This is a genomic window from Candidatus Nomurabacteria bacterium (assembly GCA_023898565.1).
Taxonomy (GTDB): Bacteria; Patescibacteriota; Minisyncoccia; order Phycocordibacterales; family UBA918; genus OLB19.
This window is the reverse complement of the sequence record CP060228.1, coordinates 627461-684835: the sequence shown is the minus strand read 5'-3', so window position 1 is coordinate 684835 and position 57375 is coordinate 627461. Positions and strand designations below refer to the sequence as shown.

General features: G+C 47.9%; 60 protein-coding genes and 8 tRNA genes (2 of these 68 only partly in view). 30 read left to right on the top strand and 38 right to left on the bottom strand.

What is annotated here, in order from left to right:
• The 12 genes from H6780_03660 to H6780_03605 all read right to left on the bottom strand — a co-directional run.
• Positions 1-786: the 5' portion of an aminoacetone oxidase family FAD-binding enzyme gene (locus H6780_03660; protein USN88556.1), read on the bottom strand. 477 nt of this gene lie to the left of the window's left edge; 786 of the gene's 1263 nt are visible here — the first part of the coding sequence; its start codon is at positions 784-786; its stop codon lies off the left edge, out of view.
• Between the two features lie 284 nt (positions 787-1070).
• On the bottom strand, positions 1071-1358 hold the full coding sequence (locus tag H6780_03655; protein ID USN88555.1) for a hypothetical protein: 288 nt from the start codon (positions 1356-1358) through the stop codon (positions 1071-1073).
• Between the two features lie 67 nt (positions 1359-1425).
• Complete coding sequence (locus tag H6780_03650; protein ID USN88554.1) at positions 1426-1992, bottom strand: disulfide bond formation protein B; 567 nt, start codon at positions 1990-1992, stop codon at positions 1426-1428.
• A 73-nt stretch (positions 1993-2065) separates the two neighbouring features.
• The gene (locus tag H6780_03645; GenBank protein ID USN88553.1) at positions 2066-2878 is read right to left on the bottom strand and encodes a hypothetical protein; all 813 of its coding nucleotides are present in this window, start codon (positions 2876-2878) and stop codon (positions 2066-2068) included.
• 228 nt (positions 2879-3106) lie between these two features.
• A complete protein-coding gene (locus H6780_03640; protein ID USN88552.1) occupies positions 3107-3433 on the bottom strand; it encodes a hypothetical protein in 327 nt (108 codons plus the stop codon).
• A gap of 77 nt (positions 3434-3510) precedes the next feature.
• Positions 3511-3581 (bottom strand) — tRNA-Gln (locus H6780_03635).
• A 227-nt stretch (positions 3582-3808) separates the two neighbouring features.
• Positions 3809-4423: a histidine phosphatase family protein gene (locus H6780_03630; GenBank protein USN88551.1), complete on the bottom strand. Its 615-nt coding sequence runs from the start codon at positions 4421-4423 to the stop codon at positions 3809-3811.
• Position 4424: 1 nt separating this feature from the next.
• On the bottom strand, positions 4425-5456 hold the full coding sequence (dnaX, locus tag H6780_03625) for a DNA polymerase III subunit gamma/tau (protein USN88550.1): 1032 nt from the start codon (positions 5454-5456) through the stop codon (positions 4425-4427).
• Between the two features lie 20 nt (positions 5457-5476).
• Complete coding sequence (locus tag H6780_03620; GenBank protein USN88549.1) at positions 5477-6283, bottom strand: D-alanyl-D-alanine carboxypeptidase; 807 nt, start codon at positions 6281-6283, stop codon at positions 5477-5479.
• Positions 6284-6345: 62 nt separating this feature from the next.
• The gene (locus tag H6780_03615) at positions 6346-6804 is read right to left on the bottom strand and encodes a hypothetical protein (protein USN88548.1); all 459 of its coding nucleotides are present in this window, start codon (positions 6802-6804) and stop codon (positions 6346-6348) included.
• 17 nt (positions 6805-6821) lie between these two features.
• Positions 6822-7103, bottom strand: coding sequence for a hypothetical protein (locus H6780_03610; protein ID USN88547.1), 282 nt, complete (start codon positions 7101-7103; stop codon positions 6822-6824).
• Positions 7104-7144: 41 nt separating this feature from the next.
• Positions 7145-8230 (bottom strand): tRNA-dihydrouridine synthase, encoded by a 1086-nt coding sequence (locus H6780_03605; GenBank protein USN88546.1) that lies wholly within the window; start codon positions 8228-8230, stop codon positions 7145-7147.
• Between the two features lie 47 nt (positions 8231-8277).
• On the opposite strand from H6780_03605, the gene H6780_03600 reads away from it, so the two are divergent.
• Positions 8278-8553, top strand: a complete 276-nt coding sequence (locus tag H6780_03600) for a hypothetical protein (GenBank protein USN88545.1) — start codon at positions 8278-8280, stop codon at positions 8551-8553.
• 357 nt (positions 8554-8910) lie between these two features.
• Entirely contained in the window at positions 8911-9285 is a 375-nt protein-coding gene (locus H6780_03595; GenBank protein ID USN88544.1) for a hypothetical protein, read from the top strand.
• 246 nt (positions 9286-9531) lie between these two features.
• Here the strand turns inward: H6780_03595 and H6780_03590 are convergent, their stop codons facing one another.
• From H6780_03590 to H6780_03575, 4 genes are all read right to left on the bottom strand, one after another.
• On the bottom strand, positions 9532-10413 hold the full coding sequence (locus H6780_03590; protein USN88543.1) for a hypothetical protein: 882 nt from the start codon (positions 10411-10413) through the stop codon (positions 9532-9534).
• Between the two features lie 66 nt (positions 10414-10479).
• The gene (serS, locus tag H6780_03585) at positions 10480-11742 is read right to left on the bottom strand and encodes a serine--tRNA ligase (protein USN88542.1); all 1263 of its coding nucleotides are present in this window, start codon (positions 11740-11742) and stop codon (positions 10480-10482) included.
• A 135-nt stretch (positions 11743-11877) separates the two neighbouring features.
• Positions 11878-12174, bottom strand: coding sequence for a hypothetical protein (locus H6780_03580; protein USN88541.1), 297 nt, complete (start codon positions 12172-12174; stop codon positions 11878-11880).
• A gap of 2 nt (positions 12175-12176) precedes the next feature.
• A complete protein-coding gene (locus H6780_03575; protein ID USN88540.1) occupies positions 12177-14963 on the bottom strand; it encodes a hypothetical protein in 2787 nt (928 codons plus the stop codon).
• Positions 14964-15042: 79 nt separating this feature from the next.
• Between H6780_03575 and dprA the strand changes: the two genes are divergently transcribed.
• From dprA to H6780_03560, 3 genes are all read left to right on the top strand, one after another.
• Positions 15043-15906: a DNA-protecting protein DprA gene (dprA, locus tag H6780_03570; GenBank protein USN88539.1), complete on the top strand. Its 864-nt coding sequence runs from the start codon at positions 15043-15045 to the stop codon at positions 15904-15906.
• Positions 15907-15989: 83 nt separating this feature from the next.
• A complete protein-coding gene (gene topA / locus H6780_03565; protein ID USN88538.1) occupies positions 15990-18347 on the top strand; it encodes a type I DNA topoisomerase in 2358 nt (785 codons plus the stop codon).
• A gap of 89 nt (positions 18348-18436) precedes the next feature.
• Entirely contained in the window at positions 18437-19996 is a 1560-nt protein-coding gene (locus tag H6780_03560; GenBank protein ID USN88537.1) for a bifunctional (p)ppGpp synthetase/guanosine-3',5'-bis(diphosphate) 3'-pyrophosphohydrolase, read from the top strand.
• On the opposite strand, the gene H6780_03555 is transcribed toward H6780_03560, so the two are convergent.
• Complete coding sequence (locus H6780_03555; protein ID USN88536.1) at positions 19993-21282, bottom strand: ParB/RepB/Spo0J family partition protein; 1290 nt, start codon at positions 21280-21282, stop codon at positions 19993-19995. The two genes, H6780_03560 and H6780_03555, sit on opposite strands and share 4 nt — an antisense overlap.
• A 156-nt stretch (positions 21283-21438) precedes the next feature.
• Between H6780_03555 and H6780_03550 the strand changes: the two genes are divergently transcribed.
• Positions 21439-21520, top strand: a tRNA-Leu gene (locus H6780_03550).
• Positions 21521-21569: 49 nt separating this feature from the next.
• Here H6780_03550 and H6780_03545 read toward each other — a convergent pair.
• Positions 21570-22166 (bottom strand): redoxin domain-containing protein, encoded by a 597-nt coding sequence (locus tag H6780_03545; protein ID USN88535.1) that lies wholly within the window; start codon positions 22164-22166, stop codon positions 21570-21572.
• A gap of 68 nt (positions 22167-22234) precedes the next feature.
• Between H6780_03545 and miaA the strand changes: the two genes are divergently transcribed.
• Together miaA and H6780_03535 are read left to right on the top strand one after the other, a co-directional pair.
• The gene (gene miaA, locus H6780_03540) at positions 22235-23131 is read left to right on the top strand and encodes a tRNA (adenosine(37)-N6)-dimethylallyltransferase MiaA (protein ID USN88534.1); all 897 of its coding nucleotides are present in this window, start codon (positions 22235-22237) and stop codon (positions 23129-23131) included.
• A gap of 60 nt (positions 23132-23191) precedes the next feature.
• Positions 23192-23262, top strand: a tRNA-Trp gene (locus H6780_03535).
• Positions 23263-23314: 52 nt separating this feature from the next.
• Here H6780_03535 and H6780_03530 read toward each other — a convergent pair.
• A complete protein-coding gene (locus tag H6780_03530; GenBank protein USN88533.1) occupies positions 23315-24175 on the bottom strand; it encodes a TrbC/VirB2 family protein in 861 nt (286 codons plus the stop codon).
• 166 nt (positions 24176-24341) lie between these two features.
• Here H6780_03530 and H6780_03525 point away from each other — a divergent pair.
• Both H6780_03525 and H6780_03520 read left to right on the top strand, forming a co-directional pair.
• Positions 24342-24424: transfer RNA gene (locus H6780_03525), tRNA-Tyr, on the top strand.
• Positions 24425-24561: 137 nt separating this feature from the next.
• Complete coding sequence (locus H6780_03520) at positions 24562-25155, top strand: hypothetical protein (GenBank protein USN88532.1); 594 nt, start codon at positions 24562-24564, stop codon at positions 25153-25155.
• Between the two features lie 43 nt (positions 25156-25198).
• Here the strand turns inward: H6780_03520 and H6780_03515 are convergent, their stop codons facing one another.
• Positions 25199-27913, bottom strand: a complete 2715-nt coding sequence (locus tag H6780_03515; GenBank protein USN88531.1) for an AAA family ATPase — start codon at positions 27911-27913, stop codon at positions 25199-25201.
• Between the two features lie 112 nt (positions 27914-28025).
• Positions 28026-29243, bottom strand: a complete 1218-nt coding sequence (locus H6780_03510; GenBank protein USN88530.1) for a cysteine desulfurase — start codon at positions 29241-29243, stop codon at positions 28026-28028.
• A gap of 163 nt (positions 29244-29406) precedes the next feature.
• Here H6780_03510 and infB point away from each other — a divergent pair, with 163 nt between their 5' ends.
• A complete protein-coding gene (gene infB / locus H6780_03505) occupies positions 29407-30912 on the top strand; it encodes a translation initiation factor IF-2 (protein USN88529.1) in 1506 nt (501 codons plus the stop codon).
• A 1-nt stretch (position 30913) separates the two neighbouring features.
• The gene (locus H6780_03500; protein USN88528.1) at positions 30914-31273 is read left to right on the top strand and encodes a ribosome-binding factor A; all 360 of its coding nucleotides are present in this window, start codon (positions 30914-30916) and stop codon (positions 31271-31273) included.
• Positions 31274-31312: 39 nt separating this feature from the next.
• Here the strand turns inward: H6780_03500 and H6780_03495 are convergent, their stop codons facing one another.
• Positions 31313-31720: a DUF4332 domain-containing protein gene (locus H6780_03495; protein USN88527.1), complete on the bottom strand. Its 408-nt coding sequence runs from the start codon at positions 31718-31720 to the stop codon at positions 31313-31315.
• A 48-nt stretch (positions 31721-31768) separates the two neighbouring features.
• The gene (locus H6780_03490; GenBank protein ID USN89259.1) at positions 31769-32038 is read right to left on the bottom strand and encodes an excalibur calcium-binding domain-containing protein; all 270 of its coding nucleotides are present in this window, start codon (positions 32036-32038) and stop codon (positions 31769-31771) included.
• 303 nt (positions 32039-32341) lie between these two features.
• Here H6780_03490 and H6780_03485 point away from each other — a divergent pair.
• Together H6780_03485 and H6780_03480 are read left to right on the top strand one after the other, a co-directional pair.
• Positions 32342-32413: transfer RNA gene (locus H6780_03485), tRNA-Cys, on the top strand.
• Positions 32414-32439: 26 nt separating this feature from the next.
• Positions 32440-32526: transfer RNA gene (locus tag H6780_03480), tRNA-Leu, on the top strand.
• Positions 32527-32547: 21 nt separating this feature from the next.
• On the opposite strand, the gene H6780_03475 is transcribed toward H6780_03480, so the two are convergent.
• Complete coding sequence (locus H6780_03475; protein ID USN88526.1) at positions 32548-32835, bottom strand: hypothetical protein; 288 nt, start codon at positions 32833-32835, stop codon at positions 32548-32550.
• Between the two features lie 79 nt (positions 32836-32914).
• On the opposite strand from H6780_03475, the gene H6780_03470 reads away from it, so the two are divergent.
• Positions 32915-32987 (top strand) — tRNA-Lys (locus H6780_03470).
• Positions 32988-33102: 115 nt separating this feature from the next.
• A tRNA-Leu gene (locus H6780_03465) sits at positions 33103-33184 on the top strand.
• Between the two features lie 51 nt (positions 33185-33235).
• On the opposite strand, the gene H6780_03460 is transcribed toward H6780_03465, so the two are convergent.
• Complete coding sequence (locus tag H6780_03460; GenBank protein USN88525.1) at positions 33236-34282, bottom strand: rhodanese-related sulfurtransferase; 1047 nt, start codon at positions 34280-34282, stop codon at positions 33236-33238.
• A 237-nt stretch (positions 34283-34519) separates the two neighbouring features.
• Between H6780_03460 and H6780_03455 the strand changes: the two genes are divergently transcribed.
• On the top strand, positions 34520-35680 hold the full coding sequence (locus tag H6780_03455) for a hypothetical protein (protein USN88524.1): 1161 nt from the start codon (positions 34520-34522) through the stop codon (positions 35678-35680).
• 12 nt (positions 35681-35692) lie between these two features.
• Positions 35693-36610 carry a hypothetical protein gene (locus H6780_03450; protein USN88523.1) on the top strand — a complete coding sequence of 306 codons (918 nt, stop codon included), beginning with the start codon at positions 35693-35695 and terminating at the stop codon, positions 36608-36610.
• Positions 36611-36674: 64 nt separating this feature from the next.
• Here the strand turns inward: H6780_03450 and H6780_03445 are convergent, their stop codons facing one another.
• Positions 36675-37070, bottom strand: a complete 396-nt coding sequence (locus H6780_03445; GenBank protein ID USN88522.1) for a hypothetical protein — start codon at positions 37068-37070, stop codon at positions 36675-36677.
• A gap of 38 nt (positions 37071-37108) precedes the next feature.
• The gene (locus H6780_03440) at positions 37109-38839 is read right to left on the bottom strand and encodes a hypothetical protein (GenBank protein USN88521.1); all 1731 of its coding nucleotides are present in this window, start codon (positions 38837-38839) and stop codon (positions 37109-37111) included.
• Between the two features lie 33 nt (positions 38840-38872).
• On the opposite strand from H6780_03440, the gene H6780_03435 reads away from it, so the two are divergent.
• Both H6780_03435 and H6780_03430 read left to right on the top strand, forming a co-directional pair.
• Positions 38873-39289 (top strand): GtrA family protein, encoded by a 417-nt coding sequence (locus tag H6780_03435; protein USN88520.1) that lies wholly within the window; start codon positions 38873-38875, stop codon positions 39287-39289.
• Positions 39290-39323: 34 nt separating this feature from the next.
• Entirely contained in the window at positions 39324-40031 is a 708-nt protein-coding gene (locus H6780_03430) for a glycosyltransferase family 2 protein (GenBank protein ID USN88519.1), read from the top strand.
• 80 nt (positions 40032-40111) lie between these two features.
• Here the strand turns inward: H6780_03430 and H6780_03425 are convergent, their stop codons facing one another.
• The 10 genes from H6780_03425 to H6780_03380 all read right to left on the bottom strand — a co-directional run bounded on the left by H6780_03425 (position 40112) and on the right by H6780_03380 (position 47644).
• On the bottom strand, positions 40112-40501 hold the full coding sequence (locus H6780_03425; GenBank protein USN88518.1) for a hypothetical protein: 390 nt from the start codon (positions 40499-40501) through the stop codon (positions 40112-40114).
• A gap of 95 nt (positions 40502-40596) precedes the next feature.
• Positions 40597-40986: a hypothetical protein gene (locus H6780_03420; protein USN88517.1), complete on the bottom strand. Its 390-nt coding sequence runs from the start codon at positions 40984-40986 to the stop codon at positions 40597-40599.
• 2 nt (positions 40987-40988) lie between these two features.
• Positions 40989-41240, bottom strand: a complete 252-nt coding sequence (locus H6780_03415) for a hypothetical protein (protein USN88516.1) — start codon at positions 41238-41240, stop codon at positions 40989-40991.
• Between the two features lie 18 nt (positions 41241-41258).
• On the bottom strand, positions 41259-41525 hold the full coding sequence (locus H6780_03410; protein ID USN88515.1) for a hypothetical protein: 267 nt from the start codon (positions 41523-41525) through the stop codon (positions 41259-41261).
• 20 nt (positions 41526-41545) lie between these two features.
• Positions 41546-41926 (bottom strand): hypothetical protein, encoded by a 381-nt coding sequence (locus tag H6780_03405; GenBank protein USN88514.1) that lies wholly within the window; start codon positions 41924-41926, stop codon positions 41546-41548.
• A gap of 6 nt (positions 41927-41932) precedes the next feature.
• Entirely contained in the window at positions 41933-43243 is a 1311-nt protein-coding gene (locus H6780_03400) for a hypothetical protein (GenBank protein ID USN88513.1), read from the bottom strand.
• A complete protein-coding gene (locus H6780_03395; GenBank protein ID USN88512.1) occupies positions 43240-43788 on the bottom strand; it encodes a methyltransferase domain-containing protein in 549 nt (182 codons plus the stop codon). Before H6780_03395 ends, H6780_03400 begins: the two co-directional genes overlap by 4 nt.
• Positions 43789-44028: 240 nt before the next feature.
• Positions 44029-46500 carry a DNA gyrase subunit A gene (gene gyrA, locus H6780_03390; GenBank protein ID USN88511.1) on the bottom strand — a complete coding sequence of 824 codons (2472 nt, stop codon included), beginning with the start codon at positions 46498-46500 and terminating at the stop codon, positions 44029-44031.
• 47 nt (positions 46501-46547) lie between these two features.
• On the bottom strand, positions 46548-47021 hold the full coding sequence (locus H6780_03385) for a hypothetical protein (GenBank protein USN88510.1): 474 nt from the start codon (positions 47019-47021) through the stop codon (positions 46548-46550).
• Between the two features lie 2 nt (positions 47022-47023).
• Positions 47024-47644 (bottom strand): MBL fold metallo-hydrolase, encoded by a 621-nt coding sequence (locus H6780_03380; protein ID USN88509.1) that lies wholly within the window; start codon positions 47642-47644, stop codon positions 47024-47026.
• Positions 47645-48806: 1162 nt separating this feature from the next.
• Here H6780_03380 and H6780_03375 point away from each other — a divergent pair.
• The 3 genes from H6780_03375 (at position 48807) to H6780_03365 (ending at position 50949) form a co-directional block, all read left to right on the top strand.
• Positions 48807-49178: a hypothetical protein gene (locus tag H6780_03375; protein ID USN88508.1), complete on the top strand. Its 372-nt coding sequence runs from the start codon at positions 48807-48809 to the stop codon at positions 49176-49178.
• Between the two features lie 323 nt (positions 49179-49501).
• Positions 49502-50608, top strand: a complete 1107-nt coding sequence (locus H6780_03370; protein ID USN88507.1) for a S1 RNA-binding domain-containing protein — start codon at positions 49502-49504, stop codon at positions 50606-50608.
• Between the two features lie 119 nt (positions 50609-50727).
• Complete coding sequence (locus H6780_03365; GenBank protein ID USN88506.1) at positions 50728-50949, top strand: hypothetical protein; 222 nt, start codon at positions 50728-50730, stop codon at positions 50947-50949.
• An 83-nt stretch (positions 50950-51032) separates the two neighbouring features.
• Here the strand turns inward: H6780_03365 and H6780_03360 are convergent, their stop codons facing one another.
• A complete protein-coding gene (locus H6780_03360; protein USN88505.1) occupies positions 51033-51620 on the bottom strand; it encodes an aminoacyl-tRNA hydrolase in 588 nt (195 codons plus the stop codon).
• Positions 51621-51729: 109 nt separating this feature from the next.
• Here H6780_03360 and H6780_03355 point away from each other — a divergent pair, with 109 nt between their 5' ends.
• The 7 genes from H6780_03355 to ftsZ all read left to right on the top strand — a co-directional run.
• A complete protein-coding gene (locus tag H6780_03355; protein USN88504.1) occupies positions 51730-52245 on the top strand; it encodes a hypothetical protein in 516 nt (171 codons plus the stop codon).
• Between the two features lie 134 nt (positions 52246-52379).
• On the top strand, positions 52380-53024 hold the full coding sequence (gene lepB, locus H6780_03350; protein USN88503.1) for a signal peptidase I: 645 nt from the start codon (positions 52380-52382) through the stop codon (positions 53022-53024).
• Positions 53025-53046: 22 nt separating this feature from the next.
• The gene (locus H6780_03345) at positions 53047-54216 is read left to right on the top strand and encodes a hypothetical protein (protein ID USN88502.1); all 1170 of its coding nucleotides are present in this window, start codon (positions 53047-53049) and stop codon (positions 54214-54216) included.
• A 43-nt stretch (positions 54217-54259) separates the two neighbouring features.
• Positions 54260-54505 (top strand): 30S ribosomal protein S21, encoded by a 246-nt coding sequence (locus H6780_03340; protein USN88501.1) that lies wholly within the window; start codon positions 54260-54262, stop codon positions 54503-54505.
• A gap of 74 nt (positions 54506-54579) precedes the next feature.
• A complete protein-coding gene (gene ybeY, locus H6780_03335) occupies positions 54580-54963 on the top strand; it encodes an rRNA maturation RNase YbeY (protein USN88500.1) in 384 nt (127 codons plus the stop codon).
• 2 nt (positions 54964-54965) lie between these two features.
• Complete coding sequence (locus H6780_03330) at positions 54966-56135, top strand: cell division protein FtsA (protein USN88499.1); 1170 nt, start codon at positions 54966-54968, stop codon at positions 56133-56135.
• Positions 56136-56268: 133 nt separating this feature from the next.
• On the top strand, positions 56269-57375 hold the 5' portion of the coding sequence (gene ftsZ, locus H6780_03325) for a cell division protein FtsZ (protein ID USN88498.1). It continues 144 nt past the right edge of the window; the window shows 1107 of its 1251 coding nt (coding positions 1-1107); the start codon lies at positions 56269-56271; its stop codon lies beyond the right edge, outside the window.

Here is a 57375-nt window from a genome sequence, read left to right as displayed (position 1 = left end):
TTGTTTACTCATGTTTAAAATAAGCGGACCAGAGAGACCAACGTGTGTAAAAAGCACACGCCCGGTTTTGGCAAACTGTTTTTTTCCATCCACCCATACGCTCACCCCCACTTCCGGCAGTGTGAGACCGCTGAGTGACTTTGTCCAAACAGTGCGAAGCACTACTGGCACCAAAGCGCCGCTATTTTTGTGAATCGTGTGCCCAAAGGACTGCAACCAAAGAAAACCATCACCCGTCGAACCAGTATCAGGGCGAGCATAGCCACCAGTGGCAAGCACACACCGTTTTGCCTGGAATACATTTGCCTCTGTCTCAACGACAAAGTGTTGCTCAACCTGATTCTTAGAGATACGAAGTGCCGTCTGATTTGAAAGCACGGCCACCGCCTGCTTCTGCAATTCCGTTTCCAGTAATCGACACACGTCTTCGGCTGATTCGCTTGCCGGAAACAAGCGCCCTTCGTTTTCTTCTTTTACAGCCATGCCGCGATCCAAAAACCACGCCAGCGATTCCACAACACCATGCTGCGAAAAGGTAGAAAACAGAAACTTACCTTCATCTTTATATGACGCCAGCATGTCGCGCACAACTGGCTTATTGTTGGTGATATTACACCGTCCTCCACCAGTAATGGAGAGCTTCTTGCCTAAGCGATTATTCTTTTCCAAGAGGAGCACCGAGGCACCAGAGGCGGCGGCTGTTGCCGCCGCCATCATCCCCGCTGGCCCACCACCTACTACCACCACGTCCCAGATAGTTCGTTCACCGCCATCAGTTTTATTCATCCACGTAGCGTACGACCTCCATCACTTTCAGTCAAACAAAAACAGGCCCAGGGCCCGTTTTTGCTATTCAACATCCGACTCGACTGGTTCAAAATTATTATGCAACCCATCAGTACAGTGACATTCGATAAGTTCGTGCTGATGATTCTCACAATCAGGCGCCTGGCACACCCCCGGATGTTCTGACACACCACGGCATCCGCCAAGGCAAATGTAATGTTTTTGTTCCATACTCCTCTACTATACCAGAGCCAACGCGAAGCAACGCTGCAGGAAACTAAAGTTTAATTCAATTTTTTATAAAGCGTTCCGGTAAGCGCAAGCGAAATCAATCCAGCGAGCAAAATCATAAACGGGTGTTCCGCAAAGAAATCAACTTCATCAATCACTTTCTCAAACCCGTATAAAGTCGCCACCAAACCAAAAGTCGACAGAAGAACAAACACTACCGGGAAGCGCGCAAACACCGAATCACGCACCTGCTTCCCCATACCTGTGATCGAACCACCCATAGCCTCAAGCTTTTTAATCTCCGCTTCCACTCGCGCTGCTTGTTCGCTAATCTTATTCATTACAAAAAGTATACCAGAGATTGATGCCAGGCTTATCTACTGACGCGACAGCTGGCCCGTTCCAGTCTTACCCTCCTTTCACCTCACCAAATTTTCGCAGATACAGATATACTACAATGAGAAACGCCAGCGTAACCGCTGAAATAAACGGAAATGTCACAAACCCAAATTCGTTAATAATCTTTTCTGCACAGTCTGCTCCGCTTCCGTCTACCAGACACGGCAAAACTCCAGACTCTAGTTTTTCTTTCGGTATCATCTGGTACATGTACTGGTAGGCAGCCACCAAGAAACCAAAAATCGACAACCCAATTCCATACAACGGAAAATACACAGTATCCCTAACCTTAAGAGCCATAATTGACAGGAGCGCCTGCGGATAAATCGCAATGCGCTGCAACCAACAAAGCGAACACGGCACAAACCCAAAATACTCCGAGTACAGAAGCGACAGTGCGACCGAAGTCACCGTGATAAACATCGGAATGTACCAGAGACACCGCCTAAGCTTTGCAGCAAAATATTTGCCCTTATAAACAAAAAAATCGACGTAGAGGAGCATGGTCGCGGTCAGCAACGCCAAGCCTCCAAGCGCAAGCGCGAAATTAATCTCCTGCAAATAAAAAAACAACATGCGTCTATTCTACCCATTTTGCCGCTGCGCGTGAAGAGAGTTGTAGTGCTGGCTGTTTGGGATGAAGTTGGGACTATTGTCGTGCTGAACACCTACTGTCTCCCAATTTAATCTTAGACAAAGTCGCCAAATCAAGCATAACATGATCATCAATAGCAGGCGTCAAATAATTATTATTTATCTCAGAATATTCAGGACAATTGCTTTCTGAAGCTTCGGTAGCAGAAGTGGTCCAGTAGGTTACTTGCCCGTCTTTGATACCCACTGGACCCAAGTAAGAATCGTCGAAAACTTTTGTCTCAGTAAGAAGATCATAGACCGTCAGACCTCGAGGAGCAGGTCCGGTACCACTATCAACGAGCAGGTGGTTACCTTCCAATGCAAAAAGATAGTCCGGGCCCTCACTCTCTATTACAAAATCACCAGCATCAACAGAATACTCGCAAGGGAAGATTTGCTCCGACGAACCTTTTTGCTTAACAACGATATTTGCATATCCTCCACTTACGCTGTTTTGAATAACAAAGTATTTATTGTTGCTGACACAGTTAAATTTGTATGCCTTATTTTTTAAAATACACACTTTGGGAGCATTAAAACTCAATGTCCTGTCGACACCACCATTTCGGATACACCAATCATAAGCGTCTTCCTTCACCATGCCTCCATCCGACACAATATCAGTTACAGGAACCTCCACTGACACCTCCTTGATCACTACCTTTTCTACCTCAACTACTTTTTCTGGAGCGTAAGCATATCCAACCCAACCACCTATAAATGGCATAGCGATGAATAATAATAAAGTCAAATACTTTGACAATGAGGTCACTTCAGTAAAGTGCTTTTTTAATCTGTTTTCAGACTCGATATCTTCTGGCTTCATTAGAAAAAGAATAGCACATTATTTACAACCGAATTACTTGGTCGTCGCCCAAATCTTCCATATCCGACATGCAAAACTTTGCTGTTGAAGGTGACTTAAGAAAGTTTTTTATATTCGTCTGGGCGACTACCTGCGCATCAAACGCTGTCGTGACCCCTTACGTTCAGCCACGTGGACGGCTGAGAGAGTACTGGCTGTTTGGAACAATGTTCGAACTTTTTTACTGTCTTAAACTTCATCTACCCAAACACCCTCTTTGTACTTTTTCACAGGGTGTCCACCAACAGGAATGTCACCATCATAATAAATCACATCAATCACCGTCTCTGAGGAGCTCCCCTCTGGATACTTACCTGCTCGTATGTAGTTGTACTGAACCACGTCACCAATCTCATCTTTTGTACGTACTTCGAGTATATACAAACCACCTTCATCTTCTAGCTGTCGAGATATTTCAAAATCGCCACCGATAATTTCCTCGAAAAGATTTAAAATCTCCCGCTCGTTTGGAAACTTTTCAACATTACCTTCGTTTGTTGGAATATTTTCATTCATAACTTAAGTATACCAAAAGTTCCACAGTCCTGATGGTGCTATATTTTAGTATTGATAAATAAGGATAAATTAGCGAGCTGCCCGACAAGGATTCGAACCTCGATAGCTGGTGCCAGAAACCAGAGTCCTACCATTAGACGATCGGGCAAAGTTTACTTTGCTGCCTGGTCGCCTAATGAGAGGACGGTAGTCCTGACTTGGTCAAGCGAGGAACTGAATATGAGCTTGCTTATATTCATGTTCCGAGCGCTGGCCAAGAATGAAATCTGTGATTTCATTCCATTAGACGATCTGGCAATTTGTTTGGCGGGGCGAAATTGCGAAGCAATTTCGCCCCAGTGGCACTATACTGCCAGAAATTTGAGAACTTTCAAGCTATCTATCGACAGCCCAAGCACAAACATTATCTGACACTGCTGGGTCATAAGATATTTTTGTAATTTTAGTGTTGGGCATATGGAGAATACTCTTAAGTGCCCGCAAGGCTCGAAGTGGCGACATCCAACGCCCATCACACATATGAATCAAAAAGAAATTGATAAACACGCCGTGTGAGACCACCACCACCCGTGCATCTTGAGGCAACTCCGCGAGGGCAGACTTGGCTCGTTCAATCCGATTGCGTAAATCTCTGTATGATTCTCCACCGAGTGTCTTGGCTGTATCTCTTCCAAAATACCACTGCACATAAAACCACAGTGATGTAAAACTAAAATGATGTACACCAACCATGCTGTCCGGGCGGATGATTTCTACGAAGTGACCAGAAACCTCCGGCACCATAGAGCACTCGTTGCCGATTTCCCGCGCCGTTTCAATCGCGCGCACGAGTGAGCTGGTAATAATATGTGTCGGTTCAAGCGCTTTAATTTTTTTAGCGGCTGCCACGGCCTGCTCGCGACCGGTAAACGTGAGTTCTGTAGTATCAATCTGATGACGACGAGAAAGATTGCCATCAGTCTGCCCATGGCGCACAAAATAAATCTCCATACTATTTCTCGGCAATATCTATCAATGCAATCTCAAGCGGTGCTTGTGGAATCGGCGAGCGAGACACTAATTCGGCTGCCTCTAAGAGACGCAAAAGGGCATGAGAGTTAATTGGAGAAGCTCCGCCTGCGTACAACGCGAGCTTTTCGCGCACATCCTCACCAAAAGCAGTTAGAATAGCGTCCTTTTTAGCAGGTACGTTACGAATCAGCATAATCGCCCGTACTTGCTCGAGAAGCAAGCGAACAAAGAGCTTCATGTCTACTCCGCTCTCAACCGCCTCTCCTACCGCCGTTAGAGCAGTCGCTCTGTCTTTGGTATGCAAGGCTTCAAGCAGTGAAGTCATAATTGCAGTCTTTGGCGCACCAATAATAGCCGCAACTTCGTCCACGCTGCCAATCGCGTCACCAGAAGCCATAATTACCTTTTGTGTCACGCCAAGCGCGTCACGAAATGAGCCGTCGGCTGCGAGCGCAATCATGTCCGCTGCGTCAGGACTTAGTGTAAAGCCTTCTTTCGCTGCTACGTCAGTCACCGTGGCAGCCAAAACAGCACGCGACGGTGAGTGCATGCGGAAGACCTGACAGCGAGACAGAATGGTATCCAGTAGCTTATCCTCCTCGGTAGTTGCGAGAATAAAAACGACATGCACCGGCGGCTCTTCAAGAGTCTTAAGGAGTGCGTTAAAGGCCTCCTTGGTGAGCATATGCACCTCGTCGATAATGTACACCTTGTGTTCGGACTCATACGGGAGCGTGTGCACGGCTTCCTTGAGTTCACGCACATCGTCGATACCACGATTTGAAGCAGCGTCGATTTCATACAAGTCTATATCCGACGTACCAATCGCCTTAGCAAAGAGTCTTGCCAAGGTGGTCTTTCCGGTACCGCGCGTGCCTGAAAAGAGCATTGCGTGGGGAATTTCCCCTTTCTTGATAGCGCCTTCTAAAACAGAAACGATATGATCTTGATCTCGAACGTCGGCAAAGCTTTGCGGACGATACTTACGATAGAGTGCTGCAGTGACTGACATGGCACACAGTATAGCAAATTTTACTGCAGTCGTACCGCCTCCTCCACGCTCGCCCGCAGCAGCTCCACATCACTACGCACATCATCGCTACCAAGTACAATATAGCCGACTGTCCGACCTTGGAGTGCATCCTCACTAAAAATAGCTGCCAAAGTACGGCCCGCGGCCACTGTATAGCCATGCTTGCCACCTTGGTAGCCGGGTAAGTCTCGCACCGGAGAGTTATTGATCCAGCCGGTGTACTCCCCTACTTTTTGCGAAAGCTTGGTGATATCGAAGAGGTGTGGCTTGGTGAAGTACAACTCACGTACCGCCGTCGCTAGCTCTCGAGCTGAGGCGATATTGGCGTCGGAGAGGCCAGAGGTGTCGGCGAGCGAATGCGAGCCGACTGCAATCGGCCCAGTCACACGCGAGAGTGCAGCTGCAGCATCGTTGGAAGACTCCAAGAGGAGCGGAAAGAGGAGCTCGTGAACACTATATTCATCACCAGCTTTGAGCTTGCCGGCCCGCCCTTCAGTGGCCACATCAGCCGCTGAAACAACAACCTCCTCATCAGGCGACAGTTCGAGCGCAGCGGCAGCAGTAAAAAGCTTGGTGACTGAAGCAATTGGTAGTTCTTCGTCTGCGTCTTTAGATAGCAAAATCTCTCCCGTTGTCACATCAAATACCGTGTACGCTTTAGCACTTACGGCAGGCGTAACCATCTTGGTGACCACTGCTCGTTCCGCCGCCGCGAGCGGAACTGGGGTCGATGCTTTTATTTTGGAAGGATCACTAACAACCACCAAAGCAGCGAGAAGGAAAAAGGCTACAAGCAGTCGTTTCATACTACTATGATACAAAACCGGCGCGGGCCCAAAGGGCCCGCGCCGGTTTTTCTGTGCATAGCTTACGCAACTTTCTTTTCTGCCTTCTTCGCAGTTTTTGTTACCTTCTTGGCAACTTTCTTCACGGCTTTCTTTACAGCCTTTTTCGCCGCCTTCTTCTTTGGCTTCGCCATCTTTTCGATTGTTTTCCAGTGATCGAGCATTTCTGACTTGAACTCCTTCAAATCAGATTTGGTAGCCGACTTCACACCAGCATACGTGCCGGCGACTGCCGCGATAAGTTCTTCATACTCTTCACGAGTCATTTCTTTTGCATCCTCAAGCTTCTCGAGCACTTCTGCTTTAGCCTTGAGTGCCCAACTCTTTACGGTCTTTCGATTCTTAGCAGCATTTTTGCTGCCATAAAGGAAATAGGCACCAGCGGCTGCTACTGCAGCTGCAGTCAGACCAACACCCACGCCAATCTTCTGAGCCGGAGTCATTTCTTCCACTTTCTTCACTACTTTCTTTTTTGCTGCCATAGTACTTAGTATTAAAATTATTCATCATCGTACGAACGACTTTTTCTGCGACCGCGCGTAGACCCCATGAAGAAGCGTCCCACCCGAGCAATAATGCCGCCGCCTGCTACAAGCTCGCGCACATGTGCCATATCTTGCGCAATTGCTTCACTTCCCGCTTCAATTCGCTCAATGATACGACGAAGACTCGCCACAATCTTGAGTACATGAAACAAAATGAAACAAATAAAAATACAAAATACCACCGTCGCAATACTCGCAATCAGGAAAAATATATTTGCGTGTAACACCTCATTCATCACTATCTAGTGTACAGCGCTACACAATATTCGCACGTGCACTATGCACAGTCTGTAGTCGAAAGGAACCGCTCGACCACCATCTCAATCTCTTCCGGCGTGTTTTGCTCCATCAGTTCTGCGCGCAGTTCCGCCGCACCATGAAATGAGTTCACGTACGCTTTGTAGTGCTTCTTCATCACGGAGAAATTTTTAAACGGTAGCAATTCTGCAAACAGCTTCGTATGCTCCACCATTACCCGCAGTCGCTCCTCTAGCGTAATGTATTCAAGAGTTTCGTCGGCTGTATCTTGCTCATGAATCGTATCACGGTCTACGCCGGCAGTTGGCAAAGCAGTGAGTCGTACTGGCAGGCGTTTGGTCGGATGGAAAAACCATGGATTGCCAAATAGGGCGCGGCCAATCATCACACCATCAGCGCCGGAAAGCTCCGCTTTCCGGCGCGCATCATCAAGCGACAACACATCACCGTTCCCTAAAATCAGTGCTTCCGACTTAAGCGCATCACGAATCTCCACCGCTCGCTTCACCCGCTCCCACTGCGCTGGTACTTTACTCATTTCTTTTCTTGTCCGTGCATGAATAGTCACGGCTGCCGGTTCTTCTTCTAGAAGAACCGGCAGCCACTCCTCAAGCTGATCATGTCCATACCCCACGCGGGTTTTTACCGTCACCGGAATATCGCCCGCACCACGCTTCGCGGCACGAATAATTTCCCGTGCCACATCTGGCGTCTTAATCATGGCCGAGCCACAGCCTTGGCGCTCAATCGCTCGGTCAGGGCAGCCCATATTTATATCGATACCGTCAAAACCTAAATCGCGACAAAGCTTTGCTGCGTACTCCATATGTTCGGGATTGCTCGTAAACAGCTGCGCCACAATTGGCCTTTCTTCCTCGGCGTAGATAAGATCAGCCATCAACTTCTCTTTCCCTTCTGGTGTCGCGCGCACGAGCCCGTCAGCAGCCACAAACTCCGTCCACATCACGTCCGGCCCACCCACCAAACCATCCGCTCGCTCGTGCGCGCTATACTTCGCAATCATCCGACGAAAGGCTGCGTCGGTAACATCTGCCATCGGCGCTACAACATGCAGTGGTTTTGGTAACTTTTGCCAAAAATTCATTGTCGTGGCATTGTACTGGCAGGAGTAATATTTGCAAGGAGAGCACCTTGGAAAAATATAATGAGTTTGGAGAAAAAATCACCACTATCAGATGGCAAGGAATTCTGGTGTACTGCACGGGAGTCTTACAACTATTAGCCAACGAATACATCCTCAGAATTGCGAGCTTGGTTGATATGACACTTCCGTATATCGGAATTCTCATCATTAGCCTCTTTGTTTTTGTGGGCGGTGTGCTCAACATATACTGCGGCTGCCTCTGGGCAATAGTGCCACGCTGGAAACCGCAGCTACGCTGGCGCTTAATTCGCCGGAAAATGTAAGGCGCCGACCAAAGGTCGGCGCCTTTTGCTTTTTGCCAAAAGTATCTAAACATGCAATCGTAGTAGACAGAATGTTTTTTATAAGGAAGCAATCATGGACACCACAACCAGAATTGAGCAGTCAATTAAGGGATTGGTTGTACTCATCATCTCCCTACTTTCGTCAATACTCGCCTGTCTACTGATCCTGCCCCTCGAACCACTCACGCAGAGTAACCTCTTCGTAAATTATCTTATTGGAGTAATCCTCATCGGCCTCCTGGGTATCTGGATTTCTCTCTGCCTCGTCAGCTTTACTCTGGCTGCATACGGTGTTGTAGACTGTCTATTTTGGGAAGGTCAAACGATTTTCTGGAAATGGAACAACCTGGTCTATACCTGGTTAGACACGCATTTTATGAAAAAGAGAAGAAATTAAGTGACATTGCTGAGTCTGAAACCGCCTTCTTGTTAGGCGGTTTCTTTACATTAAAATCACCTCATGATATTACACTAGAAGACAATCGACCGGAGATCATCATGTCGCCCAAAAGCCGTTTGAATCTCATTCTCATCACTGACCTGTTCCTTGTAGTCAGTCTCGGAACTTTGTGTTGGACCATTACACAATTGCCTGGAAGTGCAAAGTCTCTGACTAACCAAGCCTCACATCCTGTCCATACCGCCGTCTACTTACTTCTGCTTGTGACGGTCATTGCTGCACTCAAGCGCTTCTGGCTTCGACTACGATAACACTACGCCGCCCGAATATCGGGCGGCTCTTATTTTACAAAACATGTTTTTTGTGTTATTAATAACAAAGTTTCTTAGGAGCTACCAACATGAAACGTTTGCTCGGAGTGCTCTTCCTCGCGGTTGCCTTCATTGCAGCAGCCTTTGCGTTGGGCTCATTCTGGCTGTACCTGATCTGTAAAGGTCTTGGCGGCTGTAGTGAAGCCTCCTACGCATACTTCATTTTTACCGGGCTGTTAAATCAGCTTACTGACCATGCTCATCGGAGCCAAGCTCCCTCGCTTCATCAAGCGGTGAGTACTGACCTATCTCTTCCACCCCCTCAGGGGTGGTTTCTTTTTCTTTTACAAAAACTTTATTGCCAAAACGCAAATCAATATAGACAAAATTGCCTGGTCGTAAGTGTGTAAATTCTTTGGACGTGAGAACAACAAAAAGATTGTCGACTGTTTCTTGTGGGGAACTATCAAGTGCAGTTTTCAATTCTCCACCCTCCGCCAAGGTCAAGAAAGCATCACCGACTTGATCAATTTCAATTTGTGACACAAACCACCCCTTTGTTGCCAGGAGCTGCTCGAGCTCTCGAGCAATGTGATAAGTTTCCTTGTCCAGCATCATCTCACCTACTGTAGCTGGCTTATCAGTGGTGATGAAGCGTAGGAATGAACCACCATCTAAACGTGGCGCACTTGAAAATGCATACGCAGCAGCATCCACAAACACACAATTTTCTGTTGCAACAGCAGTGCACCAGAGTGCAGCAGGCACGTACTCATCAAATGTAATGCGCAACGTAGTATCGCTGCGCCAGAGCTGAACATTGTGTATACGATCAATCGACCTAATCTCCTCCTTAATTAGGTCATCAGGATATAGCCAGACAAATCGATGCGGGATGAGTCCAATGTACTCACCTTCAAGTTTGCTTTCTGCAATGCGCACGATTGATTTGGTATCAATTGTTTCACCACCAACCGCTTCCACCTTGGTAATAGTAAGTGACGGTACCCGAGTGCCATACCAAATACCAGTCACAATAAGCGCAACCACTCCGACCATAACGACCCCTAAACCAATATGCTTGAGTAGCACCACCGTATTCGGATCAAGTCTTCGGAGTTTTTTCATAGTGGTATCGTAGCATGGATTAGAAAAAAGCGGCGGGCCCCAAAGGGGCCCGCCGCTTTTTTCACCTTATCCAATCTTGTCCTTACCAAAATACGGCACCAACTTCTCGGGAATCTTAATGGCTCCATCTTCCTGCTGGAAGTTTTCCATCAGCGACACGAGAATGCGTGGCGTTGGAATAGCCGTACAGTTGAGTGAGTGAGCGTAGCGCACCTTCCCTTCTGCGTCGCGATAGCGAATATTGAAGCGACGAGTCTGGAAGTCGTGGAAGTATGACGCTGAGCTAATCTCACGGTACGTATGTTCACCAGGCACCCAGAGCTCAACATCATACTTCTTCACCTGTCCTTGCCCGAGGTCACCACCGCAGTTCAATACGGTACGATATGGAATACCAAGCGACTCGATAAACTCTTCAGTATTGCGATTAATCCACTCGTGCCAACGAACACTCTCTTCGTGTGACGCCTCACAAAGCATTACTTGCTCGAGCTTGTAGAATTCATGGACGCGAATTAAACCGCGAGTATCCTTCCCATGACTGCCCGCTTCACGACGGAAGCATGGTGAGAAACCAAGGAATTTAACCGGGAAAAGCTCTTTATCGATAATCTCGTCAGCATAATACCCCATAACCGACACCTCGCTCGTACCAATAAGGTAATCCTCGTCCTGGGTACGATACACATCATCAGCATCATTTGGTAAGTGACCGGTACCGTAGAGATTTGATTTACGCACTACCGCTGGTGGCAATACAGGCGTAAAGCCCTTTTCCATAAAGAATTGATTGGCGTAGTTCCAAATCGCCCAAGAAAGCTTAGCGCCGTCACCTAAGAGGTAGTACCCACGGAAACCATGCACCTTCGCACCACGCTCAAAATCTACCATGCCATGCTTTTGCATGAGCTCGACATGATCTTTCGCTTCAAACGGAAACTTAGTCTGCTCGCCCCACGTTTTCACTTCTTCATTATCAGCATCACTGTCACCATCGGGTACAGACATATCTGGCACATTAGGTACCTGAAGCATCAGCGCCTGCCACTCTTCCATCACTGGCTTTAGCGCCTCTTCTTCTTTTTGAATCTCGGCCTTGAGCCCCTGCATTTGCTCGATGAGTTGCTGGCGAACTGCTGAATCTTGAGCAGTCGGAATACCGTCTGACACCTTATTTTGCTCAGCCCGTTTTTCTTCAAGACGTTGCATCAAATCGCGGCGGGAATCATCCACGGCGACTAGTCGATCGAGGTCAATCGACGACTTCTTCTTCTTGGCCGCCATTTTGACTACGTCTAAGTTTTCTCGGATGAATTTTATATCTAACATGAAATTTTGAGCGGATGTTTCTTGCGCCGGATATTTTCTAAAGAAAATATCCGGCGCAATAATCACCCCCGCCGCGATTATGATTAATTCGCTGATTATACACGAAAACAACCCTATACCTAGGGCTGTTTCTCACTATGACATAATCGATATAATCTCGAGCTGCAGTGCCATCACTTCTTCCTCAAAATACGTCTCGAGCATTGGATAACGTTCAATCAGAAATGAAAAAATGTTTGCGGAATCATCATGCACATCAAGGTACAACTCAAGCTCAGCAACTTGTTCGGGTGTTAAGGAAACTAATTGTCGATTTAGCGCCGCCTCGAGTGCGATACTGCCCACTCGCTCGCACACTGCCAACTGCTGCGACTCTGGCATGTTTTCCAAAGTCAGCAACTGCGCAACTTTTTCTGTTAGTGACTGCTGCATGATTAACTTGGTTTTAATTTGCCGTTAATTTCCTCAGCCGCATTTTCAAGAATGAGCTTGATTAATTTCCCTGTCTGAATCTTATCTGCTGGTGAAATAACCTGTGGGTCACCACTACTAAAGCCGAGCGCTTTCCATTCGTCTGGCGACAGACCAAGCGAGTCTGATCCACCTAAGAAGGCACTGAACTTATTATTGGTTAATTCCTTTGCGTGTTCTTCAATAAAACTAAAAAATGCCGTCGGATTATGACTCACATACTCAGCTCTCGTTGCAGGCAAATTAAACATTCCAGCCTCGTAGGCCTTAACCATCTCCGCATACATGTGATGCGTGATATCTTGGCCGGCAATCGGTGTCGTAACCAGCGCATCTAGCCCCGCTGCCACTCGTGGCTGGTATCCATGTATCCGCTCAAGCGCTGCAACAGAATCGAGATGGGTTCGTTCAGCCAAAATTTCGGCCCGACCCGATACTCGCGCCTCATCAGTAACCGCTTGGACTGGACCAGACTCGACCGATTGAGGTTGCAACTCAGCAACAGGCGCAGGATGATTCGGACCAGTCTCTACGACAGGAGCCGGAGCAGGAGTAGCTGGAGCCGGTGGCACTGGCACGGATTCAATCGACGATGATGCTGGGGCCGGCACAGCACCTGATGCAGCGTAGTCAATCCCCGGCTGCACCACACCAGGCAGTGCGTTGGTGCCTCCGTCAGAAACAACACCTAATTCGGCATCGATTCCTGGTTTGACCCAATTTGGATTTTCAATCCCGGCCGGCGAACCAACCGTATCTGTCTGTGGCGCAGCCGCCCGACTCCATGAATCAGCGCTTAAGATTCCACTGTTTTCCATTCTCTCAAACTGAGCGATATGCTCTGGAGACATTGGTGCTACCCGATCAGCGCGAGCCAGCTTGTCAGCAATTGATTCCGGCATGCGCAACTCTTGACCACGGTCATCACCAGGCTCATTAACTACTTCAGACGCTTGAGTAAAATCCGGATCACCAAGCAGTGACTCCGCAGCAGCTGCGGCTGAAAGTCCGAGCGCTGAAGCAACTGCCCGATTACGATTACGGGAAATAGCGAGCCGACGAGCATCTGTAAAATAACGAGCTTCTAGCTGTTCGAGGTCAGGTAACGCTTCACTTTGTAAATCATCGACAACCTGTTCGCCCGTATCATCAAGCGCGGCCGCCTTCCGGTCTACAATAAATCGCCGACCCATCATGCCGCTCGCCGCAGCTGCAAGCACGCCAGGAGCATTGACCGTGAGTCCGTATGTAGTGAGCGCTCCACCCGCTGCAACACTTACGTACGGGTGTTGTTTCACCCACCGCAGCAGACGCTTCTTCACATCCTGCACCGACTCAGGCAAAAAACCAGATTGCACATCAAGGCGTGCCTGTGCTGGATTAAACACAAATCGATCAGCTACTAACGGCGCTACCGCCAGTGGCGTCTCATGCTCTAATGACAATCCCTTTTCATGCTGCCGTTCTAAGCGCGCAATCATGCGTACCTGGAGTTTGTCATACACGCCAGTGGCTTTAGTGTATTCGTAAAATTTCTTACTGGCTGCCATGTACGTGTCGTACGCAACCTGCTCCTCTGGAGTAAATGCTCGCTTCTGGCCCACGCCAAAAGTTTCTCCCATTTTTGAAAGTACATTGCGCTTACGGTACTGTTTCTCCAAAGCTTCTAAGTACACACGCTTTGCTGCTTTGAATTCCTTTTTTGCTGTCGTATATTCACTGAGCGGAATCGCCTCCTGCTCAAACTCACGCACTTCCTGCTCCTGCTCTGCCTCTGCTTCTGGAGTCATTTCGTGCATCGGTGTTTCTTGGTTTTCAGTAGTGACCTCCGGCACTGTGTACGTTCCGTTCCGACGAGCTAATTGACGCAGTACTTCGTCTGTTTTTTTCAACACGGCATTCTTGTTTGAAGTCTCGCCGGACAACTGCCGCTCAAGTCCATAAATACGATTCTCGAGTTCAGCTACCGCAGCATCCGCGGCAGCAGTTGAGATGATATTGTCCTGAACCCCCTTGTCAATCTGTTTAATCAGATACTTTGCAACTGAGATTTGTTCCTCGACCGTAATCTTTGCCACTGTTTCCTGTCGACCAGCCTCACCGAACAACGCCGCCACGTCTTCAGAATTATCGATACTGTTGCCTGTTTCGACTCTTTTGGGAGACACCTGAATATCATCTTCGCCGTCTTTAATCACATCAGTCAGCACAGGAATCCCATCATCAACACTGTGTCTCTCTTGATAACTTCGAGTAGCCTCCTCATCTATGTCGGTCAGTACTGGCAAGTTTTCGTCTTCATTTCTCTGTTTCGCTAAAAAGGCCTCGTAGTGCCGCAGGGTTTCTTGTTCAATTTCTTCGGCCGTTAATAAGTCATCAAAATCCTCTGGCGACATTTCGTCGTACTCTTTCGCCGCTTCAAAATCTAAGTGTTGCCGAAGCTCATTTTCAATGGCAGCTGTATCGTCAGCGGTCAAATCAGATTTTTCAGCACATAGTTTGTCAATATAATCTTGTAACGTGTCTATTTGGTCAGTTAGTTCTGTTTTTTTGCCGTTTTCAATTGTCTTGAACCGCTGTTCCTTGAGTGCAGTGATTTTATCTGAGGCAGCATGAACAGCCTCACTCAAGGCGGTTATTTTTTCAGCTTCTGTTTGCTGTACAGATTCAGCACTCAAGACAATATCACCACCAAGATTGCTGTAGTTAGGGACGTCACTCAGTGAACTATTTGGTAAACGTTCAGACATAAATATCGTTATAAATATGATAGCACGCACGTCGAACAAAGTATCCGCGCTGGTTTCAAGTGTGTGCTAGCATTTAGCCATGCACTTTGAGATTAAAGACGTCCCAGCTGCGGAATTTCCCGCAGGCCTGCGGGAAATTCCGCAGCCGCCTACCACCCTCAATTACCGAGGACAACTGCCGGCCGCCGACCTCACTCTCCTCTCCATCGTCGGTTCTCGCAAATACACCACCTACGGCAAACAAGTGCTTAACGAACTAGTCGGCGGCCTGCACAACTACCCTATCGGCATTGTATCTGGCCTGGCGCTTGGCATCGACTCGCTTGCACACGAAGCAGCACTCTCTAATAATATGTATACCCTCGCCATCCCCGGCAGCGGCCTTGGTGATGATGTACTCTATCCGAGTAGCCACAAGCGACTCGCTCACCGTATTTTAGAATCTGGTGGTGGACTATTATCAGAATTTACTCCTGACTTCCGCGCCACCAAATGGTCATTCCCGCAACGCAATCGCCTGGTGGCAGGCATTAGCAAAGCTACTTTGCTCGTAGAGGCAGCAGAAAAATCCGGTACCTTGATTACCGCAAGAATGACCGCCGACTATAATCGTGAACTTTTAGTGGTGCCGGGCAGTATATTTTCCGCCAATAGTGCTGGTGTACACCAATTCCTCAAGCTTGGTGCGACACCCGTTACCTGTGCTGCAGACATTCTCGAAGCACTTAATATTCCGCACGATTCTGATACTCCAACCCAAAACACACTCGACTTGTCCCCAGCCGAAGCGAGAATACTTGACCTTCTCCAAGAACCCGTCCACAGAGACGAACTAATCAGAAAACTAGCCATTCCTACTGCCGAAGCCTCCCAGACACTCATGTTACTCGAACTTCAAGGCTGCATTGTTTCAGAGCAAAATATATATCGACGAACACGCTAGTGTGCTACAAAGAAGTTGACAGAATCTACGCTGACTAGTATTTATTAGCCTCAATAAAACTAATTATTAATCTCACCTAATATATGAGCAAGCAAACCCTCGTAATCGTAGAGTCGCCAGCCAAGGCCAAAACTATCGAGAAATATCTCGGTACTGGCTATAAAGTACTGTCTTCTATTGGCCATGTCCGCGACCTGCCAAAGACCAACAAAGACGCCGTCGACATCGAGGGCGGGTTTGTGCCGCGCTATATTATTTCTCCGGGTAAGGCGAAGGTAATTGAGGGACTGCAAAAGGCTGCAGAAAAGGCCGACGAGGTGCTACTTGCTTCCGACCCCGACCGTGAAGGTGAAGCGATTGCCTGGCATGTGGCCGAGCTACTGAAGCCACACAACAAAAACCTCAAGCGTGTGGCGTTTAATGAAATTACCAAGGACGCCGTCCAGGAAGCGATTGAGCATCCGCGCAAGATTGATGAAAATCTCAAAGAAGCGCAGGAAGCGCGTCGTGTGCTCGACCGCTTGGTGGGCTACGACCTGTCTGGTCTCATCTGGAAAAAAGTGCGCTATGGCCTCTCGGCTGGTCGCGTGCAGTCGCCAGCACTACGTATCGTAATGGAGCGTGAGCGTGAAATCCGCGCTTTTATTCCGGAAGATTATTTTGTGCTGACGGCGAATCTGAAGGACAGTAAAGCGGTTATACCGTTTACTTGTAGCACTGAGCCGACTGACGTAAAAGAAGCGGAGCGTATTAAGACAGTCGGCGAAAAACACGACTGGGTAATTTCTGATATTAAAGAAACTGAGGCGAAGCGTGCGCCGCGCCCACCGTTTACTACCTCGACGCTCCAGCAGACCGCCAGCACTCGCCTAGGCTTCTCACCGTCTCGCACCATGGGCGCGGCGCAAAAACTCTACGAAGCCGGTCACATCACCTACATGCGTACTGACAGCACCACCCTTTCAGCTCAAGCACAGAAGCAAATCATTGCTCTCCTTCATAAAGAGTATGGTGAGTCGTACGTCCAGCCACGCACGTACAAAAGCAAGAGTAAGAACGCACAAGAGGCTCACGAAGCGGTTCGGCCGACTAACTTTGGCAAACACCAGGCCGGCTCTACCGGAGATCAAAAAGCACTCTATGAACTCATCTGGGAGCGGGCGGTCGCATCACAAATGGCCGACGCGACCTTAAAGCGCACCAAGCTCATCACCAATGTCACCGACAGCAAAGAAACTATTCCTGACTTTGCAGTGAATGGTTCCCGCGTCATTTTTGACGGCTGGCTTAAAGCCGACCCACGCGCGCGCGGCGAAGATACCGAAGTGCCAAAGCTCGCCAAAGGCGACATGCTTTCTTGCAAAAGCGTCGATATCGAAGCTAAACAAACCCAACCACCAAACCGCTACACTGAAGCCGGTCTCATTAAAGAACTTGAAAAGCGCGGTATCGGTCGCCCGTCTACCTACGCCTCAATCATGAATACCATTGTGCAGCGTGGTTATGTTGAAAAAGAAGGTCGCACGCTCATTCCGACCGACACTGGCGATGTAGTATCCACCTTCCTCGAAGAACACTTTGCTGACTACATCAGCGATGACTTTACCTCTGAAATGGAAGACGAACTTGATGAGATTGCCACTGGTGACCGCACCTACCTCAAAACCCTCAAGGATTTTTACACACCATTCACCAAGGCTGTAGCCGCTAAAGAAGATATCGAGAAGCTCACCACGCTTGGCCCTGGACCAAAAGAGTTCCCTTGCCCAGACTGTGGCGCCAACATGGTGAAGAAACTTGGCCGCAACGGCACCTTCCTCTCATGTAGTCGCTACCCAGATTGTGAGGGTGCCCGCCTCATCGATGGTTCTGAAGTAAAGGCTGATGAACCAATCGGCAACCATCCAGAAACAGGAGAACCAATCTTCGTACTCAACGGTCGCTTTGGCCCATACGTGCAGCTCGGCTCCACACCAGAGAAAGTAAAGGGCAAGAAAACCCCAACCCCTAAGCGCGCCTCACTGCCAGCTGGCATGAAGCCTGAAGATGTCACACTCAAAGACGCAGTAAAATTCCTCTTACTCCCGCGTGAACTTGGCCTCCATCCAAAGACCGAAGAGCCGATTATTGCCAACACGGGTCAGTACGGGCCGTACATTGGGCACGCTGGTGATTTCCGTTCACTGAAGGGCGAAGACGATCCATACACCATCACTTACGAACGCGCACTCGAAATTCTTGCTGAACCAAAGCAGCTCCGAAAGGGAGAAAAGCTGCTCAAAGAACTGGGTGTGAACCCAAAAACTCGTAAGCTCGTGAACGTGTTTGAATCAAAATCAGGACGCTATCTGAAAAAAGGCTTTAAGCGCATCGGCATTCCAGACAATATCAAGACTGAAGATATTACGCTTGAAGTGGCGATGGAGCTACTAAAGCAGTAAACTCAAAAACGGCCCGAACCTTGTAGGTTCGGGCCGTTTTATACCCCCTCCTCCTTGTCTTTTTCCCCTTCTGTCTCTAGAATGAAAAGATGCACTCAGCAGATGAAATTATTGCCCAACTCAATCACCCGAGCGACACTGATCGTGAACTAGTTCGTAAAGCCTACAGCTTTGCTGCGGAAGCTCACAAGGACCATAAACGTTATTCTGGCGATCCCTACATGATTCACACAGCTGCTGTCGGATACAAGCTCGCCGCTATGGGCATGGGGCCGCGCACCATTTGCGCAGGACTGCTTCATGATACCATCGAGGACACCGAGGTAACCGACGATGATTTAAAACGTGAATTTGGTGATGAAGTACTTTTTCTCGTCGAAGGCGTTACGAAACTCAGCTCAGTGCGCTACTACGGCACCGACCGTCACAACGAAAGTTTACGGAAGTTGTTTGTTGCTACCAGCCAAGATATTCGCGTGCTTATCATTAAGCTCGTGGACCGTCTCCACAACATGGAGACACTACACCACGTGCCAGCCGAAAAACAGCAGCGCATTGCCAGAGAAACGCTAGAAATTTACGTTCCAGTGGCGCACCGGCTCGGAATGGGTAAGTTGCGTAAAGAGCTCGAAGACTTAGCTTTCCCGTACGTTTATCCAGAAGACGCCAAACGTGTTACCGAACTACTTATCAAGCGTTTTGGCAACGCCAAAGAAGTGCTCGAACGCGAACGAAAAATTCTGCAAAAACGCCTGGCTGACCGTAATCTACTCAATTTTCAAACTTCCTATCGTGTTAAAGGTCTTTACAGTCTGTACCACAAACTCAAACGTAAGGAGTGGAATATTGATGATGTGTACGACTTGATGGCCATGCGCGTTGTAGTCACAACCGTCGAAGACTGCTACCGAGCGCTCGGCATTATCCATGATCTCTGGCGACCACTACCACAGCGAGTAAAAGACTACATTGCGTTTCCAAAACCAAACGGCTATCAGTCAATCCACACCACCGTCACTACTCCAAATGGAGTTATCATGGAGATTCAGATTCGCACCAAGCAAATGCACCAAGAAGCTGAATTTGGTGTCGCTTCGCATGTGTTTTATAAGCAGCCAGCTGTCAGTGATCCACTCCCTCCTAAAAAACCCTCGATGTTCTCAACCCTAATCCCAAGCCTCTTTAAACCATTTTCAAAACGAGACATCGAAACTGAAGAAGCGGAGACCGTGAAAGCCATATCAGAAGAAACCTCCCACCAGCACAAAATCCCCCGCTGGATTTCACAGATTGGCCAAACCTACAACCCAGACACCAAAAATCCAACCAGCGAGTTTGTGGCAGATGCCCAGTCTGACTTCTTCTCAAATCGTATTTTTGTCTTTACTCCAACTGGCGATGTGGTCGACCTCCCTGTCGGCGCCACTCCGATTGACTTCGCCTATGCTATTCACTCAGAAGTAGGAGATCACACCTCTGGCGCAAAGGTAAACCGAAAGCTCGTTTCGCTTGAAACAGTGCTCAAAAATGGCGACATTGTGGAAATTGAAACCCGTAAATCAGCAAAACCGAGCCCAAAATGGCTCGACTTTGCAAAAACTTCTTTGGCACGGCGGCGTATACGAAACGCAGTCGAACACGAACTTTAAACACCAAAGTTTCGAATTGAGTACAAATCACTATCGTCAGCAACTGGTTCCGGTGTGTGTTGCACGTCAGAAAGACTGGTCTCTTTTGGCTCTGGTGTTTGTTCGTCGGCACTCATCAGAGGTGTTGGTGGCTCTACCACTGAATGTGCTGTTGTTGTTGCATATTGGTCTTGCTCGACCGGTAAAACTGGCTCAGCCGACTTATATTCGGACATAGTCTGAGTCTGAACTGGCGTCAGAGGAGTCGAGTCATTTTCTGGCGATGGCATAATCGGCTGCCAGACCTTTTCAGCTGAGTCTTCTCGTATGTGTGATGAGAGAATATGTTCGGCAGTAGCCTGGTGTACAGCAGACTCTGTCGGCGTCTCCGTTGCCACGACAGATTCCCTGGCGGACATTTCAAGCGGTGTCGCTGCAGCAAGTGCAGCAACTGCCGTCGCGCCCCCTGACTGCTCCGCCACCTCATCTTTGATGCGCTTCAAAATACTCTCCAAATCATCTTCAGAAAAATAATCGATGGTTAGCTTGCCGCCAAAATCAGTCTTTTGAATCTGGACGCGTGTACCCAAAGTTTCAGTAAAGCGCTTTTCAAAATCAATTAGATTTGCATCAAACTCACCTGGGTTCTTTTTGCGCACCTTATCGGTCGCAATCTTGCGTACAATACGCTCTACTTCACGCACCGAAAGCTTCTTGAGAAGAATTTCCCGAAAGACGACCTCCTGTTCTTCAGGACGATCGGTAAGCATAAGGAGTGTGCGAGCATGCCCCTCCATCATTTCACCGGTTTTAAGCGCCTGCAGCATATGTTCTGGAAGACCAAGGAGACGGATAGAGTTGGAGACATATTCACGACTACGGCCCATTTTCTGTGCCACCTGTGCGTGAGAGAGACCAAACATGTCAGCCAGTTGCTTAAAGGCAATGGCACGGTCTACGGCATTTAAGTCTTCACGCTGGAGGTTTTCGATGATCGCAAGCTCAAGCTTTTCTTGTTCATTTTGCTCACCTTCACGAATAATCACCGGCACTTGTGCAACGCCAGCCAGTTTACTCGCACGCAAACGACGCTCACCAGCGATGAGCTCATACTCTGAGTAAAACGTACCATCTTCGCGCTGAATCTCTTTCCGTGTCACTGTGAGCGGCTGCAACACACCGTACATGCGAATAGAATCAGACAGCTCTTGCAGCTTTGCCTGATCAAATTCGCGTCGGGGTTGAAACGGATTCGGAACTACCTTTTCTACTTCTACCCAATAAATTGAATCACCTTGAAATGCCATAGGAAAAAACTATCGTTCAAATACCTCCGAGCGTCCAACACTCGATATAAGAGTATTCTAACACAGGTGAGTTATGCACAGCGAAATAGGCGCAGCTCATCTCAAATAGTTCTCATTTCCGCCATAATCTGCTACACTCATCCTCACATCACACCTGCCTCGGTGGTGGAATTGGTATACACGTACGACTCAAAATCGTATGCCGCAAGGCTTGAGGGTTCGACTCCCTCCCGAGGCACAGATAAAAGAGCGCCGGCTTCGCCGGCGCTCTTTTACTTCTCCATCCCTTAAATCTTCCCTACCATATCTACGCCTGGTGTAAGCGTTTCATCACCTTCGTTCCAACTCGCTGGACATACATTGCTTGGATGCTCACCTACGTACTTTGCTGCCTTAAACTTACGAAGTGTTTCCTTTGCACTGCGCCCAATTGCATCATCAGTAATCTCCACCCCCTTAATCACACCGTCCGGAGAAATAATGAACGTCCCCCGACGTGCCACTCCTTCTTCAGCGTCCAACACACCAAACAAATCTGAAAGTAAGTGACTCGGATCAGCTGCCATCGGGAAATTGATAGTCTTTATGGCCGGTGACACGTCATGCCAGGCTTTGTGCACCTCTGGAGTATCGGTAGAAACAGATACAATCTCTGCCCCTTCCTTGGTAAATTCTTCGTAGAGTGAAGCCATTTCTCCAAGCTCAGTCGGACAGACAAACGTAAAGTCCTTAGGATAAAACATCAAAATTACCCATTTGCCTCGAAGCGACTCAAAACTAAGCTCGCCAATATCATCATTGTGGTAGATTGGAAACGCCAGTTCTTCCGGCACTTCATCACCAATGGTAAACAGGTCAACTGATTCGTAGATTACTTCTTCCATAGCGAAATTTTAGAACATTAACGGCCGCATCATACCACAAACTGCCACTTTTCTGATACACTCCCCGTATGACAAAGCCCAAAGTAATCGCTGTCGTTGGCCCAACCGCCTCCGGCAAAACATCACTTTCTATCGAACTTGCCAAAAAGTATAACGGCGAGGTGATTTCGGCTGATTCACGCCAAGTATACAGAGGAATGGACCTAGGCACAGGGAAAGTCACTACAGACGAAATGGACGGGGTGCCACATCATCTCTTGGATATCTGTGACCCCATGGATGTGTACACCGGGGCGGATTTTGCGCGTGACGGTGCGGCCGCGCTTCAGGATATCCTGAAGCGCGGCCGCACCCCGATTGTCGCCGGCGGCTCCTTTTTCTATCTCGATCTCTTACGAGGCAAAAGCACCTCAGCACCAGTCGAGCCAGACGAGACTTTTCGAGAGTCTCTTGGAAACCTCTCGAACGCCACCTTGATGGAAATGCTACTTGAGAAAGACTCTGTGAGAGCTGCTACTATCGACACACACAACCGCCGTCGCCTCATTCGCGCACTTGAAATCATTCACACTCTCGGGAATGTTCCTCTGCCAACTGAAACGGAGTCCCCATATGAGTGGCTAATACTCGGTATTGATATCGAAAAAGAAATCTTACACGATACTATTTACAGGCGCCTCATCAGTCGCCTTAAGAGTGGCATGATTGTTGAGGCAAGAAATCTGCATGGAGCTGGAGTCAACTACCAGCGCATGGAAGATATAGGCCTTGAATATCGCTACTTAGCGAGACATCTCCAAGGCGAACTGAGCGAATCAGAAATGACTGAAGTTCTGAACACCAAGATTCGACAATTTGCCAAGCGTCAACTGACATGGCTGAAGCGAGATGAAGAAATTGAGTGGTTTGCGCCGCAAAATCGCGAAGCGATTTTGCGGCGCGTAAGCGACTTCCTCGCCGAATAAACAAGTTGCGCTTACGCGCCACATCGGCTAGTATTGGTGCACTCAATTTGAGTGCCACTTGGGTCTATAGTTTAGTGGTAAAACAGCGGTCTCCAAAACCGCCGTCCTCCGTTCGAGTCGGAGTGGACCCGCAAAATTCACCTTACACTAGATATCAAAAGCGGCCCTTCGGGCCGCTTTTTCTTAGCTTCCACAAGTATCAAGACTGATGTGTGTATGATTTCCTTCAGGATTAAGCTTACCACCACACACGCCTTGTTTAGCCTTTATCAGCTTGTAGAGTTCATTTTCGGCGTTACCTTTAGCATTAAAGTCAACCGCCTGTGCACCTTTACCACTTCCTCGACCATAGTGACATGAGCCGCGACTGTGACTACATGGTCCACAGACTGGATTACCGTTAGTGTTGGCACAAATAGGATGTGACTGGTCATATGTGAATATTTTAGAAGTATCAACCAAGGCAGCAATCCCCGGGTCCGCTAGGTAGCAATTAATCATGGTCCTCAGTGCTGGATTATCCTCCACCCCTTGTGGTGACCCATTAAACTTCGCAATTAAGGAAGCGGGGTTACTACAGTCAGCTACCGGATCACCATTTGCATCCTCTGGCATTTTGATTTCCTCGCTTGGCACATCTTCAGTAGCTGTTTGCTGGGTGCACTCAATGGTATACCAGAAATTCCCATTAATCTTACCTTCAGTACCTGAAAGCAATGCTCGCATAAGCGTATCGACCAAAAGCCACGCTGCGAGCACAAGCACGATACCGATAATAGCGTTACTAATACGACTCTTGGCTGCTTCCTTAGCAGCCTGATTTCCTCCAGACGTTACTAAGCCAAAACCACCCGCAGCGACCATAATGGCAAAAATCACAAAGAGCACCCCAATGAGCCACTTCACGATGTTGTTTGCCATCGCCACCACATCACAAGAGCCACATGTTGCGCCAGCACAGTTTGGTGCCAATCCTGCGCCAACAGATGCATCAGGAGATACAAACAGCAGCACAATAAGCGCGATAACAGGAAGAAATCTCATAATTCTCAAATAAAATTACCAAATATATATTTAGTATAGCACCTAGTCATACAGATCATTGTCTCATCCACAACCCACACCACCGAGTGACTAAAGCTTTGAAAAACGAAATAAATATGCTATTTTGTTGCAACTCAAGCACAATCCTTGAGACAATCACGTATCTGCGTCGGTGGCGGAGCGGTCAATCGCGACGGACTGTAAATCCGTTGACATATGTCTACGCTGGTTCGAATCCAGCCCGGCGCACACACGAAAAGTCCCCATTCAGGGGACTTTTAGCTAAATCTGGAGATAGAACAATAGTTTATTGACATCGTGGTTAGACTTAGTTATAAGTGCCAGCAGAGGCAGCTCTTTCCAAACTTTTTTCATGAGGACAAATCATGAGCTCAACCCCCACACAGCTTGAGCGGTTGTCTAAAAAATACGTCGACTTCAAGGACTTCAGTAATGAAATTGCAACCGATGGCCTTATAGCGGTAAAAAGCAGTACGAGCAAATGGGGCCTGTTTGATCTGCATCAAGGCAAGCTTGTTGCTAAACTGCTCTACACCAGCATTCGTCCCACCCGAAAGAAAAGTCGACTGTATCTCGAGCTACAATGCGGTGAATTCCGCGGTCTGTTTCACATACCAAGTAAACAAGTGATACTAGGCGCCGCTCGGTACTACTCCATTCTCGAAATATCAGAAGAACTCTTCCATCTTGTAGACCAACATAAGCGTTGCTTCATTTTTCGAGTAAGTGACCACGCTGTTATCGGCGATGATGGCTATGCGTCAATCGAATGGGCCGAAGACCATATTGCAGTCTACAAAAACGGCAAGCAAGGTTGGCTCGACAGGCAAACCGCCGAGGAAATCGTACCACTTCGCTACGTTTCCATTATTCCACTGGCAGGTGGCTGGTTTACTGTCTTGTCGGAATTTGGTAAACCAGGGCGTCTCTTTCATCCACAACAAGGAGAGATCTCCTAACCAAAACCATTTATCAAAAACCGCCCTGACAGGCGGTTTTTCTCTATGCGGTTACGGCTTCTTTTTTTCTCACTTCCGTTTTTGTTTTTGCAGTCTTTTTCGCAGCAACCTTACGACGGCCAGTTTTCTTTACATCAAAGACTAATTCACCCTTCTTCATGCAGACATTTACCGTTCCACCTTGGAGCATTCCCTCGCCCACCATCATATTGGCGACAGGCGTAAGAATCTTGCTCTGAATGAGACGACGCAGTGGACGTGCACCAAACTTTGGATCGTAACCTTCCTTAGCGAGATATTCGAGCACCTCATCGGTCACGCTAAGTTTAATTTCTTTCTTATGAAGTCGGTCAGTCACTTCTTCCATCTGGAGTTTTACAATCTCAGCGATCACCTCAGGCGTGAGTAGCTCGAAGACAATGATTTCATCAAGACGATTGAGGAATTCTGGACGGAAGTACTGCTTGAGACTTTCCATCACCTTATCCTTCGCCTGCACAAACTGGGCTGATTCACCATGATCATCGGCAAAACCAAAGGTGGACATACGGTCAATATGCTCAGCGCCGATATTAGACGTCATGATAATGACCGTATTCTTGAAGTTTACCTTGCGACCCTTGGCGTCGGTGAGATGTCCTGAGTCGAGTACCTGAAGCAAAATATTAAACACTTCAGGATGCGCCTTTTCTACCTCATCGAGCAAAATCACGGCGTACGGACGACGACGAATCTTTTCGGTGAGTCCACCACCTTCATCATGTCCCACATAGCCCGGCGGCGAACCAATCAGCTTAGACACCGAGTGCTTCTCCATAAATTCAGACATGTCGATGCGAAGGAGTGCATCAGGATCATCAAACATAAATTCTGCAAGGGCGCGCGAGAGCTCGGTCTTACCAACACCAGTTGGTCCAAGAAAGAGGAATGAGCCGATTGGCCGATTTGGGTCTGAGATACCGGCTCGAGCGCGCTTAATTGCGTCTGACACGAGCTTTACAGCATGGTTTTGTCCCACCACCTTTTCGTGTAGCACTTCTTCCATACGCGCTAACTTCTCTACTTCAGCTTCAAGCATGCGCGAGACCGGAATACCTGTCCAACGTGACACCACCGCCGCAATATCTTCTTCAGTCACTTCTTCCTTAAGTAGGCGTCGGCTGCGCTGCAGCTTCTTGAGTCGCTTTAGTTTTGTATCGAGTTCTTTCTGAACCGCTGGGATCGTGTCGTAGCGAATCTCTGCTGCGCGAATGAGGTCAGCAGTGGCCTCGGCATTGTCAGCTTCGACACGAAGCTCTTCTAGTTCCTTCTTCAGCTTACTGATTTCACCAAGCGCCTCTTTTTCATTATTCCATTTTGTCTCGAGGTTTGAGGTCGTTTCTTTATACTCGCCAATTTCGTGCTCAATTTCTTTGATACGAGCTTTGATTTTCTTTTTGTTAGCCGCAATCTCCACTTCTTTACGAAGTGCCTCACGTTCAATCTCTAGACGACGAATTTTTCGATCTGTCTCCACGAGTTCGTCTGGCTTGTTTTCAAGTGAAATACGGAGTGCTGATGCAGCTTCGTCGACCAAGTCCACTGCCTTATCAGGCAAGAAACGATCAGTAATATAGCGAGACGAAAGATTAACAGCTGCGAGAATCGCATCATCGGTAATACGTACGCCGTGGAAAAGCTCATACTTCTCTGCCAAGCCGCGCAAAATCGCTACCGCATCTTCTTGATTTGGCTCATTTACATACACCGGCTGGAAGCGACGCGTGAGCGCTGGGTCGCGCTCAATATGCTTTTGATATTCCTTCAAAGTTGTCGCTCCAATAATACGAATCTCACCACGCGCCAAAGCGGGCTTCAGCATATTAGACGCGTCCATCGAGCCGTCAGCTTGCCCCGCCCCGACAATCGTATGGAGTTCATCAATAAAGAGAATGATGCGTCCAGCCGCCGCTTCCACCTCTTTCATCACCGCCTTGAGACGCTCTTCAAACTCACCACGGAACTTAGTCCCTGCGACCAACAGCCCGAGATCCAGCATAAGGATTTCCTTTTCTTTGACTGACTCTGGCACCTGCCCGAGCACAATCTGCTGCGCCAATCCTTCTGCAATCGCTGTCTTTCCAACTCCCGCTTCTCCGATGAGAACTGGGTTATTCTTTGTGCGACGAGACAAAATCTGAATCACGCGCTGAATCTCCACATCGCGCCCAATCACTGGGTCGACTTTGTTCTCTTGCGCCATCTTAGTGAGATTGCGCGTGTATTTGGCGAGCGTACGATACTTCTTTGGCTGCTGTGCATCCTGCACATCACTTTCACGCAGCTCTTTAATCGCTTCCATCACACGCAGTTTATCAATACCAACCCGCTGCATGATTTCAATCGCTGGACCAGGATGTTCTAGTGTGGCAACGAAAAGATGCTCCACACCTACATACGAATCGCCAAGCTGTTCGGCAAAGGTACCAGAAAACTCCAGCGCTTTAGCTAGCTCTGGCGTGAGATACAACTGATACGACTGTGAGATGGTGGTTTGTGCCTCCGGCATCTCAAGTGCTTCAAGGAGCAAGTCTGTATAGGCAATAATATCGATATCAAGTCGGTCAAGAATCGCAATCACTGCGCTCTCATCTTGCATCGCGAGTGCAGTCATAAGGTGCACTGGACTGACATGGTTTTGTCCGCGCTCGATAGCAAGCTCGTGCGCTTTGCGAATCGCTTCTTTGGCTTTGGTTGTAAAATTGTGAAAATTCGGCATAAAATCTATGTTTTCATTATACGACACTGGCAGTCATTCGGGCGGCTAGGCTATCCAGAACAGCATCTTACATTCAGTAATACGTACCAGGTCTTCGTATATTGCAACGGAATTAGCTTGAGGTCAAATCACTCATTAGCGCCACATGCTCCTTGAGGGCAGCCGCTAGTTTTTGCAGGTCTTCGACGGTTGTAGAGGGGCCGATGGTGAAGCGGAGGGTGGAAGAGGCGCGGGCGGCATCGTCTGAAATGGTTCGCACCACCACGCTCTCGCCGCCGCCCGCGCCAGCACACGCCGACTTAGTACTAACCGCAAAGCCGCGTGCATCAAGCCAGACCGCTGCATACTCAGTATCAAGCCCCGGAATAGAAATATTTATATTGTTTGCCAGTCGCTCCTCACCCGTTGGACCATTCAAAATCGCCTGTGGTACGGCAGCCATAATTGCCGCAATTCCAGTATCGCGGATTGTGCGCGCTCGCTCCGCTCGCGCACGCCAATCCTCTTGCGCCACCTCAATCGCTACCGCCGCCCCTGCCGCCGACGCAACATTTTCAGTCCCCGGACGTAGCCCCGCTTCCTGACCACCACCAAACTGATACGGCGCAAGCTCGATACCTCGCGCCCGCACCAAGACACCCGCCCCTTTCGGCCCGCAGCACTTGGCTGTATCAAGCACCAACAAGTCTGCACTTGTCGTATCAAACTGACATGACAGCCAAAGCGGCGCCTGCGCTGCGTCCACGTGCAGCCTAATTTCTGTCTTAAAGGCAGCCGCTGCCTCTTTTATATGCTTCTTTATATGATGCAGCGGCTGTATCACCCCAATCTCGCTATTAGCGTACGCGAGCGACACCAACACCGTCTTTTCGGTAAGCAGTTTTTTAAACTCTGCCACCTTCACTTTTCCTGTTTCGTCTACTGGTGCCTGCTTAATCACTACCCCACGACGCTCGAGCGCGCGCATGGTTTCAGTAATTGAAGGATGCTCAATCGCGGTCGTAATAATCTCCATATCAGAAAACTCACGACAATTTGCCCGCAAGCGCATAATCGTCCCCATAATTGCAAGATTATTTCCTTCTGTTCCACCACCAGTAAAGGTCACAAACTCTGGCCGGACCTGCAGCGCCCGAGCCACTTTCTCGCGCGCCTCCTCAAGCGCGCGCTTTGCCACCTGACCTTCTTTATGAATCGCGCTCGCATTACCAAACACGTCGCCAAGGTACGGCTCCATCGCCGCTTTTGCCTCCGGCAAAAGCGGCGTCGCTGCCGCCCAGTCGAGATACACCCGCTCGCTCTGCTCTTTTTTACTACCCCACCATTTCATGACATTTAGAGTGACACAAATTTATTTTTTAGTAAAGATGAAACTTGCAAAATTTTATTGATTTTTCTGGATAAAATCGCACATATCTGCTATACTCCACCCCAATTATTTACCAGAAGACACCCCATGGGTGTTTTAACGCGTGCGGCGCAAAAGTATACATATGGCTAAAAAATCTAAGCAGGCAGCTTCAAATATTATCAAGCGACCACCAGTAGTGGTGGTAATGGGTCACATTGACCACGGCAAGTCTACCCTTCTCGATACAATTCGTAAGAGCAACATCGTCGACGGCGAAGCTGGTGGTATCACTCAGCATCTCTCAGCGTATGTTGTACCGCACAAAACAAAAGAAGGCGCTGAAGAACACATCACCTTCCTCGACACCCCAGGACATGCCGCGTTCCAGAAGATGCGCCTACGCGGTGCTGATGTTGCTGACGTCGCTATTCTTATGGTGTCTGCCGAAGATGGCGTGAAGCCGCAAACGCTCGAAGCACTTGAGTCTATCAAGGCTGCTGACATCCCGTATGTAGTAGCCATCAACAAAATCGACAAGCCAGGTGCCGACATCCCGCGCACGCAAGCCACCCTCATTGAGAACGAAATCTACATCGAAGGAATGGGAGGCGATATTCCGTGGGCACCAATTTCTGCTAAAGCTGGCACTGGTATTGACGACCTCCTCGACCTCGTCGTACTCGCGGCAGACCTCGCCGAACTCTCTGGCGACACCAGCGCACCAGCAACCGGGAAAATCATCGAAGGCAAGATGGATCCAAAGCGCGGCAATACTGCTACACTCATCGTAGAGAACGGCACGCTTAAGAGCGGTCAGTTCGTCGTGTCGGGCAAAAGCTTCTCACCAGTACGAATCATGGAAGATTTCCAAGGCAAACCAGTAAAAGAAGCCGGGCTGTCTGCACCAGTGCGGATTGTGGGATTCACTGAAATTCCTGAAGTTGGCAGTACCTTTGTGACGGTTGCAAGCAAAAAGGAAGCTGAAGCGATGGTAGCAGCTGAAAATAGTGAAACTGCGCCAACTATTCCGGTAAAGCGCAGTAAGCTTCCCGTTGTACCAATTCTCATCAAGGCCGACGTACTCGGCACTCTCGACGCGATTGAGCACGAACTCGAGAAGTTTGAGTCAGATCGTATTGTCGTAAAGATTATCGACAAGGGTGTTGGAGATATTAGTGTAAACGATGTACAGAATGTAAGCGCTACTGACGACGCTATTATCGTTGGCTTCAATGTAAAAGTAGACCGCGCTGCCAAAGACCTTGCCGAACGTCTCGATGTTGAGATCGACACCTTCGATATTATCTATGAACTCTCTGAGTGGCTTGAAACCGCACTTAAGAACCGCACGCCAAAGCAAGAGGAACAGATTGAGACTGGTCTCGTAAAAATCCTCAAGCACTTTAGCGTACAAAAAATGACCCACGTACTCGGCGGCCGTGTCGACGAAGGGGTTATCAAGATGAACCAGCGAGTAAAGATTATGCGTCGCGATATCGAGATCGGGAAAGGTACCATCAAAAACCTCCAGCAGCAGAAATCTGACGTTCAGCAAGTGACTGAGGGTGAATTTGGTATGCAGCTTGAAACCAAGGCAGAAATTGCTCCAGGCGACTACCTCAAGCCATTTGATACGGTAATTAGCTAGTATGCAGGACCGAAAGATTAGAGTGACCGAACTCCTTCAGGAACTTGCCGCTACTTTTGTGCGCCAAGAAGCCAACACCGACCCACTCATCACGATTACGAGTGTTGATGTGTCACCAGACCTGCGCCGCGCGATTATTTTTTTCACCACCATTCCTGACGGCCGCGAATCCGATGCGCAGATTTTCCTCAAACGAAACGGCACCAACTTACGTAATTTTCTTAAGCAGAAATCGAAGTTGCGTCACATCCCCCACCTCGAATTCATGATTGATGCTGGTGAAAAACACCGTCAATACATGGACGAGCTTGTACGAGAAATTGAAGACGCGAAGAAGAAAGGAGACGAGACAGCAGCATAAAAAAGGCGCCCGCTTCGCGGGCGCCTTTTTTATTTATTCCTAATGACTCACCATCGGCTCCATTTTCCCTGCCTCATCAATCCATTTTTGAACTGTCTCAGCTGATGGAACACGCTGCGTAAGATTCTTCTTCTCATTTACTTCAGCCATCGCTGCAGCTAGATTCTCTGCGTTTCGGTTCTTCAGCTCCTTCACCGTGTCTACACCAGCCTCTTCAAGCAAATCAGCAAACTCCTCACCGACACCATTGATGCGCATCAAGTCTGAAAGATTTACCCATTCCAGGAGATGCTTTTCAGAAATACCTGTTTCTGTCGATACTCCTTCACGACCCTTCTTGTCTCCACAGCGTCGGAGTAGGTCTTCAGTAGTCTGAATATCAACCTCTCGTAATTTTGATCCGTATTCTGGACCAATACCTTCAACCTCTTCAATTTTATATGACATAACGTCTACAATTATGACGATTAAGGACTTTCAGTATACCAAACTGTCCTAATTTGCACCTTTTGGCAAACTTTGACACGGCACGCCGTCTTTGTTTCCATCGAGACGATTTACATCACCCGCAACCCCGCCAGCATTATCAAAGAAGATCTGTGCTTCTGCCTGTGTAGCAAAATCATCACAATTGTATTCGTCAGTTCGCTTTGCTCCAGGAGTACCTTCTGCCACCTCATTACCCTCCTTATCACGCAGAATTGAAGTAAGGAAACCACCCTCAGCTGATGCTTCTAGATTGCCAGACTCATCTCGCTCAATCATAGAGTCTGATACTGAACGAGTTTCCACGAGAGTGCCCATGTCAACATCAGTATTTGTAACTTCAAGACCAAGTGCAGCGAATAGTAATATCGCTACACCAATCATCCAGATTCTTGCCTTTTCAAAAAGCAAAGCGATAATTCCAACAATCACCAATAATCCTACAATAATTGCGAGGCGGACCTTTTTATTATGTCGCCAATTAACTGTTTCTTTCATTACAAAATTATACCAGAATTTATTAAGTAGCAGCTTTTGTCAGAGCCAGATAATAATGCTACAGTACACCGTACATTTTCATAAGTCCTGGTGGCGAAGTGGTAACGCTGCGGTCTGCAAAACCGCCATGCGCGGGTTCGATTCCCGCCCAGGACTCACGTACATCGCGTGCGATGTAGTGTGCCCGGGTGGTGAAATCGGTAGACACGAGGGACTTAAAATCCCTTGCCTATTCAAACGGCGTGCGGGTTCAATTCCCGCCCCGGGCACTAGAAGCAAAAGCCGGCAAGCTATCGCTTGCCGGCTTTTGCTTCCCGCTGTACCACCAGATACGTTCCAACCCAAGACCCAATAGCAATTGGAATAATATACAAAAAATTCTCCACATAACTAAGCACCCCAACTGCTAAGAGGATATGCAGTATCGCACTAGTGTGCGCAGATACCGCCGCGTTATGTCGAGCAACCGCGAGCGTATAGTACGCATACAACCCATCCACTACCACATACCCAAAAATCAAACCTGTAAAAACTGGCCACTGCAACTCATGGTATTTTTCTAAAATAATTTCCCACATACTGTATACTTGAATGATAACAAAAGCTGTTGCAGAAATCACAATAATGCGCTACACTCTGCGCACCAATATTTGGTATCCGCCCATAGCTCAGCTGGTAGAGCAGACGGCTCTTAACCGTAAGGTCCTAGGTTCGAGTCCTAGTGGGCGGACAACACAGAAAAAACGGCAGATTTTCCTCTGGAAAATCTGCCGTTTTTTCTACATCACCCACCGCTTCCACCCCTCGCATTCTTCCCTATTCTCTGCTATACTCGCCACGCACACGCGCAGGTGGCGAAATTGGTATACGCGCTAGTTTTAGGCACTAGTGGAGCAATCCGTGGAGGTTCAAGTCCTCTCCTGCGCACAAAGATAAAGCCGCGATTCTCTTCGAGAATCGCGGCTTTACTCACCCTCCTCATTTTTCACTACGCCAACGTGTCTTCGTAAACGGCTTACGCTTACGCACGTACGTGTTGTACCAGCGCGCCAGTGTCTTCTTCGTCTTAGCTGGCAGTTTATCTACCGCCTGGCAAGTGCGACTACAGTAGCCACCTCGCTTCGTCACGCACTCATCACAACCGATATACAGCGAGTGGCAAATCTGATTCTTGCAGTGGTAGTGCGTATCGCTCTTGGTCTTTCGGCAGATATGACAAGTCGAGATAACATCATCGCTGATGCGTTCACCAAGACGCTCATCAAACACAAAGTTCTTACCCATGAACTTATTCTCAATCCCCTCTTCCTCCACCTGACGCTTGTAGTCAATAATACCGCCTTTGAGATGCTTTACATCCTTGAAGCCGTTATGCTTCAGCCATGCACTCGCCTTCTCACAACGAATCCCGCCAGTACAATAAATAGCAATCTTCTTATTCTGATGAATCCGCAGTAGCTCAGGCGTACGCTTCAGTTCATCACGAAACGTCACAAAATCATCGGGTGTAATCGCATTTTTGAAATGCCCCACTTCAGCCTCGTAGTTATTACGCATATCAAACACAACCGCATCTGGATCGTCGATGTATTCATTCATTTGCGCAGCAGTGAGATACTCGCCGGTATTAGTCACGTCAAATGACGCGTCATCGAGCCCATCAGCCACAATCTTTTCACGCACTTTTACCGTCAGCTTAAAGAATGATGGCGCTTCGCCCTCTTCAACAGCGATTTTGTATGGAATACCCGCAAGCTCCGGCTGCGCCTGCACCCAGGTATCAAACGCTTCCCAATTTTCCTTTGGTACATTCATCTGAGCATTAATTCCTTCGGTCGCAACATAAATGCGCCCCATACAGCCCAGTTCGCCCCACTTCGCCAGCAAACGCGCGCGAAACTCCTTCGGGTCGGCCACCTTTACATACCGATAAAACGACACAGTGGTACGCTCGCGCGTATCAAGCGCAGCATCTTTGCGCTTTTGCTCACGACTTCGCAAATCCCGTCCTGTAGACTTTTTCATGGCGCAAATCATACCACACGAAGCTAACCAAGGCCATATTTAATCTAGTCTCACTCCAAATTCACTACTTTTAAGCAAATAGCTTAAAAGTAGCCTTATTTATAGCCCTGTACCAATACACTATAACTTGACTTTTTAATTTATTTATGATATTATACTAGCAGATTCAGCTGGGGCTTTCCCAGCCAAAATTGTTCGCAGCAAACACGCTGCTTTGAAAATTGAAGGAGAAACATCATGAACGTCATCTTTGGCGGATTCATAATCGTCATGTCTCTGCTCGGTGTTGTAGCTGCGCTGACTAGCGAAATCTGGCTCACCATCTGGCTGTCTGTAGTAGCAGCAATCTCGGGAGTTGCACTGGCCATCTTGGTTTTTGCCCTCCTTTCACCTTTCATGAAAGACAAGCTGCTGCACGATCCTAATCAGCCCAATAAGATCTCAATGTTCATCGAGGTTGGCACCGGTCGTAAAGTTGCTATCGACTATTCCGGCCGGTTCTTCTACGCTATCGACGGCGAAGCAAGCGGGCCGGTGCATTCTGACGCTCTTTTCGGTCTGTGGATGTTGTACAAACAATACGTCTGGAACATTGCGAAAGTGCACGTTTACGTGCCGTATTTCACTGAGCCGAAGACGTATGATTTGCCACGATACAAAGTGAAAGAAGAGGGCGGAAAACGAGTCTACCGAGTCATCAAAGAAGATGAACCGGGGTACTACTCCAACCACGTACGCGTTGCGCCATTTACCTGGTACTTCGAGTACGCCGGAGCAGAGATTCAAACCGTCCCCTTCACCGTTGAAGGCTCGGCCCAGGTCATGATTGACCCGGACAAGATTGAAGAGGCACTGTATCTCACGGAGTCTTGGAACGTCTTGCTCGACCAGGCGCTCAAGTCGGTAGCACGAAATGTCGTCCGCAGTAAAGTAACGCTCGACGATGTCATCGGCAATATCGACAAGCAAATCTGGGCCAAGCAAAAAGCAAACGATACCAAGGAGGCAATCACCAGCCTGGTGGCAACTCTCATTCAAAAGGGTGTTAAAGATTACGTCTTTGACACCATCGACAACTGCAGCTACTCGGGCAAGAAACTGGCCGACCTCGGCATCATCATTCTCAAGATCGACATTACAGATTTCGAGGATGAATTGCCGCCTGAGCAACGTAGCAAATTGCATGCTCCGGCAATCGGACGTCAAGAAGGTCGTGCCCGCGCCTTGAGCGATCAAGGCGTAGCAGCTGGCCAAGAAAGTATGGCCAAAGTTCTCATGAACCTTGACCCAACTCTGCAAAAAGCGATTCTTGAAAATCGAGCGCTGGTCGATGCGGTAGCAAAAGGAGGCGATGTCAGCACTCTCATTACCGCACTCATAACTAGTCTCAGAAAATAGGAGTAACACATCATGAGTACAGGCTGGATCGTGTTTCTGGTGTTCTGCGGAGCACTCATCATGGCCGGAACATTCATCAATCGTTTGTTCCGCACCCAAGGTACGAAACCCGGTCCAACCTTGACCGGGAATCTGAGAAGCAATATCAACAGCTCCATCGGTTCACTGATGAAGCTGAAGTGGCTGAAAATCTTGCTTGCCGTTGCTGCCTTCTTGGCAGTATATGCAAACTGGACCAACATCCTTAACGAAGTCGGCACCTGGTTCGCCAGCACACCCACCGGCACTGCACTTCACTTCAGCCCCGCTGAGGTAGAGCCCAACCGCTGGTGGATTGACTTAGTCGCCGTCGGCATCGGCCTTTTCATCCTCTGGATGGTGTGGCCGAAAAAACCGAAAGGACCGAAGAAATGGCGGAACGATAGTCTGGTAGATATTTTGCTGGGCAACATCGGACTTCTGCTCATCATTCTGTTCGGAGGCGCAGCAGTGTTCATGGTCGTTGGAACTCTCGGCGGTGTAACCTTGGCAATGACCGATGCGGACGAGAAAATTGTTCGCGCGGTCGAGGTAGCCTTTGGCGACAAGCCAGCCGGCTGTGGCAAAGAAGGCGGCATCATTGACGTCTTCCCGGAAGGACAAAACATCGTGGTCTGTAACGACACGAAAGAGTTCTTCTTAGCACCGGTCCCGGGCCACAGACTGGTCTACGATTTTGCTCCTGAATTTAAGGAGCAGCACAAACATCGTAGCCTCAAGGTAGAGGATTATGCCATAATCGAAAAGCCGTTCACTTATTCCGGCAGCATCCAAGGTGTGTACCGTTTGGCACTGCGTCTGTCGGTACAGTACGAGTACACGAGTGGCTGGGGTAAAACCCCGGACATCACAAAGGTAACTATCTTTGTGAAAGCGGTACCGGCGACGTAGCCTCTCCTTCACGTTCTTTTAAAAAGGCCCGAGCGCAAGCGCTCGGGCCTTCTTTTATACACCACTACGTAGGCACCACAAATGGATTATTGGCGCAGTTTGCTGGATCATTAGCGCAATCGAGCTCATTACTCAATCCGACAGTTGTGGTAGCAAGCTCCAAGATAGCAAATGCAGATAACATCACTACCAAGCCAATAATTCCCCAAGTGATGTGCTTCACCCCTTGCTCCCGGGCTGCGTCATTATTTGCGTTCATGAAGTACTGAGCAGTTCCCCACAAAAATACAAAGAACGCCACGGCACTGAGAAGTGCAATGGTTGGGAACAAAATTACTGAGTTGAGCTTGTCAACAAACGCTTGTGCCTCAGTCGTCCCCGGCGGCGGCGCTGCGAATGTTACTGCCGGCAAAACAAAAAGCAAAAATAAGTAGAGATGCGTACGCAAGAACTGTTTCATTCTAAAATGATACCACATGGAAGGTTCTCAACTTTATACTACTCTACCCTATACACTTTTACTTGCGGGTACTTTTCGTCTTGGTAAACCAATTCTAGATTAAGTCGTTCTTCGTAATAGTTGAGCACAGAATCAGTAGCGTCAGTACCGTCGAGCAAAAAGTGGGTAATATTAAATCGCTCTACTACTTCTGGCATACACGCATCACCGTCAAAATGTACACCGTCTGTTCTGACTGCTCTCAGAAAAGCGTTGACACAAAAACCTACCTGCTCATCGAAAAAATACGTCATTCGCGGATCCATGCCCTGTGCATATAGGTGGTCAGGAGTTTGGAATGACCCTTGCGCATAAGACGCAAAATCATTACCTAAAATAACTCCGCGACCCTCTTCTCCTGCCAAGAAATTATTCGCACCTAATAACCGATCCATCGGGTAAAGATTTGCTCTTGTTTTGCCATAGGTAAATACAGAAACAATGAGGAGGCAAATACACACCACAAACAATCCTCTTAGTAAAGATGAACGATACCACACCACAGACACCCGAACTGCTTGTCTGTAAAACGATGAGAACTCGCTCTTATCCTCGATAATTTTTTCATGCAGCAACTTTAGTACCGGCAAAAGGAAACCGAAAAAGAAAGCAACAAAACCTACCGATAAAAACGGTGAGCTGTATTCTGCTGTTCTCAATACAAAAAAAGATGCGAGTCCGAGTGCTAACGCCACTACTGAAAAACCCGCCTCAATAGTAAACAATGACCGATGTTGTCTTGATAAAACTTGAAATTCCTTTCTACCCGATACCAAACGGTGCCATACTATGCCCGTAAATACGGTAGTAAGAATAACCAACGGAGCACTAAATGTTAACGATTTATTGTACATCATTTCACCCGGTATACCCAACACTGATAATTCAGAATCAATAAACCAAGAAAAGCTCTGCAGTATGGCAAACGCATGGAAAAACACTCCATTTAGCAAATACCCCCACGACGCCGGATGTAGTAACACCCCAATCACAAAACCGAATACCGTATACCAAAACGGCTTCATCGCCTCCACCAAACCTGTTTTTGACCGATCCACAAGCAACCAACCAACCAGCGTGACCGTCGCTGGCAAAAATATAAAGAGTGACATCGAATAGCAGAGAACCGACAAAACTGCCATCAGAGACAACCACCAATACTGCCGCTTAAGCAAAAAATACATCCCCATGACCACAAACATGATCATGAGCACGTGTGGTCGCTCCATAAAAGTTGCGCGATACAAAAACAGGAGCGACGTTAAAAAAAACAAAACTGGAAGGACAACCTTCGCAACTGTTGCGGCAGAGATGATCGTTTGCGCGTCCGGAATGCTGTGCACACGTAACAGACGCTTGTATAGAGGCTGCATATGTCTGTAGTACTCAACTGCCAACAGCGTAATACTCACAATAAGTAGCGAACTCAAAAAAATATGCAGCAGGATTGTCCTGGTGACTATTGCTTTAATATCACCTTGCTCAAGACCGGTATAGCTCAGAGCCAAAAGCTGGTGATAGCCCCACCACGGATCTGAAGGGTATTCATTTAGATACGTCAGCTGCGGATAGTTAAACGGGGTGTGAAACTTATACGCCATCGAATGGCCAGTATGATAATATGAATCTCGAGTGCCGCTAAAATTAGCGAATGGATATTTTGCACACAATAAAAATACGAAGACAATCATAAAAACTACTCCGTACACACCATATTTTTTAAGCCACATAGTAACATAGTAACATAGTAAAGACAGAACATTATGCGAGCGTTGTATCAATTTATCTGTACCCGCTATGTAAGCAAGCAATTTGCTGCGTACTTTTTCGTGGCTGGCATGGCGGCAGTGATTGACCTGTCTACTGTATACGCCCTATTGGAGACAGTGCCTTGGCACTACACTTTTGCAGTTTCAGGAGGGTTTGTAACCGGCACTATCACCAATTTTTTACTATCAAACCTCCTTATCTTCTCGCGCAAAAGTTCTTTTGGCGCTACATTTGTAAAACACTTTGCCTCAAGTGCGGTCGGCTTTTTAGCAAACCTCGGCACAGTCGTAATCTGTGTTGAACTGTTTCTTTTTCCCGTCATGATGAGCAAAATCATCGCACTTGGTTTTAGTTTTATGATTAACTTTTTACTCATTAAATTTTATGCCTTTGGGGACATGAAAGTATAGTTTATAGTAAAATGTATCAATAGTACTGAACCAAATGAAACTCTCAATTATCATTCCCGCCTATAATGAAGAAGGTACAATCGAACAAATGCTGGACGCATTATGTGCTGTTGATTTTGGCAGTATCAAAAAAGAAATTATTGTGGTTGACGACGGATCAACAGACGCCACCATTGCGCTCCTTAAAAAATCTAGCCACCCTATCACCCTCATTGAACACAAAAGAAATCGAGGGAAAAGCGGTGCCATCCGGACCGGCCTGGCAGCAGCTTCTGGTGAGTATGTAGTTATCCAAGACGCCGATTTAGAATATGATTCACGTGACATTGCTGCGCTTCTAAAATATGCGGTAGAGCATGATTTACCAGCTGTGTACGGATCACGTCGATTGGGAGCAAAAAGCAACCTACATATCGAAAAAAGAACTATTTTTTACTATGGAGGCATATCACTTTCTTTGCTCACCAATATTCTATATGGGAGCCAGATTACCGACGAACCAACTTGCTACAAGCTGATACGACGTGATATTTTGCAAACATTAAAACTCAAAGAAGAACGTTTCAGCTTTTGCCCAGAAGTAACCGCAAAGCTGCTACGCAACGGTTACAACATTACTGAACTTCCTATCTCATACACCCCTCGCAGTCCCGAAGAGGGAAAAAAAATTATCTTCAAGGATGCGCTCGAGGCCGGTCTGGTGCTCTTAAAGTACCGTGTCTTACCCAAGAAGTTTTGGTAAGACCATCACAAAAAGCAGGAGCTTGCTATATCAACAAAAAGCGCTGGCTTGCCAGCGCTTTTTGTTGATATAGCAAGCAATTAGCTAGGAACAACCACTGTTGGTGTGTAGTTGTTGTTGTAGTCTTCAGCAAGACCAGTAGTATCAGCAAGAAGATTGACGATACCCCAGAATACAATGATAAGCACGAAGCCAAGAGTCGCATAAATCATAAGGCTCTTTCCCTGCTCCTTAGCATCATCATTTGCACCACCCGCAATGAAGTACTTGAACATTCCCCATACGAATACAAGGAAGCCGATACCAACAATGAATGGAATAATGGTTCCATTTACAAACTCTAGGATGTTCTGCATCAAATCCTGCAGCGCCCCACCATCACCATTAGTGGAATTAGCAAGCTGAGCGGACGCAAGTGCTGGCAGCAACAACGTGCTTGCACTTGCAGCTAGATATCCGATTTTTTTCATACGTATTTATATTTATAAATTAACAACGTTATAACGTCTACCTATATAGTATAGGACAAAAAAAGTCATCTTGTAAGAGTTATACACTGATATCACTATGAGCCAATAAGCGGGATTACCGGCATGTACTGGAGCGACTCTCCCTCAAGACCAGTACTTGAAACAAGCATGTTAATAACACCGAAAAAGATAATGATCGCCACAAATCCCACTGTCGCTGAGACCACATAACTTCGCCCTTTAGCTCGCTTTTCCTCGTCTGCACCGCCGACAATAAAGTAGAGGAAGACACCCCACACGAAGTATAAAAACCCAATACCGATAATAAAGGGGATAATCGTTGAGTTAATAAAATGTAAAATATTAATGAGCAACGACTGGAGCGATCCACCATTGCTAGAATTCGCAATTTGCGCATGCGCAACTGAATACGGCCAAACAAAGGCACTCATTGCTATCACAGACCACACGCGTACTGTACTCATACCTATCCAAAAATAGAATCTTTGATGAGCGCTACGATGCCCCACGCGCTAATCATGAGCACAAATGCAATCACTGCTGCAACAGCGTACTTATTCCCTGCCTCACGCGCTGATTCTTCGCCACCACGAATCACCCAAGAATCAATCATTTTCCAGATAAAAAACACAAAGACAACACCAAAGAGAGCTGGAATGGCTAGATTTATAATATTAATGATGAGTTCCACAAGTTCTGAATAGGTAGTTGGTTTCATATTTTTTAATTATCTGTATTAAAATGCGCCGACAACATTTTTGACAATCGCCAAAATCGCTACCGATCCCAAAATAATAACGCCGCCAATAATACCGTACAGTAACGATCGAGAAGCAATCTCGATCTTCTGCGGATTCCCTTGCGCAGTCACATACATAAAACCGGCGTAAATTAAAAAGAAAACGATAATCGGCGTAGCAATGATAATCACCACATTCATGATAGCAACAATCATTTCAGTGATCGACGTAAAGGTGAGAGGATTTTTAAAAGGCTCAGACATACTACTGTGTACGAACTACATTAAGCCGCAAACGCATCAACCACACCTTTAACAATACCGGCTATAGCCACCGCACCGAGCAAGATGACCCCTCCAATGACTGCGTATGTTAACGCTCTTGTAGCCTGCTCAACCTGCTGGGCGTTTCCTCTGGCTGTCACATACATAAAACCGGCGTATATAATAAACAGTACAATAATCGGCGTAGCAATCACAATGAACACATTAAGAATTGCCACCAACAAACCTTCAACAGTAACGATACTGGGATCAAGCGGTGATTTTAAATTAAATTTAATCTGGGCTGAAGAGACAAGCGGCGTAAGAGCAAGAATCGCGACCATCACCGAAGCGCTCTTCGATACAACCTGCTTCTTTAATAACTCTACATAGTTAGTCATAACACTTTATTTATACTCAGCTGACAAACGTCCCACCAAATCAGACACCCCACCATCTACCGATGATCTGTTTTCGTTGATGTCTTGCATTGCAGCTTCAAAATACGCCTCTGAAGCCTGCAAATCTGGATTAAGCCAGCCAAACGTTACTGGTGCCGTATAATATGTTACTCGGCCAATTGTGTCGTTACTACCTGCAGCAACCAAGCTCCGGTATACCGGCACCATCTTGATGCGCCTTGCAATTTCAGCTGACCTCTCCGAAGTGGCCAGGTTTGACATTACAGCCAAAGCACCGTTTAAATTATCTGATGATTTTAACGCGACCAATGCGTAGTACCGACCATACGTTCGTCTGAGCGTGGCAGATTCACCTTGTGGCATTTCTGCAATATCAAAACTAAGATTTGGATTAATGCGTTCAATTTGACTCGCTTCACTTCCGTAACCAAAATAAAACACTAAATCCTCACCGATGAACTGTTGACGATCCTCCACAAAAGAACGATTCCATGAATACAAAGAGTTGTTTGGACGGCTAAATCGAGTGTAGAAATCAGCGGCGGCATACAAAGGATCAACGTCTGCTGCGACAGAATTTCGCAGACGAATACGGTATTCTCCATCTACGTCAACCACACCCTGTGAACCTTGCTGTATCAACAATGCGGAAACGATTCCAAAAGCATTACGTACGTTTCCGTATTCGCCCATAGCCACCACGCTGCGGTTGATCACTCGGTCAAATCCTCGATCAATCAATGCTGGAAACATAACATTCACCAAGCTCTCCCATGTTTTTGGCGCAGTCAAAAAGCCTTCGTTAGAGAGAACATTTCGATTCCAGTACATCACCAACGGATCAACCGCAATAGGCATTCCGTAGAGACCATCACTCAGTGCAAAAATCTCCGCTCCGTCAATGTAATTGTTTTTAAAATCACGAAGTGGGTATGATTCATATGAAATTGGTTGAATGCGCGGGCGCATCTGTACGAGTTGCTCATGAGAAATAAGGAGCAAATCTGGACCCCGACCATCAGCCAAAGCATTGACCAATACTGAATTGAATTCTTCTGGAGAATACTGACGATATGTAATTTGTCCATAGGCAGGATTTTCGCCGGCAAGCTCTCCAAGGTAACTACCAATTTCACCACTCGGCAACACACCCCAAATAGTTACCTGACCATCAAAGACCACGGCAGGATCATTGGGATCTGCCGGCGGCTGATACACCTTAAGCATAATGAGTGCCGCCATCATCATGCCACCAAAGATAACCACCAATGCTAATTCAAAGGGTCTGAGTTTCATATCTTACGAAAAGCTAATCCATAGTGATGATCACCAGTCGGAAACTCACGCTCAAGCACAAATCCATTCGCCTCAAATAGCACTGTCGCCTCTGATGCAGTTATGACATTTTGTGGCTGTGGCCCCATGCCAGCGAATGACTCAGTCCAGTCAATAACAAAAAACTTACCCCCGCTACGTAGTGCGCGACCCATTTCTTTTACAGCAGCTTGCTTATCTTCAATCAAAAAGAGGGTGTTGACCAAAATTGCCGCATCCAATTCACCAGTGCCGATTTTAATGCCGTTTGTTTCTTCAAGGTCACACCAAAGCGGATACACATTACCAAGCCCTTGAAGTCGCGCCAGTTCACCAAGTTTTTCTACCAATTGCTTCTGAATTTCACAAGCATAAACCCGACCAGTATCGGCCACGGCTTTTGAAAGCGCTTTTAAGAAAAAACCGCTACCAGCGCCAAAATCTGCTACTAAATCACCCTCATTAAGGTGAAAATGTGATGCGACCACATCCGGCATGACAAACCGACCGCCAATTGGTGTATTCATGCGATTATTATACACCAGAGATAGGTGGAATTTTTGGTTTATGTGAAAAGACAGCGGCGGGACCGAAGGTCCCGCCGCATTTCTCCCTCAATACATCTTCAGCCATCGGACGAACTAATTTTCGGGCCTCGCGGAGCCCGGTTTTTGTCAAGAGGCGAAGCCTCTTTATTAAAACCGGAAAGCGAGCGGAGAACTTGATTCGTGCCTGAAAATTAGTCCGCCCGATGGCACAAGTGCGTGTTAAACAAACACCACGCTAGCGATAGAATCTCCTGCTCGCATCTTCATTACGCGCACGCCCTGCGTATCACGTCCGAGGGCCGGCACATCCTTCAGTGGCAACTTAATCACTTGCCCCTTCTTACTCATGATCACAAGCTCGCCTTCCGCCTGCTCTTCATCGGTAATAATAAGTCCGCGCACGATCTTACCAGTCTTATCAGTCACCTTAGCCGCCTTAATACCTGAGCCGCCGCGATTTTGGACCTTAAATTCCTTTGCTGGCGTTGCCTTACCATACCCATGCTCGGTTACTACCAAAACCTGCTTATCTTTCTCACCGCCCTGAATCACATCAGCTGAGACAATCACATCACCCTTAGAAAGCTTCATGGCGCCCACACCAGAGGCGGTGCGGCCCATCTGACGTACATCACTTTCCTTGAAGCGGATAGACTGGCCCTTCTCCGTAATGAGCGACACTTCGTCTTTCGCACCCACAAACATCGCAGCAATGAGTGAATCGTCGTCTTTAAGCGTAATCGCAATAAGACCACTGCGGCGAACGTCCTTAAAGGCAGCCGCGTCGCTCTTCTTAGCGACACCGTTCTTGGTGACCATCATGAGTGACCAGTCACCTTCCCAATCTTCCTTGCGCACTGCCAAGACTGACGTTACGCGCTCTTCAGCCGCCATTGAGAGGAAGTTCATAATTGACTTACCCTTGGTCGCCTTGCGGCCCTCAGGAATTTCAAACATCTTGCACTGATAGACCTTACCGAAGTCAGTGAAGAAGAGGAGATCGCTGTGGGCTGACGTGGTAATAAGCGTAGTTACCACGTCTTCTTCCTTAGTATTGAGATCAACTACGCCGACACCGCCGCGCTTCTGCACCTTGTATTCAGATGGATTGGTACGCTTGACGTAGCCCCCTTGGGTAAGTACGAGCACTGACTCTTCGTCTGGAATCAGATCTTCTTGCGAAAGCTGCTTCACGCCTCCCTTTACAATCTTCGTACGACGATCATCACCGTACTTCTCAGCCACTTCGAGGAGTTCAGACTTTACGATACTCATCATCTTAGCTTTGCTCTTCAAAATCGCTTCAAGCTCCTTAATCAGCTTCTGCACCGCCTTGAGTTCGTCTTCAATCTTCTTGCGTTCAAGTCCAGCAAGCTTCTGAAGTCGCATATCAAGAATCGCCTGTGCCTGAATCGCAGAGAATTTGAACTCCTTCATAAGTGCGGCGTGCGCAGTTGGCACGTCCTTGGCGGCACGAATCAATTTGATAATCTTATCAATGTGATCAAGCGCCTTCTTAAGACCTAGCAAGATATGCTCGCGGTCTTTGGCTTTATTTAAATCGTACTGCGTACGGCGACGAATCACCTCAGCGCGGTGCTTTACATACTCCTGGAGAATTGCCTTTAGCGAGAGTGTTTGCGGCACGCCATCAACGAGCGCCACCATGTTGTAGTGGAAGGTGTCTTCTAGCTGCGTGTGCTTGTAGAGCTTATTGAGCACGGTCTGTGGCTGGGCGCCGGTCTTGAGCTCAATCACCACACGGATATCGTCGGTTGATTCGTCACGCATTTCGCGAATACCTTCAATTTTCTTTTCGCGCACGAGATTAGCAATCTTCTCCTGCATATCGGCCTTGTTGACGCGATACGGAATCGAAGTGATTACGATAGAGAAGGCGCCCCGCTTGTCTTCGACAATCTCAGCCTCACCACGCACTACCACACCGCCACGGCCGTTGGTGTAGGCTTGCGAAATCGCCTTTTTATCGAACGCAATCGCGCCGGTTGGAAAATCTGGCCCCTGCACATGCTTCAAAAGATCCTCGGTTGTCGCGTCTGGATCATCAATAAGATGCGCGGTTGCATTGGCGACTTCGCGGAGATTGTGTGGCGGGATATTGGTCGCCATACCCACTGCAATACCAAGCGAACCAAGCAACAAAAGGTTTGGTGCCGCCGCTGGCAATACTTCGGGCTCCTTTTTGGTACCGTCGTAGTTTGGACGCCAGTTGACTGTGTCTTTTTCCAGATCTCGAAGCATTTCTTCAGAAATGCGTGACATTTTAGCCTCAGTGTAACGATAGGCCGCAGCGCTGTCGCCGTCGATCGAACCGAAGTTACCCTGACCAATCACGAGCGGATAGCGTGTCGAAAATGGCTGTGCGAGCTTTACCATCGCCTCATATACCGAGGCGTCACCGTGCGGGTGAAAACTACCAAGCACGTCTCCTACTACCGTCGCCGACTTGCGAAATTTGGCTGATGCGGTCAAGCCATTGAGACGCATCGAATACAGAATGCGGCGGTGCACCGGCTTTAGTCCGTCACGCACATCAGGAAGTGCGCGCTGCGTAATTACCGACATCGCGTAGTCGAGGTACGCATTCTCCATTTCACTGGTGATGCTTTGAGCGACAATTCCTTGCTTTGGCACTTCAGGAACTTCGGGTGCAGTGGTCTTTTTCGGCATAGAAAATTAGTTCAGAATATGAATAAAATGATAGCGATTATAGCACACTAGCGCGTACTCGAGGCGGTTGACGAGGTGCTGGTTGTATTGGTAGTAACGATTCTAATGGCGCGTAGCGACGTTGTTGCTGAGTCGGTAGAAGTAGCTACGTTTAACTGAGCATTTTTTGTCGAAGACGTAGTGGTACTAGAGAATTCTACTTGAGCGGCATTTGGCATTACTATTTGATAATCCTCACCAACCACTTCTCTTTCAAGCTGAATTACTGCTGCTTCATCAGTATCAACTGCGTCGGCCACTTCAGCAACCTGATCTTTAATACCTTTAAACAAAGCAGTAAATCCAGGCTTTTCTTCATTACCAGAAGCAAGTCTTTCCATTCGATCAGCGATCTTCATTGGTAAACTATACATCCACCCAAACACCACCACAGCCGTGAAAGATACTGCGACACCAAGCGCGATGTTGTCCCGAACACCCTTAGGTTGTTGTCGTAAATGTCGCAGAAATCGCTTGATCATGACTATGCCTTTAATACCACCACATCACCAGACATTGCCTGAACGTCCTTCTTTTTGACAGTGAGTTTATCTACTGGCTTTAATCCGTCCTTGCTTTCTTCCTTAAGAAAAGCTTTAAGCGCTGTGTCATTGTAGTGCATTGGAATCACCAGCTTCGCTTCGAGCTTCACACCAAGCTTAGACGCCTGTGGCGCCTCAAGCACATCACCGCCGCCAATTGGGACAAAAAGAATATCAATATCACCAAATTCACTCAGAATCTTTGGGTCAATCTCTGGCTCGCTGAGCGCACCAAGAAATACCATATTGATATCCTCGAGCTTTACTTGAAAAATCGTATTGTACGCTTCTTCCTTATCATACATAGTTTTGACGCCAAAACCATGCGCTACTACTTGGCCGATTTCGTATTCACCCGGACCATCAACCACAAACGGCTGCTTAGCACCATGGGCTACTTGATCTACACCATTAAAATCCTCGTGCCAGAGCGACACAAAGGCAGCGTCTGAACCGAACTTAACTGGACTAAGTTTGGATTTTTTGGAAATTGGGTTAAAAGCCAAGGTCGTGTCACCAAACGAAACTTTAAAACACTGACCACCGTGATATGTAATGACCATAATGCGGTAAGTATACCGTAAAGGTGCCGCGGGCGGAAATTTTGGGGCTCCGCCTGCCAAAATTTCTGCCCGACCAGCAACCTGCGCAAACCAGACCCACTGCGTGCGACAGTCAGAGAAGCAGCGACTATGCGTGGTAGTCCCTCTGGCGCGGCTAATTCTGAGCGTCCGCGGGGAGAAAGTGCCAGAGTGTCTCTGAAAACATCGGAGCGTGTGAGGAATTAGCCGCGCCAGGATAAGACACAAAACCCTTGACAAATAATTTATGTATGCTATCCTTTTATAAGTTTTCGCTCGCTGAGTATTACTCGCGCGAACACGAAACCCCCTACGGGGCGCGTGGTAGAACTACATATTGTGCTTGAGACTACGTCTCGGCTGTCGACCCATGTTTTCTAGAGAGACTTCTCTAGTCCTGCATGAGTTTGACTAATCAGACTGCAGTTTGCGCCACAATGTGTACTTCCCCGCCCCGTAGGGTATGAGATCTTTCAGAACAAAATAGTTTAGGTTTTCAACCGCTCGCACTCGCCACGATGGCCAGCGCGAGCATACAACTCCCGCAAGGGAAAAGGAGAAGCACCATGAAGCATCTGACCGATCCGCCGCAAGGCGCACAAGAGAACGTTTTTTTCGACCTGCTGACCACCGCCACCGCTACCAAGGTCGCCGGCGCTTCCTAGCCCCGGTGTCCGGCCTGGTATATGGCGCACGGATGAAGTGTGCGCCATGTGCTACCTCTGACGGCCTCGCTCGCCGCTGCCGCGCCTTCTCATAGGCCCGGCAATTCGGCAATCGGCCGTCAATCCTGCTCCCGCCGCGAACTCTAGATGAGTCTCGCCGCGGGAGCGCCTCCCCGTGAACCCGCCAACAGGAGTGAGTCTCCATGAGCAAGTTCTATTCCGGATAAGCGCCATCGTCGGCGCAGTGACAGAAAATGACGCCCTGCTGTTTGATGCAGGGACCAAACTGGAGGACGGCTCCATGACATGGCCCTAGCTGCCTGATGAGAGAAACCTGGACCAGCCCTGCACACCACGTGTGCAGGGCTTTTTCTATGCAAAACATCACTATTTTTATATATTAGTATTGACAATATGTAAATTTTGTGTATAATAATAAAAATCAATTTGTTCCATAGCTCATACCACAGGAGACGAAGATGTACACCACCTTCTACAGCACTGACCCCGCCCTTCAGCAACACATGCCGGAAGTTCTCCGCCTGAATCCGAAAAATCGGGCTCGGGTGACGCTCAAAAAGAAGCGTCACCCGGCCAAGCCTGTCGAGGCCATCACGACTGAAGTGGTGGCCGGCAAGGAAGTTCGTGAACCGAGCTTCAGCGGCTCAAGCTGTGCTCGAAAGAAGGAAGTTCGCATGATCGAAAACGGGCTTGAGGCTCGCCTTTGGTCTATCGAACGCAACACGCTCCACCACTGGACAAAGCGTGCGCACGAATCCAACAGTCGCAATCAGCGATGCAATCGCCGCAACTTGCGGCGGTCCGAACCGACCCGATTTGAGCTCGTCTAAAAACTTCATCTGTTCTTCTGCTTTGAGCGCGATACGCAAGTATCGCGCTCTTTTTTGTCCGAACCGAGCCGCCTCCAGTTTTGAGCGTCCGCGGAGAATGTGCGCCCAAGCTACTCGGCAAACATCGGAGCGTGTGAAAAACTGGAGGCGGCTCGGCTTTCTGACTCACGCACCCTCGACAATTCCCTACGTTCTGCTATATTTTGCACACCTTTTAGGTAATTAATAGCTTCTAGCGACACACGTTTAACCCCGCGCTCATGGACATGGCCACGAGCAACAGTTGCGCGGACGCGTGTCGTCGGAAATAACAAAGAAATACAATGTTTGGATTTGGAAAATCCAGCGACAGCGCTGCTGTCGCTTCAGGTGTGATGGACAAGGTTTTGGCCGAAACACCAGCTGCTCCAAAGGATGGAGAAATCGTATCAGGTGTCGTATCAGCGATTGGACGCGCTCGCGTGTACATCGACGTTACCCCATTTGGTACTGGTCTTATTTATGGTCGTGAATACATGAACGCCCGCGATATTCTTCGCAAGGTGAATGTAGGCGACAGCATCGACGCTAAGGTAGTAACTACCGACAACGAAGATGGCTACATTGAGCTCTCACTCAAGGAAGCTCGTCAGGCACTCATCTGGGCTGATGCCGAAGCAGCTGTTAAGAACGCTACTGTTCTTAGCCTCGAGGTGAAGGAAGCCAACAAAGGCGGTCTTATCATCGACTGGCAGGGCATCCAGGGATTCCTCCCTGCATCACAGCTTTCAGCTGAAAATTACCCACGCGTTACTGATGGCGACAAGGACAAGATCCTTACTGCGCTCAACGAACTCGTTGGTAAGCACCTTTCAGTAGTAATGATCACGGCTGATCCTAAAGAACACAAGCTTATCTTCTCTGAGAAGGGGCTTGAAGAAAAGCAGGAAAAGGAAGAGAAGGTAAACAAGTACGAAGTTGGTAACGTCGTAGAAGGTGAAGTTACTGGCGCTGTAGACTTTGGTGTATTCGTTAAGCTCGAACCAGGTCTTGAAGGTCTCGTACACATCTCTGAACTCGACTGGGGTCTCGTAGAAGACACCAAGGCGCTCTACAAGGTGGGTGATAAGGTAAGCGTAAAGGTGATTGAAGTGAAGGATGACAAGATCTCACTCTCAATCAAGCAGCTTAAAGAAAACCCATGGGTAACAGCTGGTAAGAAGTACCAGAAGGACCAGGTAGTAGACGCAGTTGTGATTAAGTACAACAAGCACGGTGCACTTGCATCAATCGAAGAAGGTGTAGCAGGTCTCGTTCACGTTTCAGAATTTGAAACTGAAGAGAAGCTCAAGGCTGCTCTTTCACTCGGTAATGTCTACAAGTTCAAGATTACGCTCTTCGAGCCATCTGAACAGAAGATGACCCTTTCATTCAAGGAAGGCAACGCGTAAGCGTTGGTGAACTAAAACAAACCGGCCGGGACCCAAAGGGTCCCGGCCGGTTTGTTTTACTACATTGACTAATCACCCAAATACACTTAAGTTACCACCGGAAACTTTGGAGAATAATCATGGAATATGATCCCTTCGATGACTGGTGCGTTATTGGCATATTCTTTACCATCAGCGCTCTTTACACAGCCTCAGCCATACTGCTCAACGCAACTGGAGTTCCAAACGAAACCTTTATCGTACTAACCATTTACGGCGTCTGGGTAATGTTTTTAAAAACCACCGAAGAATCATTCGGCGATCTCTGGCTGCACTACCGATACGAGAATGAGAACGACTAAGGAAGATAATCTACCTACATTCATTCTTTTTTTAGATTGTGGCACAGAGCATCAAATTGCGTGACCTACGGTCACGCAATTTTTTAATTACACTGATTCATCGCCTTCGTCACACCGTCAGCCACAATGGTCTCAATCGCCCGCTGCACTTGTGGAAACACTTCTACCAACTGCTTTTGTTCGCTACTTGTAAACGCTTTAAGCACAAAGCGCTCCAGTGGGCCGCCTCCAGTGGGCCGCTTCGTCTTCCCAGTCCAAAAACTCTTTGGCGCAATCCCGATGCGCACCCGCACAAAATCCTTCGAGCCAAGCTTTTCAATAATCGACGACACCCCGTTATTGCCACCGGCCCCCTTCCCTTGCGTAACTTTTATTTCACCAAGCGGCAAATCAACGTCATCATGTATCACAATCAGCTGTCCTGTCGCACCTTTCGGTACCAACTTCTGCACAGCGCTGCCAGAATTATTCATAAAGGTGGTTGGATAGAGAATCGTTACTTCGCCACCTTGCACCACCCCTTCGGTAAGACGTCCTGACAGTCCACCCGACTCCACCAAAGACGGCAAACGCCAAGCACCAATACAAAAATCTATCGCTTGCCAACCGACATTATGGCGAGTGTCTTGATACTTATCGCCTGGATTACCGAGTGGGACTATATAGTGCATGTGTTTATTTTAGCAGCAACGGTGGCACCTGCGAAATAGCAACCCATTGACGACACTCAGACAGATGCGTACGCTATCAACCAGACCAGTCCACTCTAAGGAGAATACCGTGAGCAGGCTTACAAACATGATTTTGTATGAGTTCACAGTCAAGCGTATATCTCGCAACTGTCTCTTTCTCTTCGGTTCGCTGCTTATTTTCTGCGCTGAAGCGATGATCATCAACCGTTCGTATGCCGAACTATCCACGCCACCCCCAGTATCGCCAGCAATGATCGCTGCTGCTGGCGCAACACCTTTACAAATACCAATACCAATTTGGTTTGAACTGGGAAAAGCGGATAACTCACCGACAGAACGTCAGTTTTTCATTGAAGTCACTCAACTACTTTTGATTCTCAGTGGTCTTGGGGGTGGGATAATTGGTACTTTATTCCGACCAAAGCCACAAATACTTCTGCTGGCCGCTGCGATTGGATCTTGCGCACTCAGTTCATTATTCATGGTCAGCTTCCCTAGTAGCGATCAAACTCTACTCATCGCTGGCTGCAGCTGTTTCTGCTGCACAACCATCAGTGCAGCGTTGCCGTATAGCCTATTGCATCGCTACTTATTGCGATACTAAAATCATTCACACACCCGATTGGGTGCGTTTTCTTTTGGAAATATGCGTGCCGCACTTTGTGCGACACGCATATTTCCAAAAATTTGTTTTCACTTAAAAATTTTCGTATACTAGTGCCAACGTAGTAACTTTTTATGTCAGATTTTTCACACCAAGAACCTCCAATTGACACTTCTCACAATGAGAATGTTGAAGCTGAACATAAAGAGCACCCACTCACCGAAATCGTTCGCTTTTCCATCATAGCGATTTTAATTGTCATCCCAATTCGCATGTTTATCGCACAGCCGTTTATCGTGTCTGGCGCGTCCATGGAGAACACCTTCCACAGTGGTGAATACATTATTGTTGATCAAATAAGCTACTACCTGCATCAGCCCGCACGCGGAGACGTGGTTATTTTTCGCTATCCGCGCGACCCTTCAAAATTCTTTATCAAGCGCATTATAGGAGTGCCTGGAGACAAGATTGACATAGCAAACGCTGTGGTAACCATCACCAACGCCGAACACCCAGAAGGCTTCATTATTGATGAGCCATATATCAAATCAATGGCTCCAACTGACGCGCTAACCGAAACCCTCGGTGACCGTGAATATTTTGTAATGGGAGACAACCGTGACAACAGCTCAGACTCCAGAGCTTGGGGTGTTCTGCAAGAAGAACGCATTGTTGGCCGCGCATTCCTTCGGCTCTTTCCACCTAGCGAATTCAATTATTTACCTGGCTCTGTCACTATTACCGAAGAGTTGACCGACCCTAAGACGTATATCAATTAACAATTCACCTAAATCATTGCATATGTCACAACTTTCACCAACGGAGTTTCTCAAAGTCGCAAATCACACTGCCGAGCATTTTGGCTTCCAGACTATCGACCAGCTACGCAAAGCTCCTGAGTGCAAACAGTGTGAAAAGGTGATGATTCACTCAGTCAATGATTCAAACCGAAATTTTGATGCTCATCATGGACTACTGAGCTCTGGCGTAGCAACCTACTGTGATGAAAAGCTGCATGCACTTGAAAAGCCTGTACTTCTCTACTCATTTGAGCAGGTTCCCGAAACCGGTGAAACAGCCGTGACATTTCACATCTTCAACGTAGACCGCAGTATCGCAGAGGCAATTCTTATTCATGCTACTCGCGCCCTAGTAAGCGACCTCGGATACGTAGATCACACTGTCCGCATTAACTCACTCGGAGACAATGACTCACTTACTCGCTACAGTCGCGAGCTCGCGAACTTCCTTAAAAAACGCATGGACGCCATGCCGCCAGCGGCTCGTGATCTCATGCGTGAGCACCCGCTCGCAGCACTGTCACAGCTCGTTTCCGAAGACCACGAACTCGCCTTTCGTAGCCCTAACCCGCTAGAATACTTAAGCGATCCAAGTCGGAAGCATTTCCGCGAAATAATCGAATATCTTGATATGAGCGAAACACCATACGAGATTGATCCAAAAATGCTCGGTCACCACGAGTGTTACTCCGACGCAATTTTTTCAATTGATATAACCAACGAGGAGGGCACAGAGGTACCACTCACCGCTCGCGGTGGCCGGTTTGATGAATTCGTCTATCGCACCACCAAGACCCGCACGCCGGCTGTGGGCGCCGTCGTGATACTAAAAAACAGCAAAGCACCAAGCCGTGCTCCACGCTTAAAGCCAGCCACACCAGCTGTCTTCGTTGTACAGCTTGGTTTTGGACCAAAAATCCGCAGTCTTCTGCTCATTGATTCACTCCGTAGAGCAGGTGTTCCTGTTTTCCATAATCTCGCCAGCGACTCACTCTCTACCCAACTCCGTGAAGCTGAAGCCCGTGGCGTAAAGTACACACTTATTATTGGCCAAAAGGAATTCGTTGAGAACACCGTTATTTTCCGCGATATGGACCTGCGCAATCAAGAGTACATCGACCACGAGACGCTCATTAAGCGCCTCAAGCGAAAGGCTGCCATTACTGCCTAAAACGCTTGCATCTATCATCACCAAATGGTATGCTCTTGCCACTATGGCAACCAATGTTGAAGTAGAAAAGAATAATAACGAGAGCAGCGCCAATGTCATCCGTCGCTTCACAAAGCGCGTACAAGGGGCTGGGATCATTCCGAAGGTACGCGGTGGCCGATATTTCACTCGTACTAAAAGCAAGAACGTACAACGCACTGCTAAGCTTAAGAAGCTTGAAAAGCGCGAAGTGTACGAGAAGCTCGTAAAGCTCGGAAAGGTACAAGAATTTCGTGGACGTCGTCGATAAGACTATTATTCCAAAACAGCCGTGTAAAAACACGGCTGTTTTTGTATCTGAAGCCATGTATAATGACCACACTTATGGAAACGTTTTCAGTTCAGAGCACCGTCAAAACCTACCCTGCCAAACTACCGTATGAGGAGATAAAAAATAAAATTCTTGGCAAAAAATACGAGCTGTCGCTTATGTTTGTTGGAAAGGCCCGTGCTGCTGCACTTAATATTTCCTACCGAAAGAAAACCTATACCCCCAACGTTCTTTCGTTCCCCCTCGATGAGCAAACTGGCGAAATCTTCATCTGCCCTAAAGTAGCCGATAAAGAAGCTCATAAATTTGATCTCTCGAAGGAGGGATACGTTGCTTTTCTATTTATCCACGGCTGCCTCCATTTGAAAGGCCATGACCATGGCGATACAATGGATACACTCGAGCGTAAGTTCCTTAAAGCGTTCAATATTTCATAGCCATGACTGATCACATCATCACCGGTATCGACGTAGGCACCTACCACGTAAAAGTGGCGGTTGCTCGCCTGCCCAAAAAAGGTTCCGGGGTGATGAAGCCCGAAATCATCGGCACCGGACTCGCCGAGAGTCGAGGTCTCAAAAATGGTTACATCCTTCAGGAAAATGAAGTGGCGCGTAGTATCAAAAGTGCGCTCGCACAGGCAGAGAAAAACGCTGGTATTACTATCAAGCGTGCCCACGTAGCCATCGGCAGCATTGGGCTAGAGGAAATCTATTCACATGGTGAAATTATCCCCTCTCGAGCTGACTCTGAGATTGTCACCTCAGACCTCGACAAAGTCATGGCTGATAGCGAGGAGCGCATCATGGATCACATCCCCAATCGTCGCATTCTCCACAGCATTCCACTGCGTTACCTTATTGACAACACTGAAGTGCTTGGTCGCCCGCAAGGTCTCAAGGGAACCAAACTTGAAGTCGACAGCCTTTTCATCACTACTTTTGAGCAGCACGTGAATGATCTCATTGCGACAATCGAAAGTCTTGGTGTGTACGTTGAAGATGTTATTGCTTCTCCGCTAGCAGCCAGCTTTGTCATGCTCTCCAAAGCACAAAAGCGGGCTGGTTGCATCTTGGCAAATATCGGCTCTGAAACAACTTCGATTGTTGTTTTTGAAGATTCCACGCCAATCTCACTCAAAATATTTCCTACTGGATCAAGCGACATCACCAACGACATTGCCCTTGGCCTCAGAATCCCACTCGAAGATGCTGAGAAAATTAAACGCGGCGCTATGACGAGTGCAACTTTTTCAAAAAAGAAGCTGGACGAAATTGTACAGGACCGACTCAAAAATATTTTTAGCCTCATTGATAATCACTTAAAAAAAATTAAGCGTGATGGACTTCTACCCGCTGGTATTATTCTTACTGGCGGAGGAGCAAGCGTGAGCAACACCACTGAGATTGCCAAACAGTCACTTGAACTCCCAGCCCGTATCGCTACTCTCGATATTGGCAAAAGCACCAAACTCCGTGACGCTTCCTGGGCAGTTGCCTACGGCCTCTGCATGTGGGGAGCAAGTGATACTGAGGAAAGCTCAACCATTGGCATAGTGAAACACACCAAGCGAAATATCCTTTCCTGGCTTAGCCAATTCCTCCCATAACACTGTTATTGTCAATTACATGAAAGTCAATTATGTCAATATCGTGACAGATAATTTTGTGACGTGTATGATATATCTGTTATTAAATATCGTACTCAGGGGTGGGTGCGTGAACAAGACACATTAATTCTGTATGGAACAAATTAGATCAGACGTAGAGTCATTCGCACGCATTCGCGTAGTTGGTGTCGGCGGCTCAGGCGGCAACGCCGTGAATCACATGGTGGCATCGAAAGTGAAAGGTGTTGAATTTATTGCAATAAACAGCGACGCTCAGGACCTGCATCATTCGCTTGCTAAGAAAAAAATTCACATCGGCAAGAATTTGACTCGTGGCCTCGGCGCTGGCGGAAATCCAGACATGGGGCGGCGTGCAGCGGAAGAAACCCGTGAGGAAATCAATAACTCAATCAAGGGTTCAGACATGATCTTCATTACTGGGGGTATGGGTGGCGGCACCGGTACCGGAGCAGCACCCGTAGTCGCCAAGATTGCTCGCGACAGCGGAGCACTCACTGTTGGCGTAGTCACCAAACCATTTCTGTTTGAAGGACAAGAGCGTATGCGTCTTGCCCTTCAAGGTATTGAAGAGCTAAAGCAAGAAGTAGACGCACTTATCATTATTCCAAACGATCGTTTGCTAGCGATTGTTGATAAGGAGACTACAGTGAGAAATGCGTTTGAGCAGTGCGACAACATTCTAAAGCAAGCGGTAGAAGGCATCTCAGACCTCATCACCATGCCAGGTATCATCAACGTTGACTTTGCTGACATTCGTTCTGTTATGGAAAATGCCGGATCAGCACTGATGGGCGTCGGTGTATCATCTGGAGAAAAGCGAGCTGAAGAAGCTGCTCGCGCGGCTATCAACTCTCCTCTCCTTGAAGTGTCAATCACTGGAGCAAAGGGTGTTCTCTTTGCTATCGCTGGCGGAGATGACCTAGGAATGCTCGAAATTCAAGATGCTGCTCGTGTAATTACTGAATCAATCGATCCACAAGCTCGCGTTATTTTTGGTGCTATCAAGGATGAAAAACTAAAAAAGAATGAGCTCAAGGTTACGGTGATCGCAACCGGATTCCCTGAAGAATCAGACGGTAGCGGTAGTTATAGTATTGCGCGACGTGCTCCAAGCGCTCCTGAGCCACGAGCACGAGAAGAAGAAAAGGAAGAGGAAGACAGCGAACCTGTTCGTGGCCGCATCTTTAATTCCCTTCCAAAGCGGGAGGCGCCGAAAGTA

Bases quoted from the DNA above. Each gene is read 5' to 3' on its own strand.
- H6780_03330 (USN88499.1), top strand. From the start codon at position 54,966: ATGACTGATCACATCATCACCGGTATCGACGTAGGCACCTACCACGTA.
- H6780_03655 (USN88555.1), bottom strand. From the start codon at position 1,358: ATGAATAAGATTAGCGAACAAGCAGCGCGAGTGGAAGCGGAGATTAAA.
- H6780_03630 (USN88551.1), bottom strand. From the start codon at position 4,423: ATGGAGATTTATTTTGTGCGCCATGGGCAGACTGATGGCAATCTTTCT.
- H6780_03360 (USN88505.1), bottom strand. From the start codon at position 51,620: ATGCACTATATAGTCCCACTCGGTAATCCAGGCGATAAGTATCAAGAC.
- H6780_03340 (USN88501.1), top strand. From the start codon at position 54,260: ATGGCAACCAATGTTGAAGTAGAAAAGAATAATAACGAGAGCAGCGCC.
- H6780_03620 (USN88549.1), bottom strand. From the start codon at position 6,283: ATGAAACGACTGCTTGTAGCCTTTTTCCTTCTCGCTGCTTTGGTGGTT.
- H6780_03530 (USN88533.1), bottom strand. From the start codon at position 24,175: ATGAGATTTCTTCCTGTTATCGCGCTTATTGTGCTGCTGTTTGTATCT.
- H6780_03455 (USN88524.1), top strand. From the start codon at position 34,520: ATGAACGTCATCTTTGGCGGATTCATAATCGTCATGTCTCTGCTCGGT.
- lepB (USN88503.1), top strand. From the start codon at position 52,380: ATGTCAGATTTTTCACACCAAGAACCTCCAATTGACACTTCTCACAAT.
- H6780_03370 (USN88507.1), top strand. From the start codon at position 49,502: ATGTTTGGATTTGGAAAATCCAGCGACAGCGCTGCTGTCGCTTCAGGT.
- H6780_03605 (USN88546.1), bottom strand. From the start codon at position 8,230: ATGAATTTTTGGCAAAAGTTACCAAAACCACTGCATGTTGTAGCGCCG.
- H6780_03590 (USN88543.1), bottom strand. From the start codon at position 10,413: ATGAAAAAACTCCGAAGACTTGATCCGAATACGGTGGTGCTACTCAAG.
- miaA (USN88534.1), top strand. From the start codon at position 22,235: ATGACAAAGCCCAAAGTAATCGCTGTCGTTGGCCCAACCGCCTCCGGC.
- H6780_03555 (USN88536.1), bottom strand. From the start codon at position 21,282: ATGGCATTTCAAGGTGATTCAATTTATTGGGTAGAAGTAGAAAAGGTA.
- H6780_03520 (USN88532.1), top strand. From the start codon at position 24,562: ATGAGCTCAACCCCCACACAGCTTGAGCGGTTGTCTAAAAAATACGTC.
- H6780_03380 (USN88509.1), bottom strand. From the start codon at position 47,644: ATGGTCATTACATATCACGGTGGTCAGTGTTTTAAAGTTTCGTTTGGT.
- infB (USN88529.1), top strand. From the start codon at position 29,407: ATGGCTAAAAAATCTAAGCAGGCAGCTTCAAATATTATCAAGCGACCA.
- gyrA (USN88511.1), bottom strand. From the start codon at position 46,500: ATGCCGAAAAAGACCACTGCACCCGAAGTTCCTGAAGTGCCAAAGCAA.
- H6780_03615 (USN88548.1), bottom strand. From the start codon at position 6,804: ATGGCAGCAAAAAAGAAAGTAGTGAAGAAAGTGGAAGAAATGACTCCG.
- H6780_03460 (USN88525.1), bottom strand. From the start codon at position 34,282: ATGAAAAAGTCTACAGGACGGGATTTGCGAAGTCGTGAGCAAAAGCGC.
- H6780_03510 (USN88530.1), bottom strand. From the start codon at position 29,243: ATGAAATGGTGGGGTAGTAAAAAAGAGCAGAGCGAGCGGGTGTATCTC.
- H6780_03375 (USN88508.1), top strand. From the start codon at position 48,807: ATGTACACCACCTTCTACAGCACTGACCCCGCCCTTCAGCAACACATG.
- H6780_03645 (USN88553.1), bottom strand. From the start codon at position 2,878: ATGAAGCCAGAAGATATCGAGTCTGAAAACAGATTAAAAAAGCACTTT.
- H6780_03595 (USN88544.1), top strand. From the start codon at position 8,911: ATGGAACAACCTGGTCTATACCTGGTTAGACACGCATTTTATGAAAAA.
- H6780_03425 (USN88518.1), bottom strand. From the start codon at position 40,501: ATGAAAAAAATCGGATATCTAGCTGCAAGTGCAAGCACGTTGTTGCTG.
- H6780_03430 (USN88519.1), top strand. From the start codon at position 39,324: ATGAAACTCTCAATTATCATTCCCGCCTATAATGAAGAAGGTACAATC.
- H6780_03385 (USN88510.1), bottom strand. From the start codon at position 47,021: ATGATCAAGCGATTTCTGCGACATTTACGACAACAACCTAAGGGTGTT.
- H6780_03500 (USN88528.1), top strand. From the start codon at position 30,914: ATGCAGGACCGAAAGATTAGAGTGACCGAACTCCTTCAGGAACTTGCC.
- H6780_03490 (USN89259.1), bottom strand. From the start codon at position 32,038: ATGATTGAGCGAGATGAGTCTGGCAATCTAGAAGCATCAGCTGAGGGT.
- H6780_03580 (USN88541.1), bottom strand. From the start codon at position 12,174: ATGCAGCAGTCACTAACAGAAAAAGTTGCGCAGTTGCTGACTTTGGAA.
- H6780_03395 (USN88512.1), bottom strand. From the start codon at position 43,788: ATGAATACACCAATTGGCGGTCGGTTTGTCATGCCGGATGTGGTCGCA.
- serS (USN88542.1), bottom strand. From the start codon at position 11,742: ATGTTAGATATAAAATTCATCCGAGAAAACTTAGACGTAGTCAAAATG.
- H6780_03410 (USN88515.1), bottom strand. From the start codon at position 41,525: ATGTCTGAGCCTTTTAAAAATCCTCTCACCTTTACGTCGATCACTGAA.
- H6780_03515 (USN88531.1), bottom strand. From the start codon at position 27,913: ATGCCGAATTTTCACAATTTTACAACCAAAGCCAAAGAAGCGATTCGC.
- H6780_03450 (USN88523.1), top strand. From the start codon at position 35,693: ATGAGTACAGGCTGGATCGTGTTTCTGGTGTTCTGCGGAGCACTCATC.
- H6780_03545 (USN88535.1), bottom strand. From the start codon at position 22,166: ATGGAAGAAGTAATCTACGAATCAGTTGACCTGTTTACCATTGGTGAT.
- ybeY (USN88500.1), top strand. From the start codon at position 54,580: ATGGAAACGTTTTCAGTTCAGAGCACCGTCAAAACCTACCCTGCCAAA.
- dprA (USN88539.1), top strand. From the start codon at position 15,043: ATGCACTTTGAGATTAAAGACGTCCCAGCTGCGGAATTTCCCGCAGGC.
- H6780_03575 (USN88540.1), bottom strand. From the start codon at position 14,963: ATGTCTGAACGTTTACCAAATAGTTCACTGAGTGACGTCCCTAACTAC.
- H6780_03650 (USN88554.1), bottom strand. From the start codon at position 1,992: ATGTTGTTTTTTTATTTGCAGGAGATTAATTTCGCGCTTGCGCTTGGA.
- H6780_03440 (USN88521.1), bottom strand. From the start codon at position 38,839: ATGTGGCTTAAAAAATATGGTGTGTACGGAGTAGTTTTTATGATTGTC.
- H6780_03345 (USN88502.1), top strand. From the start codon at position 53,047: ATGTCACAACTTTCACCAACGGAGTTTCTCAAAGTCGCAAATCACACT.
- H6780_03365 (USN88506.1), top strand. From the start codon at position 50,728: ATGGAATATGATCCCTTCGATGACTGGTGCGTTATTGGCATATTCTTT.
- H6780_03415 (USN88516.1), bottom strand. From the start codon at position 41,240: ATGAAACCAACTACCTATTCAGAACTTGTGGAACTCATCATTAATATT.
- H6780_03610 (USN88547.1), bottom strand. From the start codon at position 7,103: ATGAATGAGGTGTTACACGCAAATATATTTTTCCTGATTGCGAGTATT.
- dnaX (USN88550.1), bottom strand. From the start codon at position 5,456: ATGTCAGTCACTGCAGCACTCTATCGTAAGTATCGTCCGCAAAGCTTT.
- H6780_03640 (USN88552.1), bottom strand. From the start codon at position 3,433: ATGAATGAAAATATTCCAACAAACGAAGGTAATGTTGAAAAGTTTCCA.
- H6780_03445 (USN88522.1), bottom strand. From the start codon at position 37,070: ATGAAACAGTTCTTGCGTACGCATCTCTACTTATTTTTGCTTTTTGTT.
- H6780_03400 (USN88513.1), bottom strand. From the start codon at position 43,243: ATGAAACTCAGACCCTTTGAATTAGCATTGGTGGTTATCTTTGGTGGC.
- H6780_03435 (USN88520.1), top strand. From the start codon at position 38,873: ATGCGAGCGTTGTATCAATTTATCTGTACCCGCTATGTAAGCAAGCAA.
- topA (USN88538.1), top strand. From the start codon at position 15,990: ATGAGCAAGCAAACCCTCGTAATCGTAGAGTCGCCAGCCAAGGCCAAA.
- H6780_03495 (USN88527.1), bottom strand. From the start codon at position 31,720: ATGTCATATAAAATTGAAGAGGTTGAAGGTATTGGTCCAGAATACGGA.
- H6780_03560 (USN88537.1), top strand. From the start codon at position 18,437: ATGCACTCAGCAGATGAAATTATTGCCCAACTCAATCACCCGAGCGAC.
- H6780_03405 (USN88514.1), bottom strand. From the start codon at position 41,926: ATGACTAACTATGTAGAGTTATTAAAGAAGCAGGTTGTATCGAAGAGC.
- H6780_03420 (USN88517.1), bottom strand. From the start codon at position 40,986: ATGAGTACAGTACGCGTGTGGTCTGTGATAGCAATGAGTGCCTTTGTT.
- H6780_03475 (USN88526.1), bottom strand. From the start codon at position 32,835: ATGTGGGAAATTATTTTAGAAAAATACCATGAGTTGCAGTGGCCAGTT.